Annotated in this window: 45 protein-coding genes, 4 tRNA genes and 1 pseudogene (2 of these 50 cut by a window edge); 20 read left to right on the top strand and 30 right to left on the bottom strand. The window is 61.8% G+C overall.

Annotated features, from left to right (window positions below; genetic code table 11):
* The 3 genes from ACQ4WR_RS24025 to ACQ4WR_RS24015 all read left to right on the top strand — a co-directional run.
* Positions 1 to 350 carry the final stretch of a sensor histidine kinase gene (locus ACQ4WR_RS24025; RefSeq protein ID WP_436490356.1) on the top strand. It extends 1,558 nt beyond the left edge of the window, so only the last 350 of its 1,908 coding nucleotides appear in the window; its start codon lies beyond the left edge, outside the window; it ends in the stop codon at positions 348 to 350.
* Positions 343 to 1,686: a sigma-54-dependent transcriptional regulator gene (locus ACQ4WR_RS24020; RefSeq protein ID WP_102293799.1), complete on the top strand. Its 1,344-nt coding sequence runs from the start codon at positions 343 to 345 to the stop codon at positions 1,684 to 1,686. Before ACQ4WR_RS24025 ends, ACQ4WR_RS24020 begins: the two co-directional genes overlap by 8 nt.
* Positions 1,687 to 1,775: 89 nt before the next feature.
* Entirely contained in the window at positions 1,776 to 2,420 is a 645-nt protein-coding gene (locus ACQ4WR_RS24015) for a hypothetical protein (protein WP_146012321.1), read from the top strand.
* Here ACQ4WR_RS24015 and ACQ4WR_RS24010 read toward each other — a convergent pair.
* Together ACQ4WR_RS24010 and ACQ4WR_RS24005 are read right to left on the bottom strand one after the other, a co-directional pair.
* The gene (locus tag ACQ4WR_RS24010; protein WP_102293801.1) at positions 2,417 to 3,169 is read right to left on the bottom strand and encodes a metallophosphoesterase family protein; all 753 of its coding nucleotides are present in this window, start codon (positions 3,167 to 3,169) and stop codon (positions 2,417 to 2,419) included. The two genes, ACQ4WR_RS24015 and ACQ4WR_RS24010, sit on opposite strands and share 4 nt — an antisense overlap.
* Entirely contained in the window at positions 3,166 to 3,732 is a 567-nt protein-coding gene (locus ACQ4WR_RS24005; protein WP_436490353.1) for a GNAT family N-acetyltransferase, read from the bottom strand. Before ACQ4WR_RS24005 ends, ACQ4WR_RS24010 begins: the two co-directional genes overlap by 4 nt.
* A gap of 175 nt (positions 3,733 to 3,907) precedes the next feature.
* On the opposite strand from ACQ4WR_RS24005, the gene ACQ4WR_RS24000 reads away from it, so the two are divergent.
* Positions 3,908 to 4,756: a hypothetical protein gene (locus tag ACQ4WR_RS24000; RefSeq protein WP_102293803.1), complete on the top strand. Its 849-nt coding sequence runs from the start codon at positions 3,908 to 3,910 to the stop codon at positions 4,754 to 4,756.
* Between the two features lie 6 nt (positions 4,757 to 4,762).
* On the opposite strand, the gene ACQ4WR_RS23995 is transcribed toward ACQ4WR_RS24000, so the two are convergent.
* Entirely contained in the window at positions 4,763 to 5,269 is a 507-nt protein-coding gene (locus ACQ4WR_RS23995; RefSeq protein WP_102293804.1) for a hypothetical protein, read from the bottom strand.
* Between the two features lie 256 nt (positions 5,270 to 5,525).
* Here ACQ4WR_RS23995 and ACQ4WR_RS23990 point away from each other — a divergent pair, with 256 nt between their 5' ends.
* Together ACQ4WR_RS23990 and ACQ4WR_RS23985 are read left to right on the top strand one after the other, a co-directional pair.
* A complete protein-coding gene (locus ACQ4WR_RS23990; protein ID WP_102293805.1) occupies positions 5,526 to 6,443 on the top strand; it encodes an ABC transporter ATP-binding protein in 918 nt (305 codons plus the stop codon).
* A 10-nt stretch (positions 6,444 to 6,453) separates the two neighbouring features.
* Positions 6,454 to 10,035: a M1 family aminopeptidase gene (locus tag ACQ4WR_RS23985; RefSeq protein ID WP_436490349.1), complete on the top strand. Its 3,582-nt coding sequence runs from the start codon at positions 6,454 to 6,456 to the stop codon at positions 10,033 to 10,035.
* A gap of 70 nt (positions 10,036 to 10,105) precedes the next feature.
* Here the strand turns inward: ACQ4WR_RS23985 and ACQ4WR_RS23980 are convergent, their stop codons facing one another.
* Complete coding sequence (locus tag ACQ4WR_RS23980; RefSeq protein WP_436490347.1) at positions 10,106 to 10,885, bottom strand: acetoin reductase; 780 nt, start codon at positions 10,883 to 10,885, stop codon at positions 10,106 to 10,108.
* A gap of 286 nt (positions 10,886 to 11,171) precedes the next feature.
* On the opposite strand from ACQ4WR_RS23980, the gene ACQ4WR_RS23975 reads away from it, so the two are divergent.
* Positions 11,172 to 11,588 (top strand): hypothetical protein, encoded by a 417-nt coding sequence (locus ACQ4WR_RS23975; protein ID WP_436490345.1) that lies wholly within the window; start codon positions 11,172 to 11,174, stop codon positions 11,586 to 11,588.
* A gap of 526 nt (positions 11,589 to 12,114) precedes the next feature.
* Entirely contained in the window at positions 12,115 to 12,825 is a 711-nt protein-coding gene (locus tag ACQ4WR_RS23970; RefSeq protein ID WP_436490343.1) for a hypothetical protein, read from the top strand.
* A 91-nt stretch (positions 12,826 to 12,916) separates the two neighbouring features.
* Here ACQ4WR_RS23970 and ssb read toward each other — a convergent pair whose 3' ends face one another.
* Complete coding sequence (gene ssb, locus ACQ4WR_RS23965) at positions 12,917 to 13,426, bottom strand: single-stranded DNA-binding protein (RefSeq protein WP_034781209.1); 510 nt, start codon at positions 13,424 to 13,426, stop codon at positions 12,917 to 12,919.
* Positions 13,427 to 13,806: 380 nt separating this feature from the next.
* Between ssb and uvrA the strand changes: the two genes are divergently transcribed.
* Positions 13,807 to 16,656 carry an excinuclease ABC subunit UvrA gene (gene uvrA, locus ACQ4WR_RS23960; RefSeq protein ID WP_102293809.1) on the top strand — a complete coding sequence of 950 codons (2,850 nt, stop codon included), beginning with the start codon at positions 13,807 to 13,809 and terminating at the stop codon, positions 16,654 to 16,656.
* Positions 16,657 to 16,936: 280 nt separating this feature from the next.
* Here the strand turns inward: uvrA and ACQ4WR_RS23955 are convergent, their stop codons facing one another.
* The gene (locus ACQ4WR_RS23955) at positions 16,937 to 18,808 is read right to left on the bottom strand and encodes a phosphoenolpyruvate carboxykinase (GTP) (protein ID WP_102293810.1); all 1,872 of its coding nucleotides are present in this window, start codon (positions 18,806 to 18,808) and stop codon (positions 16,937 to 16,939) included.
* Positions 18,809 to 19,172: 364 nt separating this feature from the next.
* Here ACQ4WR_RS23955 and ACQ4WR_RS23950 point away from each other — a divergent pair, with 364 nt between their 5' ends.
* Positions 19,173 to 20,186: a D-2-hydroxyacid dehydrogenase family protein gene (locus tag ACQ4WR_RS23950; RefSeq protein ID WP_436490340.1), complete on the top strand. Its 1,014-nt coding sequence runs from the start codon at positions 19,173 to 19,175 to the stop codon at positions 20,184 to 20,186.
* Here ACQ4WR_RS23950 and ACQ4WR_RS23945 read toward each other — a convergent pair.
* Positions 20,174 to 20,947 carry an L-asparaginase gene (locus ACQ4WR_RS23945; protein WP_102293812.1) on the bottom strand — a complete coding sequence of 258 codons (774 nt, stop codon included), beginning with the start codon at positions 20,945 to 20,947 and terminating at the stop codon, positions 20,174 to 20,176. The two genes, ACQ4WR_RS23950 and ACQ4WR_RS23945, sit on opposite strands and share 13 nt — an antisense overlap.
* A gap of 168 nt (positions 20,948 to 21,115) precedes the next feature.
* Here ACQ4WR_RS23945 and ACQ4WR_RS23940 point away from each other — a divergent pair, with 168 nt between their 5' ends.
* Together ACQ4WR_RS23940 and ACQ4WR_RS23935 are read left to right on the top strand one after the other, a co-directional pair.
* Positions 21,116 to 21,601 (top strand): asparaginase domain-containing protein, encoded by a 486-nt coding sequence (locus ACQ4WR_RS23940; protein WP_436490338.1) that lies wholly within the window; start codon positions 21,116 to 21,118, stop codon positions 21,599 to 21,601.
* A 594-nt stretch (positions 21,602 to 22,195) separates the two neighbouring features.
* On the top strand, positions 22,196 to 24,931 hold the full coding sequence (locus ACQ4WR_RS23935; RefSeq protein ID WP_102293813.1) for a TonB-dependent receptor: 2,736 nt from the start codon (positions 22,196 to 22,198) through the stop codon (positions 24,929 to 24,931).
* Positions 24,932 to 25,066: 135 nt separating this feature from the next.
* Here the strand turns inward: ACQ4WR_RS23935 and ACQ4WR_RS23930 are convergent, their stop codons facing one another.
* Both ACQ4WR_RS23930 and dinB read right to left on the bottom strand, forming a co-directional pair.
* Positions 25,067 to 25,963 carry a recombination-associated protein RdgC gene (locus ACQ4WR_RS23930; protein ID WP_034754435.1) on the bottom strand — a complete coding sequence of 299 codons (897 nt, stop codon included), beginning with the start codon at positions 25,961 to 25,963 and terminating at the stop codon, positions 25,067 to 25,069.
* A gap of 117 nt (positions 25,964 to 26,080) precedes the next feature.
* Positions 26,081 to 27,280 (bottom strand): DNA polymerase IV, encoded by a 1,200-nt coding sequence (dinB, locus tag ACQ4WR_RS23925; protein WP_436490335.1) that lies wholly within the window; start codon positions 27,278 to 27,280, stop codon positions 26,081 to 26,083.
* Positions 27,281 to 27,479: 199 nt separating this feature from the next.
* Here dinB and ACQ4WR_RS23920 point away from each other — a divergent pair, with 199 nt between their 5' ends.
* From ACQ4WR_RS23920 to ACQ4WR_RS23885, 8 genes are all read left to right on the top strand, one after another.
* Entirely contained in the window at positions 27,480 to 29,624 is a 2,145-nt protein-coding gene (locus tag ACQ4WR_RS23920) for a S9 family peptidase (protein ID WP_436490333.1), read from the top strand.
* Positions 29,625 to 29,723: 99 nt separating this feature from the next.
* Positions 29,724 to 29,799 (top strand) — tRNA-Val (locus tag ACQ4WR_RS23915).
* A 54-nt stretch (positions 29,800 to 29,853) separates the two neighbouring features.
* A tRNA-Asp gene (locus tag ACQ4WR_RS23910) sits at positions 29,854 to 29,930 on the top strand.
* Positions 29,931 to 30,147: 217 nt separating this feature from the next.
* Positions 30,148 to 30,223 (top strand) — tRNA-Val (locus tag ACQ4WR_RS23905).
* Between the two features lie 54 nt (positions 30,224 to 30,277).
* Positions 30,278 to 30,354, top strand: a tRNA-Asp gene (locus ACQ4WR_RS23900).
* Between the two features lie 161 nt (positions 30,355 to 30,515).
* A complete protein-coding gene (locus ACQ4WR_RS23895) occupies positions 30,516 to 31,613 on the top strand; it encodes a hypothetical protein (RefSeq protein ID WP_436490331.1) in 1,098 nt (365 codons plus the stop codon).
* A complete protein-coding gene (locus ACQ4WR_RS23890; protein ID WP_436490329.1) occupies positions 31,604 to 32,230 on the top strand; it encodes an ABC transporter ATP-binding protein in 627 nt (208 codons plus the stop codon). Before ACQ4WR_RS23895 ends, ACQ4WR_RS23890 begins: the two co-directional genes overlap by 10 nt.
* A gap of 141 nt (positions 32,231 to 32,371) precedes the next feature.
* Positions 32,372 to 32,710, top strand: a complete 339-nt coding sequence (locus ACQ4WR_RS23885) for a CzcE family metal-binding protein (RefSeq protein ID WP_436490327.1) — start codon at positions 32,372 to 32,374, stop codon at positions 32,708 to 32,710.
* Positions 32,711 to 32,782: 72 nt separating this feature from the next.
* On the opposite strand, the gene ahpF is transcribed toward ACQ4WR_RS23885, so the two are convergent.
* From ahpF to ACQ4WR_RS23780, 21 genes and pseudogenes are all read right to left on the bottom strand, one after another.
* Entirely contained in the window at positions 32,783 to 34,378 is a 1,596-nt protein-coding gene (gene ahpF / locus ACQ4WR_RS23880; protein WP_436490325.1) for an alkyl hydroperoxide reductase subunit F, read from the bottom strand.
* A 106-nt stretch (positions 34,379 to 34,484) separates the two neighbouring features.
* Positions 34,485 to 35,048, bottom strand: a complete 564-nt coding sequence (gene ahpC, locus ACQ4WR_RS23875; RefSeq protein WP_092717461.1) for an alkyl hydroperoxide reductase subunit C — start codon at positions 35,046 to 35,048, stop codon at positions 34,485 to 34,487.
* Positions 35,049 to 35,236: 188 nt separating this feature from the next.
* Positions 35,237 to 35,635 carry a DUF3597 domain-containing protein gene (locus ACQ4WR_RS23870; protein WP_436490323.1) on the bottom strand — a complete coding sequence of 133 codons (399 nt, stop codon included), beginning with the start codon at positions 35,633 to 35,635 and terminating at the stop codon, positions 35,237 to 35,239.
* A 170-nt stretch (positions 35,636 to 35,805) separates the two neighbouring features.
* Positions 35,806 to 38,529, bottom strand: a complete 2,724-nt coding sequence (locus ACQ4WR_RS23865) for an EAL domain-containing protein (protein WP_436490321.1) — start codon at positions 38,527 to 38,529, stop codon at positions 35,806 to 35,808.
* A gap of 261 nt (positions 38,530 to 38,790) precedes the next feature.
* A complete protein-coding gene (gene rbsD, locus ACQ4WR_RS23860) occupies positions 38,791 to 39,183 on the bottom strand; it encodes a D-ribose pyranase (protein ID WP_102298806.1) in 393 nt (130 codons plus the stop codon).
* Between the two features lie 4 nt (positions 39,184 to 39,187).
* Positions 39,188 to 40,099: a ribokinase gene (gene rbsK, locus ACQ4WR_RS23855; RefSeq protein WP_436490319.1), complete on the bottom strand. Its 912-nt coding sequence runs from the start codon at positions 40,097 to 40,099 to the stop codon at positions 39,188 to 39,190.
* Positions 40,096 to 41,151: a LacI family DNA-binding transcriptional regulator gene (locus ACQ4WR_RS23850; protein WP_436490317.1), complete on the bottom strand. Its 1,056-nt coding sequence runs from the start codon at positions 41,149 to 41,151 to the stop codon at positions 40,096 to 40,098. Before ACQ4WR_RS23850 ends, rbsK begins: the two co-directional genes overlap by 4 nt.
* Positions 41,152 to 41,160: 9 nt before the next feature.
* Positions 41,161 to 42,132 (bottom strand): ABC transporter permease, encoded by a 972-nt coding sequence (locus ACQ4WR_RS23845; RefSeq protein ID WP_436490315.1) that lies wholly within the window; start codon positions 42,130 to 42,132, stop codon positions 41,161 to 41,163.
* Between the two features lie 18 nt (positions 42,133 to 42,150).
* Positions 42,151 to 43,704: a sugar ABC transporter ATP-binding protein gene (locus ACQ4WR_RS23840; RefSeq protein ID WP_436490313.1), complete on the bottom strand. Its 1,554-nt coding sequence runs from the start codon at positions 43,702 to 43,704 to the stop codon at positions 42,151 to 42,153.
* An 87-nt stretch (positions 43,705 to 43,791) separates the two neighbouring features.
* On the bottom strand, positions 43,792 to 44,751 hold the full coding sequence (locus ACQ4WR_RS23835) for a sugar ABC transporter substrate-binding protein (protein ID WP_102298816.1): 960 nt from the start codon (positions 44,749 to 44,751) through the stop codon (positions 43,792 to 43,794).
* Positions 44,752 to 44,959: 208 nt separating this feature from the next.
* Positions 44,960 to 45,841, bottom strand: coding sequence for an EamA family transporter (locus ACQ4WR_RS23830; RefSeq protein WP_436490311.1), 882 nt, complete (start codon positions 45,839 to 45,841; stop codon positions 44,960 to 44,962).
* A 160-nt stretch (positions 45,842 to 46,001) separates the two neighbouring features.
* Positions 46,002 to 47,129, bottom strand: a complete 1,128-nt coding sequence (locus tag ACQ4WR_RS23825; protein ID WP_436490309.1) for a zinc-ribbon domain-containing protein — start codon at positions 47,127 to 47,129, stop codon at positions 46,002 to 46,004.
* 8 nt (positions 47,130 to 47,137) lie between these two features.
* Positions 47,138 to 48,292 (bottom strand): hypothetical protein, encoded by a 1,155-nt coding sequence (locus ACQ4WR_RS23820; RefSeq protein WP_436490307.1) that lies wholly within the window; start codon positions 48,290 to 48,292, stop codon positions 47,138 to 47,140.
* A gap of 66 nt (positions 48,293 to 48,358) precedes the next feature.
* Positions 48,359 to 49,090: a hypothetical protein gene (locus ACQ4WR_RS23815; protein ID WP_436490305.1), complete on the bottom strand. Its 732-nt coding sequence runs from the start codon at positions 49,088 to 49,090 to the stop codon at positions 48,359 to 48,361.
* A 49-nt stretch (positions 49,091 to 49,139) separates the two neighbouring features.
* On the bottom strand, positions 49,140 to 49,904 hold the full coding sequence (locus ACQ4WR_RS23810) for a hypothetical protein (RefSeq protein ID WP_436490422.1): 765 nt from the start codon (positions 49,902 to 49,904) through the stop codon (positions 49,140 to 49,142).
* 285 nt (positions 49,905 to 50,189) lie between these two features.
* A pseudogene (locus ACQ4WR_RS23805) lies at positions 50,190 to 50,345 on the bottom strand (double zinc ribbon domain-containing protein); the annotation flags it as partial.
* A 291-nt stretch (positions 50,346 to 50,636) separates the two neighbouring features.
* Entirely contained in the window at positions 50,637 to 52,898 is a 2,262-nt protein-coding gene (locus ACQ4WR_RS23800; RefSeq protein ID WP_436490417.1) for a YgiQ family radical SAM protein, read from the bottom strand.
* A 239-nt stretch (positions 52,899 to 53,137) separates the two neighbouring features.
* Positions 53,138 to 53,419, bottom strand: a complete 282-nt coding sequence (locus ACQ4WR_RS23795) for a DUF4404 family protein (RefSeq protein ID WP_102296150.1) — start codon at positions 53,417 to 53,419, stop codon at positions 53,138 to 53,140.
* A gap of 11 nt (positions 53,420 to 53,430) precedes the next feature.
* Positions 53,431 to 53,643 carry a VF530 family protein gene (locus ACQ4WR_RS23790; protein ID WP_436490303.1) on the bottom strand — a complete coding sequence of 71 codons (213 nt, stop codon included), beginning with the start codon at positions 53,641 to 53,643 and terminating at the stop codon, positions 53,431 to 53,433.
* A gap of 109 nt (positions 53,644 to 53,752) precedes the next feature.
* Entirely contained in the window at positions 53,753 to 55,897 is a 2,145-nt protein-coding gene (locus ACQ4WR_RS23785) for a M3 family metallopeptidase (RefSeq protein WP_102296146.1), read from the bottom strand.
* Positions 55,898 to 56,136: 239 nt separating this feature from the next.
* On the bottom strand, positions 56,137 to 57,671 hold the 3' portion of the coding sequence (locus ACQ4WR_RS23780; RefSeq protein WP_436490301.1) for a M3 family metallopeptidase. The gene runs 646 nt beyond the window's last position; only the last 1,535 of its 2,181 coding nucleotides appear in the window; its start codon lies beyond the right edge, outside the window; the stop codon is at positions 56,137 to 56,139.

Genomic DNA, 57,671 nt, shown 5'->3' with positions numbered 1-57,671 from the left:
AAAGCAACCGCCTGGAGCAGGTGCTGGTCAACCTGTATGCGAATGCGCTGGACGCCATGAATGGCAGCGACGTGCGCAGCCTGCGCGTGTCCGTCGAATGCACGCGGGAACACGTGCTGATCCACGTGGCCGACACGGGGCCCGGCCTGTCGACGGAAGTCTACGAACACCTGTTCGAACCCTTCTTCACGACCAAGCCGCAAGGCCTGGGACTGGGCCTGGGCCTGGCCATTTCCGAACAGATCACGCGCCAGTTCGGCGGCGTGCTGCGCGCCGACAACGCCCCCGGCGGCGGCGCCGTCTTCACCATCGAACTACAGATTGCAACGCAGGAGGAAAAACATGTTTGAGGGCTTGAAGGTCTTGCTGGTCGAGGACGACCCCACCGTACGCGAAGGCAGCGAGCAGGCACTGCAGCTGGCAGGCCTGGACGTACTGGCCTTCCACTCGGCCGAGCTGGCCTACAAGCTGCTGACACCGGACTTTCCCGGCATCGTCGTCAGCGACGTGCGCCTGCCCGGCATGAGCGGCCTGGAGCTGCTGCAAGCGGTGAAAACGCTGGACCCGCACTTGCCCGTCATCCTCGTCACGGGCCACGGCGACATCACCATGGCCGTGCACGCCATGCGCACGGGCGCCTACGATTTCATTGAAAAGCCGTATTCGTCCGACCAGCTGGTCGACGTCATCCTGCGCGCGCTGGAAACGCGCAGATTGATGCTGGAAGTGCACAGCCTGCGGCGCCAGCTGGAAGACGGCGGCGGCATCGAATCGCGTTTGCTGGGCAATTCCGTGGCGATGCGCGACATACGGCGTTTGATCCTCGACGTAGCCGATGAACCGGCCGACGTGCTGATCTATGGCGACACGGGCACGGGCAAGGAAATGGTGGCCCGCTGCCTGCATGACTTCAGCCATCGCCGCAAGCACAACTTCGTTGCCGTCAACTGCGGCGCGATACCCGAAAGCATCTTTGAAAGTGAAGTCTTCGGCCACGAACCGGGGGCTTTCACGGGCGCGGCCAAGCGGCAGGTGGGCAAGATCGAGCACGCGGACCACGGCACCTTCTTCCTCGATGAAATCGAATCGCTGCCCCTGTCGCTGCAAGTAAAATTGCTGCGCGTGCTGCAGGAACGCTATATCGAGCGCCTGGGTTCGAACGTGCCCACGCCCGTCGACGTGCGCGTCATCGCGGCGGCCAAGCTGGACCTGGAAGACTTGTCGCAGCAGCAGAAGTTCCGCAGCGACCTGTACTACCGCCTGAACCTGATCGTGCTGCACTTGCCACCCCTGCGCGAACGGCGCGAAGACATTCCGATTTTGTTCGAGCATTTCGTGCTGGCCGCCGCCGCCCGCTACAACCGTGCCGCCCCCGTGGTGTCGACGGCGCAGATGCGCAATCTGATGGCGCATGCCTGGCCCGGCAACGTGCGCGAACTGCGCAATATCGCCGACCGCTTCGTGCTGGGCATCGCCGGCGGCGCATCGAGCCTGCTGGCCGCCGGCCTGGCCAGCCCCCTGTCGCTGGCGGAACAGGTAAATGGCTTTGAACGCGCGCTGATCGAGCAGGAACTGCGCGCATATTCCGGCAACGTCAGCGAAGTCAGTGCCGTGCTGGGCTTGCCGAAACAGACCTTGTATCACAAGATGCAGAAATATAACCTGGTGGCGGAAGAGTTCCGTTAAGGGAAACACGCTGGCCGGCTTGTCAAAAAGAACAACACAATATTGCCATATGGTATAGTTTGTTTCTTTTTGATAATTTTTAATTCACAATGAAAAACCCTGCCGTCTTGTTGTCCCTGTTGCTGTGCAGCTCCAGTTTTGCCCAGGAAGCCGCCCCCACCGAGGCGCCCGCGCCTGCCGCCGCCGTTGAAACATCGGCCAGCACGCCGGCCGCGCCGGCCACCTCCACCATCAGCCGCCTGCGCCTGTTTGGCCAGAATGGCGCCACCGCCTTTTTGTACCGCGACAGCAGTTGCATCCGCGGCATGTTCAGCGACGGTGTGGAAAAGGCCAGCGGCAGCATGGGTTCCGCCTTCGGCTCCCTGATTGGCAGCGTCAGCAATACCAGCCTGGGCATCCCGGAGACGGAAACGTCCAAAAACCTGGCGCGCAAGGACGGCTTTTTTTCGAAAGCCTATTTTCGCGAGTATGAAGTGCCCGCCGACAAGCCCAGCAGCCTGCGCATAGGCTTCCAGGACGTGTCCTCGTTTTACGTGGCCAACGGGATGCGCTATGAAAACGTCTCGCCCAGTTGCAGTGGCGACGTCACCTTTACGCCGCGCGCCGGCGAGGATTACGAAGCGGCGTTTTCGTGGGAAGGCAAGCGCTGCAGCATCAGCATCAACCAGGTGATCGCCAAGGAAGGCAAGACGGAGCTCGTGCCCGTTCCCGTCACCCGCGCCCCCAGCTGCTAGACACTATCGGGCGGCCCCACGCGGCCCGCGCGCAACGGCCTGATCCAGTCGGGCCGGCCATTCGCCAGCGCCAGCTTGGCCGCCTGTTCCCAGTCGTAATCCACCGCATGAAACTGCGCCGTCCACGCGCCATCGGCCCCCTGTTCGACGATGGCGTAGCGCGCGTGCGGCGTGCCGTTTTCCATCACATGCGGATAGCCGTGCTCGTCGTCATACGCCTGCAAGCCCACGCTGCCCGGGTTGACGATCAGCCGCCCATCGGCCAGGCGCACCTGGCGCGGCATGTGCGTGTGGCCGCACAGGATCAGGGCCGCGTCGGCGTCGCCCGCGCGTTCGGCCACTTCCATCGGCGTGGCGGCGCGGCTGCCCTGCGGCGTGACACTGTCGAGAAAATACACCAGGTCGCTGGCGGGCGTGCCATGCACGAGCAGCACGTCGTGCCGCAGGCGCAAGGTGGCGGGCAGTGCCGCGATCCAGTCCAGTTGCTCCGGCAACAGCTGCGCGCGCGCATACGCATCCGACACGCCCATGCGGGCCGGGTCGCCCAGCAGCTGCCGCTCGTGGTTGCCGCGGATGGTGGGCAGGCCGAGTCCCATCAGCCGCGCCGCCGTGGCGCGCGGCTGCAGATGGCCGGAAACGATGTCGCCCAGGTTGACGGTCACGTCCACGCCGCGCCGGGCGATGTCGGCCAGCACGGCATCGAGCGCATCGAGGTTGCCGTGGATATCGGATATGGCGGCGATTCTCATGTTCCCTCCTGTGCACACCATTCTGCGCGCGTCAGGCGATACAGGCAATGCGTGCGCAATGCGTGTCCTGGCGCCAGAGCCGGATGCTCGAAAGTGTCCACATCGCGACGCATGCCCAGGCGCGCCATCAGCGTGCTCGAGCGCAAGTTGGGCAGGGCCGTGAACGCGACGATTTCCGCCAGCTGCACGCGCGCAAAGCCTGCCTGCAAGGCGGCATGCGCCGCTTCCTGCGCGTAACCTTGTCCCCAGTAGTCGAACGCCAGGCGCCAGCCGATTTCCACGCAAGGCGAACATGGCAGTTGCACAGCGGGAATATGCAGGCCCGTCATGCCGATGAAGGCATCGTTTTCTCGCAAGGCCACGGCCCACAAGCCCCAGCCCCGCTCGGCGATCAGGCCGCTGCAGCGCTTGGCCATGGCGTCGCTGGCGTCGCGCGACAGGGCCGCGGGGAAACAGGCCATCACGCGGGGATCGCCATTCAGCGCCGCGAACGGCGCGAAGTCGCTGTCGCGCCATTGCCGCAGTACCAGACGCGGCGTCACCAGTTCCATGATTTCCTGCATATTGACTTCCCTTCATTACCAGTTTTTACAGTTGCTTGACCGGCGGTAGGACAAGTCCGACGGACAGTTGCGCCGTGCGGCTACGTGATCTAAATGTAACAGTTGCTACCATTTCCTCATTGCACTGTTGCAAAAACGTCGCGACAGTTTTCACTTTATTTTGAGGAGTTGCCCCATGTCTGCCATGTCCGTGTTCACCCGCCTGTCCCCACCACGCCCGCACCACCTTGCCTTGCGCGGCGCCATGATGCTGGGCGTGCTGGGCATTGCCACGGCGGCCGCCGCGGCGCGGGCCGAACCGTCCCCTACCCTGGACCGCGTCAGCATTTCCGTGGGCGCTTTCGCCGCCGATCCGCGCATCAATGTCGGCGCCGACACGCAGTTTGGCCGCATCGATGCGCCCGAATCGAATCCCAGCCGCACGACCATTCCGCGCATCAAGGCCGAATTGCTGATCGGCGACCGCCATGGCCTGGCCTTCGACTACTACCGCTATGACAAATCCTACACGCCCACGCTGACCGGCCAGACCACCATCAATGGCCAGCCCGTGACGGGCACGGCCACGGCGGACGCCGACCTGAAACTCGACCTGGCCAAGATGTCCTACCGCTGGTGGCTGGGCAGCGGCAACGACACCTTCGGCATCGGCCTGGGCGCCGCCTACTACAATGCCAACCTGAACGGCACCGCCACCGGCATCGTCAATGGCGAGACGGCCTCGGCGCGCGATTCCATCGGCGAACATGCGTTCGCACCGCTGCTGGAGGTGGGCTGGCGCCACGCGTTCACGCCGGACTTGCGCATGTACGCGGAAGCGTCGGGCATCAAGAAAAATGGCGGACGCATCAACGGCCATATCTATGGCGGCAATATCGGCGTCGAATGGTTCCCGTTCAAAAATATCGGCTTCGTCGCCGACTATGGCATCTCGAAAATCAAGCTGCACCGCGACAGCGAGCGCGATGCCGACCTGAATGTCCGCCTGACGGGACCATCGGCCTACGTCAAGGTGCGCTTCTAAAACCCTTCACGCGGCTGGTTTCAGCAAATACAGCTGGAACTGCGGCAGGCCGGCGTCCTGCCATGGCTCGACCCTGGCAAACGGCAGGCGCGCAAAGGCCTGCCGCCAGAAGGCGTTGGCGGCGGCGTCCGCGTGGAACATGGCCACCAGCCACGTCGTGTCGCTGTCCAGCAGCACGCGCCGCACCACCTCCAGCGCCAGTCCCTGGCGCCGGTATTTGCGCAAGATAAAAAAGTCGCTGAACTCCTGCACCGCAAGCGTGCCGGCCATGCCAGGCTCCGTGATGAAAAATCCCGCCAGCGCCCCATCTGCCTCGATCCACACGGCCGTATGCCCGGGCGCATGCACATACTCGGCCAAGCCGGCGTTGCACACATCGTAGCGGCCGTCGGCCAGCACGTCTTCGCCGCTCCAGGCCGCATTGTCGTGGCAGTACAGCTGGAACAACTGCGCCAGCGCGCCCTCTTCCCCCGCTGCGACGGGGCGCAAGGTGATGTTCTTCAATGCCGGCATAACTGCTTTCCCATTCGATAATGTTGTCATGCGACCAATGGTAGCACCACGTCGCTCATGCCGCCTCTCCTGCACTTCATCCCCGCATTTTCGCCCCTTGTCGCAAAAATAAAAATTTTCATCTTAATAACGATATGATTGTTTTTAAGTAACATCCGCCACGGCGGTTGACCAGAAACAAGGGTGATCCCCTTCCACAGACCGGCAGGCAAGTATCTGCCGGCTTTTTATAGTCAAGCTCAGGAGAGTGCCGCACATGCTATCGATCAAACAGCTGAACAAAACTTATGCGAATGGCGTCAAGGCCATCAACAATGTCAGTCTGGACATTCCGAATGGAATGTTCGGCTTGCTGGGGCCGAATGGCGCGGGCAAGTCCTCGTTGATGCGCACCATTGCCACCTTGCAGGATCCCGATAGCGGCAGCATCCATTTCGATGGTGTCGATGTGCTCAAGGACAAGGAAGGCTTGCGCCGCCAGCTGGGCTACCTGCCGCAGGATTTCGGCGTGTACCCGAAAGTGAGCGCGGAAACCCTGCTCAACCACTTTGCCGTGCTGAAAGGCCTGACGGAAAAAGGCCCGCGCAAGGAGGCCGTGGAAGCCTTGCTGCAGCAAACCAATCTGTGGGAAGCGCGCAAGCGCAACCTGGGCACGTATTCGGGCGGCATGCGCCAGCGCTTCGGCATCGCCCAGGCGCTGCTGGGCGCGCCACGCCTGGTGATCGTCGACGAACCGACGGCGGGCCTGGACCCGGACGAGCGCAACCGTTTCCTCAACCTGCTGGCGAAGATCGGCGAGCAGGTGGTGGTCATCCTCTCGACGCACATCGTCGACGACGTGACGGACCTGTGCCCGCGCATGGCCATGATCGTCAAGGGCGAAGTGCTGGTGCAGGGCGAGCCGCAGGCCGCCATCGATACCCTGCTGGGCAAGGTGTGGCGCCGCAGCGTCACCACGGACGAGCTGGCGCAATACCAGCAAACCCTGAACGTGCTGTCGACGCGCCTGGTGGGCGGCAAGCCGCAAATCAATGTGTTTGCCGACAGCCAGCCCGACAGCGGCTTCAATCTGGTCGCGCCCGACCTGGAAGACGTGTACTTCCTGCAGGTGCGCAATGCTGCCCGCCAGGGTACCGCCGCGCCAGCCGCAGCCCCAGCCGCTGTGCTGGCCTGAGGAGCGCACCATGTGGAAGGAATTTTTCAAGTTTGACCTCGGCTATCAGCTGAAACAGCCGCTGCTGTGGGTATTTGCCGCCGTCATGGCCTTGATGGCCTTTGGCGCCACCACCAGCGACTCCGTGCAGATCGGCGGCGCCATCGGCAACATCAACCGCAACGCGCCCACCGTGGTGGCGCAGATGCTGGGGATCTTCAGCCTGCTGTCGATGTTCCTCGTCACCGTCTTCATCGCCGGCGCCGTGCTGCGCGACAGCGAAGTGGGCATGGCCGACATGCTGTTCGCCACGCCCATGCGCAAGTGGGACTACCTGTTCGGCCGCTTTGCCGCCGGCTTTGTCGCCTGCCTGGTGATCTTTGCCGCCATCGCCCTGGCCACCATGCTGGGCCCCGTCATGCCCTGGGTCGATGCGCAGCGCGTGGGCGCGTTTTCGCTGCACACGTATGCGTGGAGCTTTGCCGTCATCGTCATCCCGAACCTGCTCTTCATCGGCGCCCTGCTGATGCTGCTGGCGGCCACCACGCGCTCGATGATGCTGGTGTACGTGGGCGTGCTGGGATTTTTCGTGCTGTGGGCCATGGCCGGTGTCTTTACGCGCGACATCAACAATGAGTGGGTTGCCGTGCTGCTCGACCCGTTCGGCCTGCGCGCCTTTGGCCGCATGACGCGCTATTTCACGTCAGCCGAGTCGAATACCAGCCTGCCGCCTCTGTCCGGCTTCCTGCTGACCAACCGCCTGCTGTGGCTGGGCATCACGGCCGTGCTGTTCCTCGCCACCGTGGCGCTGTTCAAACCGCAGCGTACAGGCACGGGCAAGCGCCTGTTCGGCAAGCCCAAAATGCAGGCGGCCGGTCCTGCCGTCTCCGCGCCGCTGCACCTGCCGCGCACCTTGCCCAACTTCACCACGGCGACCGCCTGGCGCCAGTGGTGGCACATCCTGCGCTTCGACGCGGCCGGCGTCTTCAAGAGCGTGCCCTTCCTCGTCATGTTGCTGTTCGGCGTGATCAACCTGCTCGCCGGCGCGAATGTCGGCAAGAATATGTACGGCACCGCCGTGTATCCGATGACGCACCTGATGCTGCAAAATATCAGCAACAGCTTCAGCTTCATGCTGATCATCATCGTGACGTTTTACGCGGGCGAACTGATCTTCAAGGAACGGCAAGTCAAGATCGCCGACGTCAGCGATGCCATGCCCGTGCCCAACTGGGTGCCCCTGCTGGCCAAATGCACGGCCCTGATCGGCGTCATCGCCGGCTACCTGCTGGTGGGCGTCGTCACCGCCATCGGCTTCCAGCTGTACAAGGGCGGCGCGCCCGTGGAACTGGGCCTGTATCTGAAAGGCACCTTGCTGGGCGCCCTCTTCTTCGTGCTGATGGGCTTGTGCGCCCTCACCTTGCAAGTGCTGTCCAACAACAAATTCATCGGCTACCTGCTGGTGATCCTGCTGATGGTGGCGCAATCCGTGCTGGGCATGCTGCACTTCGAACACAACCTGTACAACTTCGCCGCCACGCCCGCCATCAAGTATTCGGACATGAATGGCTATGGCCACTTCCTGACCGGCTGGGCCTGGTTTGCGCTGTACTGGAGCCTGTTTACCGTGGCGCTGGTCATGCTGGCGCGGGCCTTCTGGGTGCGCGGCCTGTCCGCCGACTGGCGCGCGCGCGTGCGCCTGGCGGGCCAGCGCCTGCACGGCCGTGCCGGCGCCGCGTTGGCCGTGGTGCTGCTGTGCTGGGCCGGCACGGGGAGCTGGATCTTCTACAACACGAATGTGCTGAACCAGTACGAAACGTCCGACGTCAGCATGGACAAGCAGGCGCGCTACGAAAAACAGTACCGCCAGTACATGGGCTTGCCGCAGCCGAAGATCACGGACATCCAGGCCAACGTGGATATTTATCCGGAGCAGCGCAAGGTCTTGATCAAGGGTCACTATGTGCTGCAAAACAAGACGGCGCAGCCGCTCGACACTTTGCGCATCCAGCTCAATCCGGAACTCGAAACCAGTTGGCGGAACTTGCCAGCGCACAAGGTTGCACTGCACGACAAGGAACTGGGCTTCAGGATCCTCACGCTGGCGCAGCCGCTGGCGCCGGGCGCCACCCTGCCGCTGGACTTCACGGTGGCTGTCACGCACCAGGGCTTTACCAACAGCGGCACGCCGGACCAGGTCAACCTGAACGGCAGCTTCTTCAACAACCAGGCGTATTTCCCGCACTTCGGTTATGCGAAGGAAATGGAGTTGACAGACCGCAACGAGCGCCGCAAGCGGGGCCTGGGCGAGCCGCAACGCATGGCCAAGCTGGAAGACAAGTCCGCGTATGGCAACACGGTGTTTGGCAGCGAAGCGGACTGGGTCCATTTCGACACGACGGTGTCCACCAGCGGCGAGCAGATCGCCCTGGCGCCCGGCTACCTGCAAGGCAGCTGGGAAAAGGATGGCCGCCGCTACTACCGCTACAAGATGGACCAGCCGATGATGCCGTTCTTCGCCTACCTGTCGGCGCGCTGGGACGTCAAGAAGGGCGACTGGCACGGCGTGCCGATCGAAATTTATTTCGACAAGAAGCATGGCTACAACACGGACCGCATGATCACCTCCGTGCAAAAGTCGCTCGACTATTTCAGCACCCGGTTCACGCCTTACCAGCACAAGCAGGTGCGCATCCTGGAGTTCCCCGGCTACCAGAGTTTTGCGCAATCGTTCGCCAATACGATTCCGTACTCGGAAGGCGTCGGCTTCATCGCCGACCTGCGCGACAAGGAGGACATCGACTATGTGTTTTACGTCACCGCGCATGAAATGGCGCACCAGTGGTGGGGCCACCAGGTGATCGGCGCCAACGTACAGGGCGCCACCATGCTGATGGAGTCGCTGGCGCAGTACTCGGCCCTGATGGTGATGGAAAAGGAATACGGCCGCGAAAAAATGCGCCGTTTCCTGCGCTATGAACTGGACCGTTACCTGAGCGGCCGTGGCGGCGAAGCCATCGAGGAACTGCCGCTGGCGCGCGTGGAAGGACAGCAATACATCCACTACAACAAGGGCAGCCTGGTGTTTTACCGCCTGCGCGACGAGATCGGCGAGGAAGCGCTGAACCGTGCCCTGAAACGCTATCTGCAGGACAAGGGCTACCAGCAGGCGCCGTTCACCACGACGCTGGAACTGCTGGACTATATCCGCGCCGAAACGCCGCAGGGCAAGCAGGCGCTGATCACCGACCTGTTCGAGAAAATCGTCTTCTACGACAACCGCGTGACGGAAGCAAAAGCCGTGCAGCGCAAGGATGGCCAGTGGGATGTCACCATGAAGCTGCACCTGGCCAAACTGGAATCGGACGGCAAGGGCAAGGAAAGCCCGCGCGCCTATGACGAGCCGGTGGAAATCGCCATTTTCGCGCGCCCCGCCGGTGCCAAGGAAGACAAGGAAACCGTCTTGTTTACCGACAAGCGCGTGCTGTCGGGCAGCGACCCGGTGCTGACGATCACGGTGAAGGACAAGCCGTTTGAAGTCGGCGTCGATCCCTACAACAAGATGATCGACCGGGTGGCGCGTGACAACCGCAAGGAAATCAGTGTTAACTAACGCTTGATGCGACGCAAACAGGCCACGCTGTCACCGACAGCGTGGCCTGTTTTTTTTAGGCTGTCAGCGGCTAGCGGTACACGAGGCCGCCATCGATCAGCGGCGCCTGGCCCGTCATGTAATCGGCATCCGGTCCCGCCAGGAACGACACCAGGCCGGCCACGTCTTCCGGCGTCTCGGCGCGTCCCAGCGCGATGCCATCCACATATTTTTTATACGTCGCGCCCAGCTCGACGCCCGTCACTTCGGCCATGCGCTTGTCGATCTCGGTCCACATGTCGGTGCCGACGACGCCAGGGCAATACGCGTTGACCGTGATGCCGTCGGCCGCCAGTTCCTTCGCCGCCGCCTGCGTCAGCGCGCGCACGGCAAACTTGGTGGCCGAATACACGCCCAGCAAGGCGAAGCCGTCGTGCCCGGCGATGGAACAGGCATTGATGATCTTGCCCTTCTGTCCGCGCTTCTTGAAAGTCTTGGCGGCCGCCTGGATGCCCCACAGGGTACCCTGCACATTGATGCGCATGATGCGGTCGACTTCGTCGGGCGTCACGTCGAGCAGCGCCTGCACCTGGGCGATGCCGGCATTGTTGACGATGATGTCGAAGCCACCGAGTTCCCTCTCGGCAAACGCCACCGCTTCCGTCACCTGCTGCAATTGCGACACGTCGGCAATGCAGGTGACGGCGCGGCGGCCCAGCGCACGCACTTCGGCGGCGGCCGTGTCCAGTTTTTCCTGGTTCAGGTCCACCAGCGCGATATCTGCGCCATCCCTGGCCAGGCGCAAGGCGATGGCCTTGCCTATACCTTGCGCGGCACCCGTGACCAGCGCGACTTTTCCGGAAATACCCATGCTGCGTTCCTTTCAGTGTAGGGAAAAAAAGCGGCACAACCGGTCCGGCGCAGCCGCGCCTGCGGCCGGTTCCGCATCGAAGAGACGCTTCAGCCTACCTGAAATGGGCAATTCGCCGCGTCTTGAAACGTGCGCGCCCGGAAAAAGCGCGCACGTCAAGAAAAGCTAAAAAAGCACGGCGCAATACGCCATGCGCACGCTGCCGTACCGGCACATGGCGTCAGCTGGCGTAACATGGGCAGCATCGCTGGCAAGCGCGCTGGCACCACCATCAAGGGAGATCCATATGCTGCATCGTTCACTGCCCATCCGCGCCAGCCTGCTGCTGCTGGCACTTTGTTTGAGCACGCCCGCCTGGAGCGCGGACCCCATCCACAAGGAAACTGTGGCGCTGACGGCCGGCAAGGCCGCGCACAGCGTCAAAGGCCAGATCAAGGGCTACGCCACAGCCGAATACACGCTGACAGGCAAGGCCGGCCAGACCCTCAGCGTCAAGCTGAAAACCAATCAGCCGTCGAACTACTTCAACATCCGCCAGGCCGGCCAGGACGAGGCCCTGTTCATCGGCTCGACCAGCGGCAACACCTACCAGGCAACGCTGCCGGCCGATGGCGAGTACACGGTGCAGGTGTATCTGATGCGCAACGCGGCGCGCAGGAATGCGGTGGCGAATTACCGCCTGGAGATGGGGCTGCGCGATTAAAAAAAGAATCCCTGCATACCCTTGATGTACAGGGATTCTTGAGACAGCCAGAACGACTTGCGAGAATAAAAACGATTATCTATACAGAAATTTTTAATCTCAGGTATAGTTGAAAATAAATCGTCAACATAGTCGACCACTGCTAAATAACGCCCCAAAAAAGTCTATTTTGAAAAAATTCTTTTGTACCACACAAAAAATTTCAACAAATGGCCGAGAAGGCTGCTTTACTATACCTCGGCATAATAAGAATATCAGTATGACGGCTTATTTGAGTAATATGTTTTTCGCCATCATCAGCCCTACCGTACTGGCTCGAAAAATCAGTTTTTATATTTCTGATTCGTTAATTTAATTTTTTGACAAAATTAAAAAATAGAAATATCATAAAAAATAGGGCTGCTCAGTTTTAGATTTAGAATTCACGATCACCCTACCATAACACTTCCCAAGAAGATATTTTTCTGATCGTTCAATCTCAATTTCCTCCATTCTAAAATAGCAATGAATTCATAAGGACTATGAAATGTTGAAAAAATGTAATTTTTGTGGAAACTCCGGTTTCGGAGTCAAAGCTCACGTTATACCTGAGGCTTTTTTTCGAGATATTGTGGATGATGGCCTGATGTTAAAACAACGAGAATTGGGGAAATTTCCCAAAAAAAGCCCAGTTGGTCCTTATGATTCTTCGATATGGTGTCAGCAGTGTGAAAAAGACTATGGAAATTGGGATGATGTTGCCATTCGCCTTTTACGAACTCCAATGGCTGAGTTTATTAATCAAGAAGGCCGATATGAATTAGAAGTCGAAAAAGAAGATCTATTATCATTAAGACTATTCTTTATATCGATGTTATGGAGAGCATCCAATTCAAATCAACATTTATATAGAAGAATATCGATTGGCCCCCATGAAGAAATAGCGAAAAGTATATTAACTTCTCGCTCCATCGAAAATACAAATCAATTTTCCACAACCTTAACGTATTCTGGCTTTGACAGTAAAATCATTCTCGAACCGGTTCCAGTTAAGCATGATGGTATAAATTATATTAGATTTTTCCTTGGAAAATTTATTGCAGAAATAAAAGTTGACCAACGTCCAGTTTCAAATAAAATTGAACTAACAGTAATCGGAAAAAACAAAAATTTATGCATTCTTAAAATGAAAAGAAACATGAAGGTTGCTCAGTCCATATCAAAAATTGCTAAAGCACAGTTAAGTAAAGGTACTTAAAATAAAAGATACCAAAAAATCAAAAAGGAAATAAAAACGGAGCTAACTTAGTAGCTCCGCTTCAGTAATTGGTTCTCTTTGTATAAATTGCTTAGAACGGAATATCGTCATCCATGTCCGAGAAGTTCGGTGCTGGCTTTGGTGCCGGGCGTGGTGCAGGGGCCGGCGCTGGACGCGGGGCTGGTGCCTGGCGCGGGGCCGGGGCTTCGTAGCCGCCGCCACCGCCGTAGCTGTCATCGCCACCGCCGGCGTCGCCGCCCATGCCGGAACGGCCGCCCAGCATTTGCATCTGTTCCGCGATGATGTCGGTTGCATACTTCTCGACGCCGTCCTTGTCCGTGTACTTACGGGTTTGCAGACGGCCTTCGACGTAGACGGACGACCCTTTTTTCAGGTACTGGCCGACGATTTCCGCCAGGCGGCCGAAGAACGAGATGCGGTGCCATTCTGTCAATTCTTTTTGTTCGCCCGTGTTGCGGTCCTTCGATTTGTACGAAGTGGCCACGGCGATGTTGGCGATCGCGTCGCCGCTAGGCATGTAGCGGATTTCCGGGTCACGGCCCAGATTGCCGACGATGATGACTTTGTTGACTGATGCCATGAATAACTCCTGATGAACTGCGGCGGGAGCCAAAACTCGCGCGCGTTAGATTTTTTGCTAAACGAGGATTATAAGCGACCAGGCGGCGCAAAGCATGCGCTTTCTGGCTTCGCCGCCTACCGTGCGGCAGCACGTTTTTTTCACGGCAGGTGAAAACAAGAAACTTGAATACTGGTATTATATACAGTGTTTAAACGTCTGCACGCATCTGTATCAAACTTTCCCGGGGCACGCCCGCAGGGCGCCGCAATCCGCCCGTGGATGCCTCAGGCATGCAGATCAAAACCCGGCTATAGTAACAGGTTGACCCGTTGTGGCTCTTCATCCGCACCCTGGCCCGATGCGCTGGCCGCACCACTCACTGAAAGCAAGGCAATCACATGGAACAGATCCGCATTCGCGGCGCTCGCACGCATAACCTCAAGAATATCAATCTCGATTTGCCGCGCAATAAGCTGATCGTGATTACCGGCTTGTCCGGTTCCGGCAAATCCTCGCTGGCCTTCGACACCCTGTACGCGGAAGGCCAGCGCCGCTACGTCGAGTCGCTCTCGGCCTACGCGCGCCAATTCCTGCAACTGATGGAAAAGCCGGACGTCGACCTGATCGAGGGCCTGTCGCCCGCCATCTCCATCGAACAGAAGGCAACCTCGCACAACCCCCGCTCCACCGTCGGCACCGTGACGGAAATCCACGACTACCTGCGCCTGCTGTATGCGCGCGTCGGCACGCCGTACTGCCCCGACCATCCGGAAAACGCGCTGGCAGCGCAATCCGTGTCGCAAATGGTCGATGCCGTGCTGGCCATGCCGGAAGACACCAAGCTGATGATCCTGGCGCCCGTCGTTGCCAACCGCAAGGGCGAACACGTGGATCTGTTCGAGCAGATGCAGGCGCAGGGCTTCGTGCGCTTTCGCGTGCAGAGCGGCACGCACGCGGCGAAAATCTATGAAGTCGATGACCTCCCGAAATTAAAGAAGACGGAAAAACATACGATCGATGTCGTCATCGACCGGGTCAAGGTGAACCAGGACATCAAGCAGCGCCTGGCGGAAAGTTTCGAGACGGCCCTGCGCCTGGCCGACGGCCGCGCCATCGCCTACGAAATGGATAGCGCCAAGGAACACGTGTACTCCAACAAGTTCGCCTGCAATGTGTGTGGCTATTCCCTGCAGGAACTGGAACCGCGTCTGTTCTCCTTCAACAACCCGATGGGCGCCTGCCCGGAATGCGACGGCCTCGGGCACATTGAATTCTTTGACCCGAAACGCATCGTCGCGTTCCCGAATCTGTCGCTGGCTTCGGGTGCCGTCAAGGGCTGGGACCGCCGCAACCAGTTTTACTTCCAGATGCTGACGAACCTGGCCGCCTTTTACGAGTTCGACCTGGACACGCCGTTCGAGCAGCTGGACCTGAATTCCCAGCAAGCCGTGCTGTACGGCTCGGGCAAGCAAGTGATTCCGTTCAGCTATGTCAATGAGCGGGGCCGCACCGTCATCAAGGAACACACGTTTGAAGGCGTGGTCAACAATCTGCAGCGCCGCTACCGCGAGACGGACTCGATGGCCGTCAAGGAAGAGCTGGCCAAGTTCATCAATGAAAAATGCTGCCCCTCATGCGATGGCGCGCGCCTGCGCGTGGAAGCGCGCTTCGTCAAGGTCGGCACCGGCAAGCAGCAGCGCGCGATTTATGAAGTCGCGGAAAAACCGCTGCGCGAAACGCTGGAATTTTTTGAAAAACTCAAACTGACGGGGGCGAAAAAAGAGATCGCCGACCGTGTGGTCAAAGAGATCATTTCGCGCCTGAAATTCCTCAACAATGTGGGCCTCGACTATCTGTCGCTGGACCGCAGCGCCGACACGCTCTCCGGCGGCGAAGCACAGCGTATCCGCCTGGCATCGCAGATCGGCTCCGGTTTGACGGGCGTCATGTATGTGCTCGATGAACCGTCGATCGGCCTGCACCAGCGCGATAATGACCGCCTGATCGAAACCTTGAAGCACTTGCGCGACATCGGCAACAGCGTGCTGGTGGTCGAGCATGACGAAGACGCCATCCGTACGGCCGACTACATCGTCGACATGGGCATCGGCGCGGGCGTGCATGGCGGTGAAATCATTGCCGAAGGCACCTTGCCCGAGATCCTGAAAAACAAGAAATCGCTGACGGCGCAGTACCTGAATGGCAAGCTGAAGATCGCCGTGCCTGCCAAGCGCCACGCCAGCAATCCGGAAAAGCAGCTGGTCATTACTGGCGCGACGGGCAACAACCTGAAAAAAGTGTCGCTGAGCTTGCCTGTGGGCCTGATGACGTGCGTGACGGGCGTGTCCGGTTCGGGCAAGTCGTCGCTGGTCAACGATACCTTGTATCCGGCCCTGTCGCGCCATTTGTATGGTTCGCAGACGGAACCGGCGCCGCACGACTCGATCAGCGGCCTGGAGCATTTCGACAAGGTCATTTCCGTCGACCAGGCGCCGATCGGCCGCACGCCGCGCTCGAATCCCGCCACCTACACGGGCTTGTTTACGCCGATCCGCGACCTGTTCTCCACCGTGCCGACGGCCAAGGAACGCGGCTACAGCGCGGGCCGCTTCTCGTTCAACGTCAAGGGCGGACGCTGCGAAGCGTGCCAGGGCGATGGCGTGATCAAGGTCGAGATGCACTTCCTGCCCGACGTCTACGTGCCGTGCGACGTGTGCCACGGCAAGCGCTACAACCGCGAAACCCTGGAAGTGCAATACAAGGGCAAGAACATCACGGAAGTGCTGGGCATGACGGTGGAAGAAGCGCATGAATTCTTCAAACCCGTGCCCCTGATCGCGCGCAAGCTGCAAACCCTGCTCGACGTGGGCCTCGGCTACATCAAGCTGGGCCAGAGCGCCACCACCCTGTCGGGCGGCGAGGCACAGCGCGTGAAACTGTCGCTGGAACTGTCCAAGCGCGACACGGGCCGCACCCTGTACATCCTCGACGAACCGACGACGGGCTTGCACTTCCACGACATCGATTTGTTATTAAAAGTCATCCACCGCCTGCGCGACCAGGGCAATACCCTCGTCATCATCGAGCACAACCTCGACGTCATCAAGACGGCTGACTGGATCGTCGATCTCGGTCCCGAGGGCGGTGCCGGCGGCGGGCAGATCATCGCCACCGGTACGCCGGAAGACGTGGCGCTGAACCCTGCCAGCGTGACAGGCAAGTACCTGGGGCCGCTGCTCAGGCAATAAGAACGGCAGCGCAATAAAAAACGGCGCGGATTGCTCATGCGATCCGCGCCGTTCCTCTTTTTGCTAGCACCCCAGTCATTGCCGGCGTGTCATTTATCGCACGCCAGTCTTTGCCGGCGTGTTTCTCCCCCACTACAACTCTCAACACCTGACAAGCTGCTGCGCGGCGCGGCGTGCTGTGTGCACCTGCGATGCTCACCGTGCTTGAGCACGGTTGCACCTCTTGTCCACAATCACTGCCGCTCGCTACGTCTGCCAGGCGCCGCTTACGCTACCTTGTTTATGCACTCAGCCGCTTTTCCAGCGCAGCCTTGTTGTCTGCCAATTCCTGCGGCAGATGATACGCGAGTTTTTCAAACAACTCGGTATGTAATTTCAATTCCTCCACCCACGCGGCCTTGTCGATCGAGGTGATGGTGTCGAACTGTTCCTGCGTGAATGGCAAGCCATCCCAGTTCAGGTCGCCATACTGCGGCGTCGTGCCGAACAGGTTTTCCACGCCGCCGGCCTTGCCTTCGATGCGGTCCAGCATCCACTTCAGCACGCGCATATTGTCGCCGAAGCCAGGCCAGACGAACTTGCCCGCTTCGTCCGTACGGAACCAGTTGACGCAGTAGATCTTCGGCAGGGCAGCCGGGTTGACCTTGCCCACTTTGACGCCCATGTCCAGCCAGTGCTGGAAATAATCACTCATGTTATAGCCGATAAACGGCAACATGGCAAATGGATCGCGGCGCACGATGCCCATCTGGCCCACGGCGGCGGCCGTTGTTTCGGAACCCATGGTGGCGGCCATGTAGACGCCTTCGACCCAGTTGCGCGCCTCGGTGACCAGCGGCACGGTGGTCGAGCGGCGGCCACCGAAGATGAAGGCCGAGATCGGCACACCGGCAGGGTCGTCCCAGGCGGCGTCGATGACGGGGTTTTGCGTCGCAGCCACCGTGAAGCGCGCGTTCGGGTGGGCGGCCTTGGTGCCGGACGCTGGCGTCCAGTCCTTGCCCTGCCAGTCGATCAGGTGGCTTGGTGCTTCCTTGGTCAAGCCTTCCCACCAGACGTCGCCATCGTCGGTCAGCGCCACGTTGGTAAAGATGGTGTTGTCGCGCATGGAGGCCATGCAGTTGAAATTGGTTTTTTCATTCGTGCCCGGCGCCACGCCGAAATAGCCGGCTTCCGGATTGATGGCGTACAGGCGGCCATCGGCGCCCGGCTTGATCCAGGCGATATCGTCGCCGATGGTCGTCACTTTCCAGCCCTTAAAGCTTGCCGGCGGGATCAGCATGGCGAAGTTGGTCTTGCCGCAAGCCGACGGGAATGCTGCCGCTACATAATGCTTCTTGCCTTCCGGCGATTCCACGCCGAGGATCAGCATGTGTTCCGCCAGCCAGCCCGGGTTGTTGTCGGACGCTTGCGCTTCCTGGTAGCCCATGTTCGAGGCGATGCGCAGGGCGAAGCACTTCTTGCCCAGCAGAGCGTTGCCGCCGTAGCCCGAACCGTAGGACCAGATCTCGCGCGTTTCCGGGAAATGCACGATGTACTTGGTGCTGTTGCATGGCCATTTCACGTCGGCCTGGCCAGCGGCCAGCGGTGCACCCACGCTGTGCACGCAGGGCACGAACTCGCCATCGGTGCCCAGCACGTCGTACACGGCACGGCCCATGCGGGTCATGATCTTCATGTTGACGGCGACATACGGCGAATCGGACAGTTCCACGCCGATGTGCGCGATCGGCGAGCCCAGCGGACCCATCGAGAAGGGCACGACGTACATGGTACGGCCGCGCATGCAGCCATCGAACAGGCCGTTCAAGGTGTGGCGCATGTCGCCAGGCTCGGTCCAGTTGTTGGTCGGGCCGGCCGCTTCTTTCGTTGCCGAGCAGATATACGTGCGGTCTTCGACGCGGGCCACGTCGCTCGGATCGGAGCAGGCCAGGTAGGAATTCGGACGTTTTTCCGCGTTGAGTTTTTTCATGGTGCCACTGGCAACCATCTCAGCGCACAGGCGCTCGTACTCTTCCTGCGAGCCATCGCACCAGTAGATGCGGTCAGGCTTGGTGAGCGCGGCAATGTCGGCCACCCAGTTGATCAGTTTCTGTTGTTTAATATAAGCTGGGACGTTGAGTGCGGCGACGCCACCCATGACGGGCTGATTCATATTACCTCCAATACCAATAAAAGAAATTCTGGTCGTTCCGGCAAGACAGGCAGCATCATTGAGAGGTGGCTGCGGCTCACTGCGGGCGGCGTGCTCACGCGGGCAGGGCTCTGGGGTCGTGTCGGCCGCGGCGTTCACGCCGGCGGCATTACCTGGATCATGCTTCAAGACGGCTGTAACATTTTGCGCTGCATGTGCCATTCGCTCATCAGGAAGCATCAAAAGTGCCGGCGATTGTACACCCGCAAAACAGCTATTCTCGCAAAAATGTAGGAGAATAGCTTGACTAATGTAGTAGGCTATTCAGCATTTCCCGTATCCTGTTATTTCCCTACCAAATCCTCACTAAAATCGGCCATCCACCATGAAAATTGCCATACTTGATGATTACCAGGATGCCGTGCGCGGCCTCGATTGTTTCCAGTTGCTCGACGGACATGAGGTCAAAGTGTTCAGCAATACGGCGCGGGGACTGGGCCAGCTGGCCATCCGCCTGGCGCCGTTCGACGCGCTGGTGCTGATCCGCGAACGCAGCAGTTTTAACCGGCCCTTGCTGTCGAAGCTGCCGAACCTGAAACTGATTTCGCAAACGGGCAAGGTCAGCGGCCACATCGACGTGGCGGCCGCCACGGAACTAGGCATCGCCATCGCCGAAGGCATCGGCTCGCCCACGGCGCCGGCCGAACTGACGTGGGCCCTGATCATGGCGGCGCAGCGCAAGATCGTGCCCTACGCGCAGCATTTGCAGGAAGGCCTGTGGCAGACGTCATCGCTGGAGCCGGCGCGCAACACCTTGGGCACGGTCTTGAAGGGGCGTACCCTGGCCATCTGGGGCTATGGCAAGATCGGGCAATTGATCGCCGGCTATGGCCGCGCATTTGGCATGAATATCCTCGTCTGGGGCAGCGAAGCGAGCCGCGCGGCCGCCGTGGCGGCGGGCGACACGGCGGCGCCATCGCGCGAGGCCTTCTTTGAACAAGCCGATGTGCTGAGCTTGCATTTGCGCCTGTCCGACAAGACGCGCGGCCTGGTCACGGCAGAGGACCTGGCGCGCATGAAGCCGGCGTCCCTGTTCGTCAATACCAGCCGCGCCGAACTGGTCGCCGACGGGGCGCTGGAAGCGGCCTTGCCGCAGGGCCGCCCGGGCGCGGCCGCGCTGGACGTGTTTACGGATGAACCCTTGCCGCCCGGCTCGCCGCTCCTGCTGCTGCCGAACGTGCTGGCCACGCCGCACCTGGGCTATGTCGAGCGGGACAGCTATGAGCTGTATTTCCGCTACGCCTTGCAAAACATCGTCGATTTTACGCAGCAGCAATGCACGCGCCTGCTCAACCCTGAGGTGCTGGCGCATGCGCGCCAAGCTCCTCAGGAGCGCTGAAAGCCCTTCAGCAAATCCGGCTCGCCCGTCACGCGGATGGCGGGCGCCGGCAGCACGTGCCGGCCGCGCCACAGGCCGGCCCAGCCGGGCGGCCAGGACAGGTCCGGCCCCGCATACGGCGCCACGCCGGCGCGCACGGCGACCACCGGCACGGGCGGCATGTCCTGCAAGGGCTCGCCTTCCGTGCGCTGCATGTCCAGGCTGTACATGTAATCGGGCAGCAAGGCGTCACAGACGCGGGCGAACCATTCCGTGTGGTCAACGTCGCGCCCCAGCGCCTGCGCCAGGCCCTGTGGGTCGAAACGCGCCAGCGCATCGATCAGCTCGCCCGTGGAGGCGCCCGGCGTATCGCCCCAGCCCATCACGGGATTGACGTTATAGTCGGCGCCCGAGCCATACCAGCCTTCGCGCCAGGGCCGCTGCATCCAGTCGCGCGGCCCCGTAAACAAATGCCAGCGCCAGTGCAGGCCCGATGGTTTCGGCCAGGAATACAAATATAATTTTTGATAGCCGGCCTGGTGCAGTTCGCGCACCATGGCCATCAGGCGCGCGTGCGGCATGCGGTCGGGCGGCGCGCGGCGAAACAGGATCGCCTCGCCATCGGCGAACTGCACGTCGTCGGTCGACAGGTTCAGGTCCAGGGTGCGCGCCTCGCTGCCGAAACGCGCCGCGATCCAGCCCGTCAGCAAATTGACGGACGTGATCACGCCATAACCGCGGTGGCGGTGAAAAATGACGGTGCCGGGAGCGAGCGCTTTCATACGGGGTATCTGGCCGGTGGGCAAGCAAAGAAACAAGTGTATGCGCAGATGGCCGAATTTTCCAGATGCGCGACAAGCCCGGGGCGGCCGGGCGGGATCGACATTCACGCAATGGCGCCATTCCACGATATCATGCCCGTCATTCTCCACTGACATCGTGACCACATCATGACTTTGCGCATACTCGCCACCGGCGGCACTTTCGACAAACACTACAATGAATTGAACGGTACCCTGGGCTTTTCCGACAGTCATTTGCCGGCCGCCATCGCCCGTGCGCGCATGACGGCACCGGTGGCGCTGGAGCAATTGCCCCTGCTCGACTCGCTCGACATGCAGGATACGGACCGCCAGCGCGTGCTGGCCTCGTGCCGCGCGGCACAGGAAAAAGCCATCGTCATCATCCACGGCACCGATACCATGCGCGAAACGGCGCAAGTGCTGGGCGCGGCGAACCTGCAGCAGACGGTGATTCTCACGGGCGCCATGATTCCCTACGAAATCGACAATTCCGACGCCCTGTTCAACCTGGGCTTTGCCTGCGGCGTGGCGCAAACCTTGCCAGCCGGCGTGTACGTGGCCATGAATGGCCAGATCTTCGCCTGGGACAACGTGCAAAAGAATCGCGCCGCTGGCGTCTTCCAGCCGCTGTAGAACTCATTGTGATGCGGCAACGTCGCAGCGCAACAACAATCTGCCATGCTGCAGGCCCCTCGGCCTGCCTGACGTCCTGGCACGCTGCAGAAGGGCAGGCAGGCAAGCAAGCCGCCTGATTGTTAATCTTCAGCAAATCAACAAGCCCGCTTTTTGCGGGCTTTTTTTTACATTTTTTTACCTTTCACAAATTCTGATAGGCAACACTTTTCATCGAATTATTGCTGGTAATTCATCGAATTGCCAATACAATAATTTTATGTTGTAAAAAAACGCCATTAATCATTTTTTAAAACAATGATTTTTTCAAATAAACTATCGCCATTTAACAAATTTTTGAAATATTCTTCAGCATCCATAATTTATTGCCAAATCCGACACGGTTGATGTCCATTTTTTCTTGCTGAGACGACATAATGTTTGCCTCGACAAGTAAAAAGTGCATTTATAACAATATTGCACGAAGTAGTCTTCCTTGCCCGTCCGGGCATGTGTCCGCCTACCGTACTCGCCATCGCAGACCGACTATCCGCCGGTCATGCCGGTTCGGGTGCCGCTTGTCGTTATTAAAACTACTACGGAGTAATTGTTATAATGGCATTGAAAGAAAAAATCGGCGCGCGCAGCGTGCGCCTGGCCCTGACCGTTCTGGCAGGCAGCGTCTTGTTCTCTGGCCAATCCATGGCAGACGAAGCAATTCAAAAAGTTGAAATTACCGGCTCGAGTATCAAACGTATCGCCGTCGAAGGCGCACTGCCAGTGCAGCGCCTGACGCAAGAAGCGATCGCGCGTACCGGCGCCACCACCGTGGCTGACCTGGTACAAAGCCTGCCCGCCATGCAAGGCTTCACCATCGGCGCCGTTGCCGCTGGTTCCAACTCGGGTGGCCGCACCAGCGCCTCGATCCATGACATCGGCGAAAGCTACACCCTGGTGCTGTTGAACGGCCGCCGCATCGCCCCACAAGGCTCGGGCACCTCCGTCAACCTGAACGCCATTCCAATGAGCGCTGTTGAGCGCGTCGAGATCCTGACCGACGGCGCTTCGGCCCTGTACGGCTCGGACGCCATTGCCGGCGTGATCAACTTCATCCTGAAGAAAAACGTCCAGGGCGGCACCCTGGAAGCCACCTACGGCGGTCCGGAAGACAAAGGCGGCAACGCCTGGAACACCAACGTTACCTACGGCTTCGGCGACCTGGACGAAAACCGCTTCAACGTGCTGGTATCGTACCGCCACGATGAGCAATCGAAACTGAAGGCAACGGACCGCTCGTTCGCCCGCTCGTCGTACATTCCTGTCAGCTACGGCGGCAAGAACTACATCTACGACCGTACCAGCACCTCGACCGCACCAGCCAACGCCACGGTCGCCTTCAACAACAAGGCCAGCTCGTCGGTCATGTTCAACCCGTACCTGGCAGCCAACGGCAACTGCGGCCCGACCAACTACGTCACGGCAACCAACGACAAGGCTTGCGGCTTTGACGGCGGCTCGACGGTTGAAATCGTTCCAGAATCGAAACGCGACAGCCTGTTCGCCCGCGGTACCTACAAACTGTCGGACAACCTGAATGCGTTTGCCGAAGTAGCCCTGTCGCGCTTCGACCTGACCGCGCGTATCGCTGCCAACCCGGTGCCTATCAGCATCGCCAAGGACAGCGCGCTGTACAACCAGTACGTACGCCCGGGCCTGACGCAAGCACAGCATGACGATGTGAAATCCGTTACCGCCAACTACCGCATGGCTGACTGGGGCACCCGCGCCAGCAACACCATCACCGACACCAAGCACTTCGTGGTCGGCGTGGAAGGCGAAGTCGGCGAGTGGAACGTGGAATCGGGCCTGACCTGGTCGCAAAACGCCATCGACGAGCGCTATGTGGGCGGGTATGCCAAGAACGCAGATTTCAAGGCCATGCAAACCAACCCATTGTTCAATCCGTTCATTCCTGCCGGCAACACATCGCCAGCACTGCAGAACCTGATCGACAAGTCGCAATTCAACGGTTCGATCCGTACGGCATCGACCACCATGCGCGGTATCGATGCGCACGGTTCGCGTGAACTGTTCACCCTGCCAGGCGGCAAGGCCAATATCGGTATCGGCGGCGACTACCGCGAATACAAGTATGAGCAATCGCCATCGAGCGGCGCGAGCAGCGACACGATCTACAACTTCAACACCTCGGCACGCTACGACCTGAGCCGTGAAACCTACGGCGTGTTCGCCGAGTTGCTGGCACCTGTCACCAAAACGGTGGAAGTGAGCCTGGCTGGCCGTTACGACACCATCACCAAGATCGACAACGGTGTCATCAACAAGTCCATCGGTAAAGACCAAAGCGCCAGCACCTACAAAGTGACGGCACGTTGGCAGCCAGTGCAGCAAGTGTTGCTGCGCGGTTCGTACGGCACGGGCTTCAAGGCACCGAGCATGCTGGACATCGGCCAGCCGCTGGTCAACAACGGCTTCACCGCAAAACCATGGAACTGCCCGTTCCCAGGCGATGCCCTGTGCCGTCCAGCAGCCACGCAGTACAACCAATTGTCTGGTGGTAACGAAAACCTGAAGCCGGAAAAATCGAAGCAATACACCGTCGGTTTCCGCATCGAACCTAGCTCGGCATTCTCGTTCGGCGCCGACCTGTGGGACGTGAAAATCACCGACGCGGTATCGGCAGTCAGCGAAACCCAGGCTTTCGGCAATCCAGCGCTGTACAAAGACCTGTTCGGCACCTACACCGAGCCATCGACCGGCAATACCTACTATGCGTTCAAATCGCTGTCGATGAACATCGGCCAGACGCATAACCGCGGTATCGACTGGGACATGACCGGTCGCCACAAGTTTGATTTCGGTAACTTCACGGCCAACCTGAGCGGCACCCACATGCTCAAGGCTGACTACACCGTGCCAGGCACCAAGAATCAGTGGACGACCAACATGAACTACTTCGGTATCACCGATGCAGTCACGTTCCGTAACCTGGTCAAGCTGAACATGAGCCTGGAAACCGGCAAACTGACCAGCACCATGGTTGTCAGCTATCGTAACGGCTACACCGATGCAGCCGCTTCGGTTCTGAACGTCGATACCAAGGCCCTGGAAACGATCCGCCTGCAAGTACCGTCGTACACCACCGTCGACCTGCAAGGCCGCTATGCCTTCAACTCGGCTGTGACGCTGCGCGCTGGTATCAAGAACCTGTTTGACCGTGAACCGCCGCTGTCGCTGCGCGCTTCGTCGGGCCACCAGGTTGGTTTCGATCCACGCTACGCTGATCCAATGATGCGTTCGTTCTACTTCACCGGTAGCTACAAGTTCTAATGTGATGTCTTAAATTAGCTTGTCCAGAAAGCGCCTTGCACTTCACCGTGCAAGGCGCTTTTTTTATGTGCCGCCAGATTGCCCAGGCGAAAAAAAAGGAGCCGCAGCTCCTTTTTTGTTCCTGCATGACGACGCTTACGCCGTCGCTTCGCCGCCCAATGCCTCGACCACGTCGGCCATCAGCTTGGAGAGCTCGCCCGTCATCAGCATCACGTCGCCGTCGAAACGCTCTTCGTCGTTCTTTGTGCTCGATTCCGTTTCCTTGATCACGTCAAGCGGCTTGACGCTCTTGATGGCCAGCGATTCCGTCAGCACGAAGGAGATCTTGTCGTTCCACGTCATGGCCAGGCGCGTGCACTGCTTGCCGGCCGCGATATGACGGCGCACGTCGTCCGCTTCCAGGGTGTGGCGCACGTAGCGCACGGTGGCCTTGCTCTCGCCGGTGGCGCGCAATTCCGTATCCATGTCGACCGTGAAGCCGGCAGGCGCATCGTCGGCCTGCAGCCATTCCGTCATCACCGCCACGGGCGAGCGCTGCACGCGCAGGCTTTCCAGCGGCAATTTATCCACGGCTTTGAGCAGCAGCTTGATGACTTCATCGGCTTTCGCCGGGCTGGCGGCATCGACCACCAGCCAGCCGTTGACGGGGTCGATCCACGTCCAGACGTTGCTGCGGATGCTGAAGGCGCGCGGCAACAGTTCGTCGGCGACGCGCTCCTTCAATTCCTTCATGGCTTTCTTGCCGGGCGCAAAACCTTGCGCTTCTTCCATCTCGGCGGCGCGGGCCTTGGCCACCTGGTTGATGACGGTGGCTGGCAGCAATTTCTTTTCCGTGCCCAGCAGGATCAGCATCTGCTTGTTGACCACGTGGACCAGGCCGCCGTTCGGGCGTGGCGTATCCCAGCCCTGGCGCATCAGATCCATGCTGGTCGCCGGCGTAAATTTGTTCGAGGACAGCGCCTCTTCCAGTTGTTCTGGCGTGTAAGCCCATGGTGCGGGCAGGCGGTAAATCTGAAGATTCTTGAACCACATAGTTTTTGTCTTCCGTTTGTTTCAGTAGTGCCAGGGGAACGCCATTCTACACTTTCGACGCGGTCATGCCGTCAAAAGCGCAGCCTGGCGCGGTGCTTGTGATCAGGGGAAACGCCGCTACAGGGCGGGAAACAGCTCGGCCTGGGCGGGTGCCTGCCGCGTGACGACGGCCGGGTCGCACAGGGCCGAAATGCGCACGCCCAGCAGGCGGATTTTCTTTTCAAACGGCACGCGCCGCAAGCAGTCGCGGCTGGCGCGCAGGATAGCGGCGGCGTCCGCCGTGGCGCTGGGCAGGGTGATGTCGCGCATGACGGTGCTGAAATCCTCGAAGCGCAGCTTGATGCCCACCGTGCGCCCCGCCAGCGACTGCTTGTCCAGGTCGCCCGCCACGCGCGTGCACAGGCTTTCCAGCTTTTCCGACAGGGTGGCGCGGTCGCGCACCACCTGCAAGTCGCGCTCGAACGTCGTTTCGCGGCTGACGGACTTGGTTTCCCGGCTCGTCTGCACGGGGCGGTCATCGATGCCCAGCGCCGCCTGGCGCAGCCAGCCCGTGTACAGGTCGCCGAACTGCGTGCGCAGCATGGCCATGTCGGCTTGCGCCAGTTCGCCGATGCTGACGATGCCCAAGGCTTCCAGCTTGGCCGTCGCCTTCGGGCCGATGCCATTGATCTTTTTCGCCGCCAGGGGCCACACGCGCGTGGCGATATCCTCGGGCGCCAGGATGGTCAGCCCGTCCGGCTTTTCCAGGTCGGAACAGATTTTGGCCAGCAATTTGTTCGGCGCCAGCCCGATCGAGCACGACAGCCCCGTCGCCTCGAACACGGCCGCCTTCAGGCGCGCCGCCATGGCCGGCGCCTGCTCGCCATGTTCCGTCAGGTCGACATAGATTTCGTCGATGCCGACGTTCTGGATGATCGGGCACAGATTGGCCACGGCTTGCTTGAAGCGCGCCGAATAGTCGCGGTAGGCTTCGAAATCGGCCGGCAGCAGGATGCTGTCCGGCGCCAGCTTGGCCGCCTTCATGATGCCCATGGCGGAAAACACGCCAAACGCGCGCGCCGCATAGGTCGACGTGGTGACCACGCCGCGTCCCACGTAGTCGCGCATGCGGGCAAACTGCCGCGTGCCGTCTTCCTGCAGCACGGGCTGCTGCAAGCGCCCGCCACCGATCACCACCGGCTCGCCGCGCAATTCCGGATATTTTAATAATTCCACGGAGGCAAAGAAAGCGTCCATGTCCAGGTGCGCGATCCAGCGGCGGGCAGCCACCTGGTGCGGCGCGGATGACTGAGGCAGGGTGGGGGCAGATGGGCTCAAGGACACCTCGCGGCGGGTCGGCCTGCCAGAGGGAAAGGACATTCCACAGGCAGAATACGGTTAAACACTGTTGTTTTATACAGTATCGCCGGAAACGAGCGCAGATGCAAGCAGGAACCGTATTGATTGAAATCAGCATTGGCTTTTCTATTTGGCAAGAATAGAATCTCCGCACAATAACGAAACCTAGGGAGTTGCCTTGTCTATCGCCCATCACGCCTTGCGCCGCCTTGCCGTCTGCACATCCATGCTGCCGGCTCTGCTGCTGTCCACGCTATCGCCATCCGCGCTGGCTGCCGACGCCCCTGTCGCCGCCAAAACCGCCTGGCAGGAAACCCGCCACGGCACCGTCGTTACGGACGACTACCGCTGGCTGCAAAAGAAGACCGATCCCGCCGTGATCGACTACCTGAATGCGGAAAACGCCTACACGGCCGCCGTCACGGCCCCGATCCAGCCGCTGGCCGACAAGATCTACGCCGAGATCAAGGGCCGCATGCAGGAAGTGGACTTGTCTGTGCCTGTGCGCATGGGCAATTTCTACTATTACACGCGCATGGAAGCGGGCAAGCAATACCCGCTGCACTGCCGGCGCGCCGTGGGTGCGAAGGGTGCCTATGATGCGGGCGTCGCCGAAGAAATTTTGCTGGACCAGAACCAGCTGGCAGACGGCCACACCTTCTTTGCCGTGCGCGCGTTTGCCGTCAGCCCGAATGAACAATTGCTGGCCTACACCACGGATACGACAGGTTTCCGCCAATACGACCTGCATGTCAAGGATTTGAAAACCGGCAAGCTGCTTACCGACACCATGCCGCGCGTCACGTCGCTGGCCTGGGCGGCGGACAATGCCACCCTGATGCTGGCCCAGGAAGACGCCACCACCAAGCGCTCGGACCGCTTGTTCCGCCTGGCCCTGGGCGGCACGCCACAGCAGGTGTATCACGAGCCTGTGGAACAGTTCGCCATTGGCGTGGGCCGCACGCGCGACCAGCGTTTCTTTGTGCTCAGCTCGCGCAGCACGGATACCAGCGACGTGCAGCTGTTGCCAACCAATACGCCGCAGGGCAGTTTCCAGCCGGTATTGCCGCGCGAAAAGGGCCACCGCTACAGCGTCGAGCACCGCGACGGCCAGCTGTACATCCTCACCAACAAGGATGCGAAAAACTTCCGCATCGTCAGCGCGCCCCTGTCGCAGCCGCAGCCCAAGCACTGGAAGCCGCTGGTGCCGCACAACAAGGATGCCGTCATCCAGTCCATCGATGCGTTCCAGAACTACCTGGTGGTAATGGAAAAGTCGCGCGCCCTGAACCGTGCGCGCATCTATGATTTCGCGCAGAAAAACTGGAAGACGGTGCAGTTCGACGACCCCGTCTACCTGGCCACGGCGGCCGGCACGCCCGACTATGCCGCCACGCAATTTCGCATGTCCTACCAGTCGCCTGTGACGCCGCCTACCGTCATCGACGTCAGCATGAAGGATGGCAAGCGCACGGTGCTGAAACAGCAGGAAATCGTCGGCGGCTATGATGCGGCGCGCTACACCACGCAGCGCCTGTGGGTCAAAGCCCGCGATGGCGTGCAAGTGCCGCTGTGGATCGTCTACAAGAAGGGCGTCAAGCTCGACGGCTCCGCCCCGCTGCTGCTGTATTCGTATGGTTCCTACGGCATTTCCACGGAAGCCAGTTTCGCCATCAGCCGCATCAGCCTGCTGGAACGGGGCGTCATCTATGCGCAGGCGCATATCCGCGGCGGCACGGACATGGGCGAAGCGTGGCATGAGGATGGCATGCTGATGAAGAAGAAAAACACCTTCAATGACTTCATCGACAGCGCCGACTACCTGGTGCGCGAAAAATGGACGAGTGCGAACCGCCTCATCATCCAGGGCGGCAGCGCCGGCGGCTTGCTGATGGGCGCCGTCGTCAACCAGCGCCCCGAACTGTTCCACGCCGTGCACGCGGCCGTGCCCTTTGTCGACGTGATGAACACCATGATGGACGCCAGCCTGCCGCTGACCACGGGCGAATATCTGGAATGGGGCGACCCGAACCAGAAGGCCGCGTATGACTACATGCTCAGCTACTCGCCCTACGACAACATCGCCCGCAAGGATTATCCCGCCATGCTGGTGACGACGGGCCTGAACGACAGCCAGGTGATGTACTGGGAACCGGCAAAATATGTGGCCAAGCTGCGCGCGCATAAAACGGACAGCAATCCCCTGCTGCTGAAAACAAATATGGGCGCCGGCCACGGTGGCGCATCGGGCCGCTACAACGCCATCCAGGAAAGCGCGTTCAACATGGCCTGGATGCTGTCGCAGTGGAATATCACGGAATAATGTGAAAAAAGCGCTTGCACAAGGATTTTAGCCGTCCTATAATAGCGCCTCTTCCAGACGTGGTGACAAACGTCGGGATGGTTTTCTGAGACAAGCAACGGGTGCTTAGCTCAGTTGGTAGAGCGGCGCCCTTACAAGGCGTAGGTCGGGAGTTCGAGCCTCTCAGCACCCACCAAATCAGAAAACTGTCCAGTGCTTCATGGATCAGCAATACAGATCATACGAGCTTGGAGTGGTAGTTCAGTTGGTTAGAATACCGGCCTGTCACGTCGGGGGTCGCGGGTTCGAGTCCCGTCCGCTCCGCCAATAAAAGAAAAGCCCTTTGGTTCTCTGAACCGAAGGGCTTTTCCCATTTCCGGGCCAGAAAATGCGCCCACCGCCCCTCCTCCGAACATTTTTGCGTTTTTCAGCAAAATATCTGCTTTTATCCCATAAGAATAGTTGCACAAGCGGCATAGCGCCCCCTATAATAGTGCCTCTTCCAGACGTGGTGACAAACGTCGGGATAGTTTTCTGGGTATGCGGGTGCTTAGCTCAGTTGGTAGAGCGGCGCCCTTACAAGGCGTAGGTCGGGAGTTCGAGCCTCTCAGCACCCACCAAAACAGAAAATTATCCAGTGCTTCATGGATCAGCAACACAGATCATACGAGCTTGGAGTGGTAGTTCAGTTGGTTAGAATACCGGCCTGTCACGTCGGGGGTCGCGGGTTCGAGTCCCGTCCGCTCCGCCAATAAAAGAAAAGCCCTTTGGTTCTCTGAACCGAAGGGCTTTTCCCATTCTGCGATCAGATTTCGCAAACCTTGGCTTGAAGCTGCAAGGTAGCGCTGCGGCGGACCTGACCCCGGCTGTTAAAATCAGCGCTCACCTGACTTCGCTTCCGACCGCATGCGCTTGTCCCGCCGCACTCATCCCTACATCGCCCTGCGGCTGCGCCTGGCCCATCATGCTTTGCTGCAATTTGCCGCCAGCCTGACGAGTTCCATGGAAATTGTCTTTTTCCTTGCCGGCCCTGTCCTGCTGGGCCTGCTCAGCGTAATCGCCCTGCCCGGCTTTCTTGCCATGCGTTTGCCCTGGCCCGCCGCGCTGGGTCTGCTGGGCGCGCAAGCGCTGCTTACCTGCCTGCCCGCCTGGCTGCTGCGCAAGCGGCTGTTGCCCGCCACTACAGCCGCCTGGCTGCGCCAGCTGCCCCTGCCGCCGCGCCTGCGCTGGCAGGCGGATGTGGCCGTGGCCGGCCTGCTGATGCTGCCATTGGGCATCGCCTATGCTGTGTCGGCCAGCATCTGGCTGCTGCAGTCGCCGCCCTGGCTGCGCCCGGTTGCCGTAGGCGGCATGGCGGCCACCGCTGGCGTCTGGTTGCTGGCCTGGATCTTAACAAGTTGCATCATCGCCCTGCGCCTGCGCGCACCGCGCCCAGCGCAACGGGCACGCGCGCCCACCATGCACACCTACGTGCCGCGCCTGCCCCGCTGGCACACCCTGTTCCTGTGGCGCCAGCTGTTCTGGTTGCCGTTCTGGCGCAATGAAAACGTCATCGGCATCCAGCAAAGCGTGCTGCTGGCCAGCGCCGGCGCCGGCATGCTGGCCTGGCTGCTGCGTGTGCCGCTCGTGCCCGCCCCATTGCTGGGCTTGCTGGCCAGCGCCAGCCTGATCCTGTTGACGGACCGGGGCGACAAGGCCGTGCGCGAACAGATCGCCGTGCTGCGCCCGTCGCTGAACGCCTGGCCCCTCTCCAGCCGCGGCCTGATCCGACTGGCCTGCGCCTTCAGCCTGCTGCCCGCCGGCGCCGTGCTGCTGGGGGCCGGCGTCCTGCTGTATTGCCTGGACCCAGCCGTCCTGCTGCAGCGCGTGAGCAGCGTCTACGCCATCACGGCCAGCGCAGCCCTGCTGGCCATCGTCGGCCTGCCCCGCCTGACGGCGCGCGGGCGCGTCGCCCTCGTCGTTTTCTCCATCCTTGCCTTGAGCGCCATCGGAAGCGAATTATGGAATTGAATGCCCCCTCTCCCGTGCTGCGGATAGAACAGCTCGATTTTCATTTCGCCACGCACAGCGTGTTCCAGCGCTTCGCGCAGCAATTCGGCCCCGGCATCACCTGGCTGCGCGGCGCCAACGGCGCCGGCAAGACCACCATGCTGAAACTGGCGGGCGGCGCCCTGCTGCCCGCACGGGGAAGCATCCGCCTCGATGACATCGACAGCGCCCGCCTGCCGCTGGCCTACCGCGCGCAAGCCTTCTATTGCGGCGGCGATGCCCCCGCCCTGCCCTGGCTGCAAGTACACGAATTTCTCGACCTGCACCTGGCCCTGTATCCGGGCACAGACCAGGCCCTGCTGAACGGGGAACTGGGCGCCTTTGCCATGACGTCGTCTTTGCAGCAAAGCATCACCGCCCTGTCGCTGGGCCAGCATAAAAAACTGCAACTGGCGCTGGCCCTGGCCTTGCCCGTGCGCCTGCTGCTGATCGACGAGCCCTTCAATGGACTCGATGCGGCCGCCATGGCGCACCTGCGCGCGCGCCTGGCCGAGCCAGCCCGTCTGGCGCGCCAGTGCATCGTGCTGACCAGCCACCTGGCGCCGGAGGTGCCGCTGGCGGCCACGGTGGAAATATAGACAGGAAATACAGCTTTGCAGATCCGGCAGCTTGCGCTTACGATGCCGGCTTGTCCGCGCCGGCGATCCCGGCGCAGCCTGTATAACAAATGGCGACACACGGCGGCTTACCGGCACGCCACGCCTATCCTGGAGATCCGCATGTTGAACACCCACCGCAGCGCCCTGGCCATCCTGTGCGCCATGTTTGCCACGTCCACCCTCGCCGCCGGCCCGACCGGCACGGCCGCCGACTATGGCAGCGCGGCCCACCACGGCGCGGCCCAGCGCACCATCGAGCTGCAGGCGGACACGCGCCACATCAATGTCACGCGCGGCGAAACCGTCACCATCGCGCGCGCCGGCCAGCGTTTTACGTGGCACGTGCAAACCTTCAGCAACAAAACCGTCTTCGCCCTGGCCGCGATCGCACCGCAGGACATGCCTGTCGATGGCATCAAGGTGTATGTCGCCGCCAATCCCCAGTACGCGGGTAGCTGAGTTTGCTGCGCGCATAAATAAAACCGGAGCAGCCTTGCGGCCACTCCGGTTTTTCTTGATACCGCTGAATCATTACGCCGTCAGTGCTTCCTTGGCTGCGGACTCGTCGACCACTTCCTCGTCGTCCGAGCGGATCAGGTGGTCAAAGGCGGACAGCGCTGCCTTGGCACCTTCGCCGGTGGCGATGATGATCTGCTTGTACGGCACCGTGGTGACGTCGCCGGCAGCGAACACGCCGGGGATCGAGGTCTGGCCGCGGGCATCGACTTCAATTTCGCCATGGCGCGAGAGTGCCACCGTGCCCTTCAGCCACTCCGTGTTCGGCACCAGGCCGATTTGCACGAAGACGCCTTCCAGCTCGACCTTCTTCGACTCGCCGCTGACGCGGTCCGTGTAGCTCAGGCCATTGACGATCTTGCCGTCGCCGTGGATCTCGGTGGTTTGCGCCGAGGTGATCACGGTCACGTTCGGCAGGCTGTGCAGCTTGCGTTGCAGCACTGCATCGGCGCGCAATTCCGCGCCGAACTCGATCAGGGTCACGTGTTTCACCAGGCCGGCCAGGTCGATCGCCGCTTCCACGCCCGAGTTGCCGCCGCCGATCACGGCCACGCGCTTGCCCTTGAACAAAGGACCATCGCAGTGCGGGCAGTAGGCGACACCGTGGTTGCGGTATTCCTTCTCGCCCGGCACGTTGATTTCGCGCCAGCGCGCACCGGTGGCCAGAATGACGGTCTTGGCTTTCAGCACGGCGCCATTCGCCGTTTCAATCTGCACCAGCTTGCCCGGCGTCAATTTCGCGGCGCGCTGGGTATTCATGATGTCGACCTCGTATTCCTTGACGTGCTGTTCCAGCGCCATGGCGAACTTCGGACCATCGGTTTCCTTGACGGAAATAAAGTTTTCGATCGCCAGGGTATCGAGTACCTGGCCGCCGAAACGCTCGGCCAGCACGCCCGTCTTGATGCCTTTGCGGGCCGCGTAGATGGCCGCTGCCGCGCCGGCAGGGCCGCCGCCGACGATCAGCACGTCAAACACGTCTTTCTTGTTCAACGCTTCGGCCTGGCGGGCACCGGCATTGGTGTCGAGCTTGGCGAGGATTTCCTCGACATTCGTGCGGCCCTGGCCAAAGTGTTCGCCATTCAGGAACATCATCGGCACGGCCATGATGCGGCGCTCTTCCACTTCTTGCGGGAACACGCCGCCATCAATGGTGGTGACCTTGATGCGCGGGTTGATCACCGACATCGCATTCAATGCCTGCACCACTTCCGGGCAGTTATGGCAGGAGAGCGAAATAAACGTTTCAAATTCGTAGTCGCCGTCGAGGTTGCGGATTTGCTCGATCACGGCCTCGTCGAACTTGATGGTGTGGCCGCCCACTTGCAGCAGCGCCAGCACCAGCGAGGTAAATTCGTGGCCCATCGGCACACCGGCGAAACGCACGCCGATGTCGGAGCCTGCACGGTTGATGCTGAACGACGGGGTGCGTACGCCAGCTTCCAGGCGCTCGACCAGCGTGATCTTGTCGCTCAACAGGACTATCTCCTGGAGCAATTCTTTCATCTCGCGGGCTTTTGCGCTGTCATCGAGAGAGGCGACCAGCTCAAGCGGATACACCACTTTTTCCAGGTAGGATTTCAGTTGGGTTTTGAGGGTGGCGTCTAACATGATTTTTTCCTTTTCTACAAATATTTAGGCGAATGCCGGGCCGGACACCCGGTCCGGCATCGCGGTAACTACTTGTTTGCTGCTGTGTACTTCAAGGCGTCAAGACTTAGATCTTGCCAACCAGGTCCAGCGATGGGGTCAGCGTTGCTGCGCCTTCCGTCCACTTGGCTGGGCATACTTCGCCTGGGTGAGCGGCAACGTACTGAGCTGCCTTAACTTTGCGCAACAGTTCCGATGCGTCACGGCCGATGCCGTTGTCATGCACTTCCAGCACTTTGATGAAGCCGTCCGGATTGATGACGAAGGTACCGCGCAGTGCCATGCCTTCTTCTTCGATCATGACTTCGAAGTTGCGCGACAGGGCGCCGGTTGGGTCGCCGATCAGTGCGTATTGCACTTTCTTGATGGCGTCCGAGGTGTCGTGCCATGCTTTGTGCGCGAAGTGCGAATCGGTCGAGATGCCGTAGACATCGACGCCCAGCTTCTGGAATTCAGCGTGGTGGTCGGCCAGATCTTCCAGTTCGGTTGGGCAGACGAAGGTGAAGTCGGCTGGGTAGAAGACGAATACCGACCACTTGCCTTTCAGCGACGCTTCCGTCAGGTCGACGAATTTGCCATTGTGGTATGCGGTTGCCTTGAATGGTTTAACTTGGGTATTGATCAGCGACATAGTCATTTCCTCTCGTGTGGTGAATCAGTAAGACTCTAGTGTAAGGGGTTTTAACCCATATGCAAAATTGATTGTCACAATAGTTTCAATTGGTTTTAGCTATCATGACACTATGGGAACTCCATGATAGGCAGTTCCCACGCGATTGGATAGCGGTGACAGTGGATACCCCTGCCGCCGCCAGGTGTTTAGTTCTTGAGTTCTTCCGGTACCTTGCCGCCGTTTTCCGCCAGCTTGATCATCACCTGGCGGTGCAGCCAGATATTCATGCTGGCCGAATCGTTGGTGTCGCCCGTGAAATGCAGCTCTTGCGCCAGTTCCTTGCGCGCGGCCAGGCTGCTGTCGAGTTGCAACAGTTTCATCAGGTCGACGATGGACGTGCGCCAATTGAGTTTTTCCGCGCTCTTGTTGGCCAGGTCGACCAGCACCACTTCCACGTCCACCACGGGCGCAGCGGCGGCCGGGGCGGCGGCAGGAGCGGCCGGGGCCGCAGCTGGGGCGGCCGCTGGCGCCGTGGCGGCGGCCGGCGTGGCAGCGTCGGATGAATGGTGGAAGATTTTGTTGTAGATATTGCTGAAAATGCCCATGAGTACACCTCGCGTTGGAGTGAATGGAAGAAGGATTGCCTGCGCGCCCGGTCGGTGACCGGTGACAGCTGGAGCCGGGCGCAGGCGCCAGCTGATCGAGTATAAGCCCGTTCAGGCCGGGAGCCCCGTCCCGCAGGCCCAAGGCCAATCTGGCGGCATCGCCGCCTGTTTCAAGGGTGCAAGGGGCGCTGCGCCCGCAGCAGCGCGTCGAACGCCTCGATGGCCAGCGGCGGCGCAAACAGATAGCCTTGCGCATGGTCGCAACCCAGTTCCAGCAGCAGCGCGCGCTGCATTTCTGTCTCCACCCCTTCGGCAATTACCTGCAGGCCCAGCTTGTGCGCCACGCTGATGATGGCTTCGCACAGGGCCAGTTCGCTGGTGCCGGGCGCCAGCTTGCGCACCATGGCGCCGTCGATCTTCAGGTAATCGATGCCGCATTGCTGCAATTGCGTCAGCGAGGCATGGCCGCTGCCAAAGTCGTCGAGGGCAATCTGCACGCCCGCCGCGCGCAAATGCTGCAGCCGCTGGGCCATGCTCTCGCCAGTTCCCAGCAGCGCGTCTTCGCGCATGTCGAGCACGATGGCCGAGGCGGGCACGCCCAGCGCCTGCAACTGGCGCAGCCAGGCGCCTGGCGCCTCGGCCTCGCGCTGCCACTCCAGCGGCGACAGGTTGATGCACAGCTGCAAGTCGGCTGCGCCGGCATCGCCGCCCGCGCGCCAGCGCTGCAGCTGCGCCGCCGCCGCGCGCAGCACCCAGTCGCCGATTTCCACGATCAGGCCGCTGCTTTCGGCCAGCGCGAGAAAATCGGGCGGGCACACCACGCCCCGCTGCGGATGGTTCCAGCGCAGCAGCGCCTCCGCCTTGACGATGCGCCCGTCCCGCAGCGCCACGATGGGCTGGTAGACCAGCTGCATCTGCTGCTCGCGCAAGGCGGTGCGCAAGTCCGCGCCCAGGCGCATGCGGTTGACGGCCGCCACCTGCAGCGCCGGCGTGAAATAACTGTAGCGGTTGCGTCCCGCGCCTTTCGACACATACATGGCCTGGTCCGCATGCTTGAGCAAGTCTTCGATCGTGCCCGCGTCATCGGGATACAAGGTGATGCCGATCGAGGCGGAGACGAAAGCCTGCTCCTGCCCCAGCAGGAATGGCGCCAGCAAGCCGTCGAGAATTTGCCGGGCGATGCGGTCCACTTGCTGCAAGTCGTCGAGGTCGGACAGGATCACCGTGAATTCATCGCCGCCCAGGCGCGCCACCGTGTCCGTCTCGCGCACGCCCACGCGGATGCGCCGCGCCGCCTCGATCAGCAGGATGTCGCCCTGGTGGTGGCCGAGCGTGTCGTTGACTTCCTTGAAGTGGTCGAGGTCGATGAACAGGATGGCCACGCGGCTGGCATCGCGGCGCCCTTGCGCCAGCGCCTGGCGCAGCCGCTCGTGGAACATGCGGCGGTTCGGCAATTGCGTCAGGGTATCAAAATTGGCTTGCTGCCAGATCAGCGCTTCCGACTGGCGCTTGTCCGTCACGTCTTCCAGCATGCACAGGTGGTGCGGGCCGCCATGGCGCGCCGTGGCGATGGCCGTCACGGAAGCGTCGACCCACACGATGGCGCCATCGGGACGCACGATGCGCTTCGAGTGGCGAAAGCCGAGCACGCTGCGCGCCAGCAATTGCGCCACCTGCTCCTGTTCACCGGGCACGTCGTCGGGATGGCTGATCTCCATCCAGCTGCTTTGCTTCATGTGTTCCAGGCTGCGCCCGGCGATGGCCAGATAGCGCGGATTGATATCCAGAAACTGTCCGCTCACGGTATCGATCAGGGCGATGCCCATCGGCGCTTCCTCGAACATGGTGCGAAAGCGCAATTCGCCCTGGCGGATGGTGTCTTCCGTGCGGCGCCGTTCGCGCGCCAGGTTGCTGAAGTGAAAAGCGGCCGCCACGGCCAGCAGGCTGCCCGCCACGCCCAGCGACAAATACAGCCAGCCCAGGTCGGCGCCCGGCACGGGACGGTAAAGAAAACCCTTGTAGGCGCTGCTGGCCGTGGCATCCGCCGGCAGCAGGCCCATGGCCGCATAGGTATCGGCGATATGCTGCCAGCGCTGGGGATTCATGTAGCCCGGCTCCACCAGCACGGGCTGCAGCAGCAGTTCCATCTGCTGCGCCTCGTACAGCAGGTGCGCGCGGTCGTGGCGCTGGCTGTAGCTGGCGTGGATCAGTTGCGCCATCTGTTCGCGGTGCGCCATCGCATATTGCCAGCCGCGCATGCTGGCCGCGCGGAAAGCCTTGGCCCGTTCAGGATGGCGGCGCAGTTCCTGCTCGCTGGTAAACAGGTTGTCGCCGTAAAAATCGATGCCGGCCGAGCGCGGCGTGAATTGATAGTAGGAAAATCCCGCCCGGTCCAGGTAGTCCGGTTCATTGGTCGAATACGCAGCGATGGCCTCGACCTTGCCATTGATCATGTCCTCGACCCGATAGCTGGGCGGCAAATGCTGCATCTGCCCGGGCGCGACGCCCATTTTCTGCAGGAACAGCGAGACTTCATCGGCGCCGGCGGGCTGGCCGCCGGGCATGCCGATCATCACGGCTGCGCCCGCCAGCTTGCGCACGTCGGGCGCGCCGCCCTGCTGGCGCATCAGCAGCACGCTGGGCGAATGCTGGAACACCACGCCCAGCACCACCACGGGCTTGCCGGCCAGGCGGCTGAGCAGCAAGGTGCTGTTGCCGACGCCGTATTCGGCCCGCCCATCCAGCACGGCGGCCTCGGCGCTGCGCCCGGCGCCGCCTTCGAGCAGCGTGACATCCAGCCCCGCCTCGCGGTAATAGCCCTGCTCGATGGCCGCGTAATAGCCGGCGAACTGGAACTGGTGGGTGAAATTGAGTTGCAGCGCGACCCGCTCCAAGGCTTGCGCCCGGGCCGGAATGGCAAGGAGCAGCAACAGGAAAAGACAGCCCAGCCAGCCATGCGCGCGCCTGCCACCGGACGGCGGCAATCGAGGTCGGCAAGCACGCAATGCTTCCATTGGCATGGCAGGGCACCACAGGAGGACTGCCGAACTGGCAGGGATGAGGCTATTGTAGCCGTCCCTTTTGCCAATGGATAATTATTTCACTCAGGGCAATATCGTTGATGTTTTTGGCAAACAGTCTGGCGCTTGTTTGCGTTAAAACACCACGCCGGCCACCAGAATGACATTCGCATACGGGCTGCACTCGCCCGTGCGCACGATGGCGCGCGCGCCCTTGCTCAATTGCTTGAACTCTTCATGCGTGACCTGGCGCGCATCGGGCAAGGCCAGGGCCGCCACTTGCGCCGCCATGGCCGGGTTGTGTTGCGGCAATTCACTGGCCAGCAGGTGGTACTCAACCTGCATTTCGCTCATTACCGTTTGCACGGTCTCGATGAAGCCGGGCACGCCGCGCGTCAGCGCCAGGTCGATCAGGGGCACGCCCGGCTGCGATGGCAGGCCGGCATCGCCGATGACGAGCATGTCGCCATGGCCCAGCGAGGCGATCATGTGCGACAGTGCAATATTGAGCAGCGGAGTTTTTTTCATGGTCTTAAAACAGCTCGTGCAGGAAAGGAATCGACGTTTGCGCGCCGGGCTTGGTCACGCTCCAGGCGGCCGCGCGCTGGCCCTGGGCTATCGCTTCGGCCTCGTCCATGCCGGACGCCAGGCCGGCGACAAAGCCGCCGATGAAGGTGTCGCCGGCGGCCGTCGTGTCGACGGCTTTCACCGCTTCGGCCGGGAAAGTGGTGTCGCCGCCATACAGGGCCGCGTGCACGCCCTTGGAACCCAAGGTGATGATGACGTTGTCGCTGCCCTGCTTTTGCAGCGCGGCGGCCAGGGCCGCGATATCCGTGCTGTCGGGCGCCACGCCGGCCAGCATGGCCGCTTCGATTTCATTCGGGATCAGGTAGTCGACCAGTTCCAGCACGCCGTCGGGCAAGCTGGCGGCCGGGGCCGGGTTCAGCACCACAGTCTTGCCCAGCGAGCGGGCCAGTTTGATGGCGTGCACGACGGTGTCCATCGGCGTTTCCAGCTGCAGCACGACGATGTCGGCCTGCTCAATTAAGCCTTGCGCCGCGTCGATGTGGGCGGGGCTCAATAAATCGTTGGCGCCGCCGGCGATGACGATGCTGTTCTGCCCGTTGTCGTCGACCAGGATCGAGGCGATGCCGGAAGCCACGCCCGGCAAGGTCGTGATGTGGCTGTCGATGATGCCGTCGCCCACCAGCGCGGAGCGCAACGTCGCGCCAAACGCGTCGTCGCCCACGCAAGCGACCATGGCCACTCGCTGGCCGCCGGCCTCGGCCTTGCCGCTCATGCGCGCGCAAGCGACGGCCTGATTGGCGCCCTTGCCACCAGGAATAGTTCTAAACGCGCCGCCCGTCAGGGTTTCGCCGGGCAGGGGCATGCGCGGCACGCGCAGGACCAGGTCCATATTGATGCTGCCGATAACCACGATCATGATGTCATTCCCATCAGTTCAGTTGCAGGAGAAGAAGTAGGTACAGCAGAAGGTACGGCTGCGGCACTGGAGCCGCGCACGTGCAATTCGGGGGCGATGCTGCGCTGCTGGCGCGGCAAGGCGGGGTCGGCGATGCGGGCCAGCAGGCAGGCCGCCGTGATGTGGCCCAGCTCGCGCGTATTTTGCGCCACGCTGGTCAAGGCCGGGTGCACGAAGCTGGCCAGGTCGATGTCATCGAAGCCGACGACAGCCAGCTCGCCCGGCACGGCAATGCCGCGCTCGGCGGCGGCGCGCAGGGCGCCAAAGGCCATCAGGTCATTGCAGCAGAACAGGGCGTCCGGACGCTGGGCTGTTGGCAGCGCCAGCAGGTCGAGCGCGGCCGCATAGCCGCCCGCGCTGGTAAAGTCGGCATGGCGGCACAGGGCGTCGGCCAGGGTCACGCCCGCGTCCGCCATGGCATCGCGCGCGCCGGCTATGCGCTCGTTGGAAATACGCACTTCACGGGGACCGGCGATGCAGGCCAGGCGCCGGCGTCCCAGGCCCAGCAGATGGCGCGCGGCCAGGGCGCCGCCGGCACGGTTGTCGACGGCCACCGCGTCGATGGCCAGGTCGCAGGGTGCGCGGTCGAGCAGCACGGCCGGCACTTTCATTTTACGCAGCAATTCGCCATCGCTGTCGGCCAGTGCGGACAGAATCAAGCCGTCGCAGCGCTTGGTCAGCAGCACATTCAAATACTCGCGCTGCTTGACGGGGTCGTCATCGGAATTGCACAAAATGACGCTGTAGCCGGCCGCGTAGCAGCTGTCTTCGATACCGCGCGCCACTTCCGAAAAATACGGATTCGTATTGTTGGGGATGATCAGGCCAATGGTGCGCGTGCTGCGGCTGCGCAAGGAACGCGCCAGCGCGCTGGGTACGTAATGCAATTGTTCCACGGCCGCCAGCACGGCGCGGCGCGCCTCGTCGCTGACGGGGCGCGTGTTGTTGAGGACGTGCGAGACGGTGGTAAACGACACCCCCGCCGCCTGCGCCACTTGCTTGATGGTTGCCATGGGCCGGTATTATGAACGCTCGCCGCAGCGGCGATAGGTGTCGAGCACCACGGCGGCGACGATCACCAGGCCCGTGACGATGCGTTTCACGGGTTCCGACACACCCACCTGCGCCAGGCCCGCTTCCAGCACGGAAATGATCAACACGCCGATAAAGGTGCTGATGACGGAACCACGGCCGCCCATCAGGCTCGTGCCGCCGATCACCACGGCGGCGATCACCTGCAATTCCATGCCCACGCCGCCGTTCGGGTCGGCCGCTTCCAGGCGCGACACCTGGAACAGCGCACCGACGCCGGCCAGAAAGCCCATCAGCGCAAAGACCAGCACCTTCGACGGTTTTGTGTTGATGCCGGACAAGCGCACGGCTTCTTCATTCGTGCCGATGCCGATCCAGTGGCGGCCCAGCACCGTGCGCGTGAGCACCAGGTGGCCGATGACAACGATGGCGATCGAGGCGATGAAGGCAGGCGACAGGCCGAAGGCGATGGGCGAGCTGATGCCCTCGACGGCGCTGCCGATATATTCCGTGCGCGAGTTCGTCACTTGATAGGCCATGCCGCGCGCCATTTCCAGCACGCCCAGCGAGACGATGAACGAGGGTATGCGCCAGCCGACGGAAATCAAACCCGTCGTCGCGCCGCAGGCGGCCGCCACCGCCATGCCCAGCATGGCCGCGCTCCACACGGGCCAGCCCCAGTGCACGACAGCGAGCGACAGCACGGAAGCGGCCAGCGCCATCACGGAGCCGACCGACAGATCGATGCCGCCGATGATCAAGACAAACGTCATGCCGACGGCCATCACGACCAGGGTCGGGATGTTGTTCGACAGGGTACTCAAGGTCGCCAGGGTAAAGAAGTTTTCGCTGGCAAACGAGAACAGCACGCACATGGCCAGCAGGGCGCCAATCAGGCCCGCATAGTTTTTCAGGTCGGCCAGGCTGCGCTGCAGATACGAAGGAGAGGAATGGGTGGTCATGGGAATCTTTCCGGCGGATCAGGCCGCAGCTGGAGTGGAAGTGGGAGTCAAATAGCCGGAGAAGGCGGCCGACAGCAGCGCGTCCTGGCTCCAGGCGCCGCGCTCGAAGGTCTCGACGATGCTGCCGGCGCTCATGACGGCGATGCGGTCGCAGATCAGCATCAGTTCGCGCAAGTCGCTCGATACAATGACCAGACCCTTGCCCTGCCGCGCCTGTTCGGCCAGCACCTGATAAATATCAAACTTGGCACCGATATCGATGCCGCGCGTGGGCTCGTCGAACAGCATCACGGGGCAGTCGCGGTACAGCCAGCGGGCGATCACCACCTTTTGCTGGTTGCCGCCGGACAGCTCGGCCACCGTTTGCGCGCTGTTGCGCGAGCGGATGCCCAGGCGTTGAATATAGTCATCGGCCACCGTCGCTTCGGCCGCGTCGTTCAGCCAGCCGGCGCCACTGACGGTGTCGAGCGAGGCCAGCGTCGTGTTGACGGCGATGGACTGGCGCAACAGCAAGCCTTGGCCCTTGCGGTCTTCCGTGATCATGGCGATGCCGGCTTTGACGGCCGCCTGCGGCGAGTGCAAGGCGGCAGGCGTGGCGCTGTCACCGAGGAACACCTCGCCCGCATCGGCGCGGTCGGCGCCGAAGATCAGGCGCAGCAGTTCCGTGCGGCCCGAGCCGATCAGGCCGGCGATGCCGAGGATTTCGCCGGCACGCAAGTCGAACGAGGTGGGGTTGACCACCGTGCCGCGCGCCAGGCCGCGCACGCGCAGCAGCGGCGCGCCCAGCGTGCGCCCGCTCAGGTCCACGGCGTCGTCGGCCGAGCGGCCCACCATCAGGCTGACCAGGTCGGCGGCCGAGTGGCCGGCGATGGCGTCGTCGCACACCAGCTGGCCGTCGCGCAGCACGGCGATGCGGTCGGCCACGCGCTTGAGTTCTTCCAGGCGGTGGGAAATATAGATGATGCACACGCCTTCGGCTTTCAGGCGCTCGATTTGCAGGAACAGCAGTTCCACTTCGCGGTGCGTCAGCATGGCCGTCGGTTCGTCAAGCACCAGCAGGCGGCAGGCACCGATCAGGTTGCGCGCGATCTCGATCATTTGCTGGTGGCCAATGCCCAGTTCGCCCACCAGGGTCCACGGGTCGAGGCCGCCCAGGCCGACTTTTTCCATCTGCTCGCGCGCGTCGCGTTCGAGGCGCGTACGGTCGATGAAACCGAAACGCTGCGGCAGATTTTTCAGGTACAGGTTTTCCGCGATCGACAGGGTGGGAATCAGATTGAGTTCCTGCATCACCATGCGGATGCCCAGCGCCTCGGCGGCACCGCGCGAAGCGGGCTGGTACGGCTTGCCGTCGAGCAGCATGCTGCCCGTCGTGGCTTGCTCCAGGCCGCAGATGATCTTCGACAAGGTGCTCTTGCCCGCACCGTTTTCGCCCGTCAGCGCCAGCACCTGGCCAGCAGCGAAGCGCAAGCCCACGCCGCCCAGCACGGGGCCGACATAGGACTTGCCGATGTTATCCAGGGTCAATAGAGGGGGGGCGGCTGATGGCGCCGGGGGGATGTCGGTAGGCATGATAAAACTCCGCAGAAAAAGACGGCGGGGCCGGCGCCAGCAATGCTGCTATGGCGCTGGCCCCGGCGGGATCAGACGATCAGGCGATCAGGACTGGGCGCCCTTGGTGACCAGTTCGACCTTGGTTTCGATGACGCCACCCAGATCGGCTTGTTTCTTTTTCTGCGCCAGGGCTTTGAGCACGGTGTCGATGCCGAACACGGCTTGCTGCGAACCGAACTGGTCGGCGGTAGCCAGCACGCGGCCATCGGCCAGCATCGGCTTGATGGCGTTGATGTTGTCGTAGCCGACGACCAGCACTTTGCCCGTCTTGCCGGCCGCCTTGATGGCGGAAATGGCACCGATGGCCATGTTGTCGTTACCGCACAGCAAAGCCTTGATGTTCGGGTTGGCGTTCAGCATGGCGGCAGCCACCGTGTTGGCCGGGGCGATTTCCCACTGGCCCGACTGCACGCTGACGACTTTCGCACCAGCTGCGCCCATGGCGTCCTGGAAACCCAGGGTGCGCTGCTGCGCGTTATAGGTGGTCGAGACTCCTTCGATGATGCCGACGGGGTCGCCCTTCTTGATCTGCTTGGCCAGGTAGTCGCCCACCACCTTGGCGCCCTTGCGGTTGTCCGGACCGACGAACGGCACGCTGATGCCCTTCTCTTTCAGGGCGCCTTCGTCGAGCTTGTTATCGATATTGACGACGATGATGCCCGCGTCGATGGCTTTCTTCAGCACCGGCACCAGCGCTTTCGAGTCGGCCGGCGCGATCACCAGCGCGTTGACGCGCGAGACGATCATTTGCTCGACCAGCTTGATCTGGCTCGACGTATCCGTTTCATCCTTGATGCCGTTCGACAGCAGGTCGTACTTGGCGGCATTTGCCTTCTGATGCGCCTTGGCGCCATTTTCCATGGTCAGGAAGAATTCATTGGCGAGCGACTTCATCACCAGTGCGACCTTCGGCTTTGCTGGCGTTTGCGCCATCGCCGGCACGGCGGGCAAGGCGCACACCAGGACAGCGGCGGCAATCATTTTCAGGCGAATACGGGATGTCATGACAGTCTCCAGAGTTGTTGGGCAAGCACGTGTACGCCATGCTTTTTAGGAAATACGTTGCGCGCAAACGTTTGCGCGAAGCGAATAGTGCCTCAATGCCCTATAACAGTGCAAGCAAAACTGTAGCTGCGGTGCAGCAAAAACACGGCGCCCAGAGGGAAATGGGCAAGCTGATGCGATCAGCCTGCCGGGGAGAATTGGCCGCAAATCAAGCGTTTGTTGCAGGACGGCCACTGCTCCATTGCACGGCCAGCACGCTGGCCAGCACCAGCAGCAGGCCCAGCATCGACCAGCCCGTCATGGCCTGGCCCAGCAAGGCCCAGCCCAGCACCACGGCCATCAGGGGACTGAGCAGTCCCAGCGAGGAGACGGCCACGGGCGACAGGCGGGCAATGCCGCGAAACCACAAGGCGTACGCCAGCAGGGCGCCGGCCAGGCACAGATAGGCATAGGCCAGCACTTGCTGCACGGATAAGACCGGCAGCGGCGCATCGGCCAGCCAGGCCACGGGCGCCAGCATCAGGCCGCCCAGCAGCAATTGCCAGCCCGTCAGCGCCAGCACGGGCAAGTCCGGCTTCCAGCGCCGCGTCAAGTAGGTGCCGGCTGCCATGCAGGCCGTGCCGCCCAGCGCGGCGGCGATGCCGACCGGTTCCCACACCGTGCGCGGCGACAACAGCAACACGCCCATGCCGGCCACGCCCAGCACGCTCGCCGCCAGTGCCAGGCGCGCCGGACGGCGCCCTTCCACGCCCCAGGCCAGCCCCATCACCAGCAGCGGCTGGATGGCGCCCACCACGGCCGCCAGGCCGCCCGGCAAGCGGTAGGCGGCCACGAACAGCAGCGCCTGGAATACGCCGATATTTAACGCCGACAAGATCAGCACGCGGCACCAGTCGCGCCGCGCGGGCAGGCGCCGCATGAGGAGCAGCAACAGCAGTCCGGCCGGCAGCACGCGGATCAGGGCCGCCGTGAACGGCCGGTCCGGCGGCAGCAGTTCGGACGTGACGATATACGTGGAACCCCAGATCAAGGGGGCCAGCGCCGTGAGCAGGATATCGCCCCAGGCGGGGCGAACAGAGAAAGCAGGCATAAACTATCTCGACATCAAGATAAAAATCCAGTGTGGCCGCAAACTATCTTGATGTCAAGATAAATTGACTGGCGCGCCGTGGCGGGCGGACGTAAAAAAGCCCGGCATGGCCGGGCTCGGGACTGCGCACGGCGGCAAGCTGCCGCACCGGGAGAGCTGTTTAGTCCCGCACGCGCTGCAGCACCGCGATCGGCATGCCGCCGAGCAAGAGCGTGGCAGTATTGTTGCTATTGCTCAGGCTAATCTGCATGGCCACGCCGCCACGCTCTTCCGAGACGACCGTCACCACATTGCCCTCGGAGGCAAAGGTGGCCTGACTTGCGTTGCCATGCTCGTCAATCATGGTGTCCTTGGTAAATTCCAGCACTTCGCCCGTCGCGCTCTTCCATTTGCCCACCAGCGGGTGGCCGCCAAAGCTGAACAGGCCTTTCAGCTTGTCCAGCATGCCCGGTCCCTGCGCGCCGGACGCATTGCCCATGGCGCCCGCCATGGCCATGGCCGCCTGGTTCAGCTGCGCACGGTCGGTGACTTGCCATTGCTTGTCGACCAGCGCCAGCGGCAACCGCACTTCCAGGTCGCTTTGCGGCAAGCGTTGCAGGATCACTGCGCGGTCCGCCGATTTGGCCAGCCACGCCGCCTCGTCCGTCAACACCAGCGTGGCTGTCGCCATCGCCACCGGCTGACCGCCGATTTCGCGTACCTGCTCGTAGCCGCTGACCTTGGACACTTTCACGCCCTTGGCCAGGCACAGCTTGTCGCCGCGCAAGGCCGCCTTGCCGGGGGCGGCCAGCGCGTAGACAAATTGCGACTGCGCAATCCAGCCACCGCTGCTCTGCTCGACGGGGCCTGTGTACAGGCCGCTACGCACCAGCGCATCGAGCCACTGCCGGGTCGATGTATCGTACGAAGCCACGCGGATTTCTTCCTTCTGGTAGGGCAAGTTGGTGAGGCAGATCAACTTGTCGCGCGCCGCCTCGTCCGCCGCCAGGTGGGCGTCGATGGCGCGGCCAAAACTGCTGGCCGACGCCGCTTCCGGCGCCAGCAGCCACGCCAGGGCGCCGCCAGCCACGATGACCACCGCCAGCACGCCGCCGGCGAGGATAACGTGGTGCCGCTTCACGCCGGACAGCGCCGGCGCTTGCATCGGTACCTGCGCCGGTGCCGGTGCCGGTGCCGGCGCAGGCGCTGGTGCTGGCGCCGCTGCGGCGTTCACGGCGTTGCCGCACTCATCGCAAAAGCGCGCGTCGGGCGTGTGGGCGGTGCCGCACTTTTTACAGAATTGCGCCATGATTCGCCTTACTTGAGCTTATGCGCGCATTCGCCGCAGAACGCGTCGTCGGACGCGACCGGGGCCTTGCAGCTTGGGCAGTGCAGGCTGTCCGCAGGCGCGGCGGCTGGTGCGGACGGTGCGGCTGGTGCGGCTGGTGCCGCTGCCGGCGCAGTGGCCGATGCCGCAGCCTGTTCGGCCAGGGCGCGCGCGCGTTCACGCGCTTCCTCGGCTTTTTTCTTGACCGTGGCCAGGCCGTCGTTCAGGCTCGCTTCGGAAGCGCTGAAATCGACGTTGCGCGTGGCGTCCAGGTAAATGATGCACACGCCCTTGGTGAAAATCAGGCCAGGCACGACGGCCGCGGCCGCCATCAGCAGGCCGCCGCCCAGGCCGGCAGCGATGATGTAGCCGGAACCGGAACCGCCACGGCCCAGGCCCGAGGCCAGCGCATACATATTCATTTCACCCATGCTGAGGATGCCAGCCGACATGCCGCTGGTCAGCGACACGCCCGTGCCCAGTACGCCAAAGATCAGCAGCGCCACGAACGTGGTGATCAGGAACAGCAGCACTTCCAGCAGGATCACGGACACCAGCTTGGTGCGCACGATCTGGTTCAGGCGGGCAATGATCTGGAACACGCTGGCACCGGACCAGGCGGCAGGGCCGGCCAGCGGCAGCATCACGTAGAACAGCGCAAACACCAGCACGCCCAGCACGATGGCCGACAGCGGGAAGACCAGCGTGTACAGCACGGGGCCGAGCACGGGGATCTTGCAGACGAACAAGATAATGGCGATGGCGATCATGGCCGCCAGCACGATGAGGAATTCCAGGAAGACGACCGCGATCAGGCGGTGGCTCGTGTACAGCGAAACGAGCACGGCATCGGCCAGGCTCATGCCAGGCTGGCCTTGCACATCACGCATCAGCAGGATGCCCACGGCGTTGGAGCCGTAGAACATCACGAGGAAGGCCATCAGGCCGCCCAGGAAGGCCAGCAGCACGCTGCTCATGCTGCCGGCGAGCATCGTCAGCACGCCTCCGACGAGTACGGCGCCTATGAAGGTCAGGGCCAGCAGCGCGATGGCGCGGAAGTTCTTGATGGCGTCGGTCGCTTCGATCAGCGATCCTACGGCGGAGGAAAAGGGAAGAGGTTTTTGTGCTTCAGTGGAAATGGTCATGTCTAGCCTGGATGGGGTAAATCGGGGAACGGGACGACCGGCATGGCCGCCCCGTGGCAATCAATGTCAGTAGGCGCGGGCCAGCTGCAGCTCGGCCGCAGGCGCTGCGCGCTGGACGATTTGCAGCTTGACGTCCTGGCCGCCGACGCGCTTGTTGTTCAGGTACAGGGCCGTGCGCACGGGATAAATACCCTGCGGTACGCCTTCCGGCATGGGAATCGAGAAGCCGCCCTTGTAGGCACCGCTGCCGTTGTTGCTGCTGACCACCTTGCGCACGGTCTTGATCAGGTCGCCATTGGGCTTGAACAGGCTCAGTTCCTCTTCCACCAGCGGGTTCGGATCGCGCGTGCCGGCTGCCACTTCGATATACGAATTGGTCTGCGCCTTCTGGCCCGGACGCACGGACGCCGGCGTGAAGCCCGTCTCGTATTTCACCAGGGTCGACTGCTCGGGCAGCTTGCCCTTGTTGGCCACTTTGTAGTCGGTTTGCACCTGCTGCGCCGTCTTGACTTGCTGGCTCTGGTAATTCAGGGCCACGCAGGCAAGCGCGCCCAGGCTGGCGCCCAGGGCCGCGCCGCGCACGGTGTTGTTGCCGCCGCCCAGCAAGCCGCCGACAACGGCGCCGATGCCGGCCAGCATGGCCGTATTGCATTCACCGCTGGCCGCGTCCGCGCCTGCCGTGGTGTTGCCGTTGGTGCCGGTGGCGCCAGGGGTGCCTTGCGTGGCGCAGCCGGCCAGCATCGATGACACGACCAGCATCGCCACCATGGGAGTAGCCAATTTTTTCAAGTTTTTCACGTTATTCTCCGGAAGGAACACAATAGGAATGGGAAGCAAGCAGCGCCGCTTACTCGATCTGGATTTGCGACAGCGCCTTGTCCTGCGCTTCTTTCGCCTTGCGCTTGATGTCGAGCGCATGACGGTTGCCCGTGTCCATGCGCAGCACGGCATTCGCGTTGGCAATGGCGCAGTCGTATTTGCGCTGGCTCATGCAATGGCTCGCTTCCGACAGGCTGTCCGTGATCACGCTTTCCAGCCCGGCAGACTTGTTGACGGGCGCGGCAGGCGGCACGGCCTTGACGGGCTTGGCGGGTTTTTCCACCACCGGTGGCGCGACTGGCGCTGGCGCAGGTTCAGGGGCGGGCGCGGCGGCCGGCACGGGCGCCGGTGCCGGCTCGGCTGGCGTGACGGCAGGCTCGGCCGCCTTGGCGCCATCGAGCAGCGGATCGCTGATGGCCAGCGGCGCGTCGGCTGCCGGTGCCGCTTCGACCGGCGTTGCCGGTGCGGTGACGACGGCTTCCTGCGGCGGCACGGGCGCGGCTGGCGTGCCGGACATGTAATAGAAGCCGCCGGCCGCAGCCAGCACCACCACGGCAGCGACGGCGGCGATGATCACCTTGTTCTTGCCGGCTGGCTGGCTGCCGGACGGTACATCGGCCACCTTGGCTGGGGCGGACTCTGCTGCTGGCGCGGCAGGGGCGGGCGCAGGTGCGGGCCGTGGATCGGCAACACGCTTTTCCAGGACGGGCGGCGGCGGTGTCGGCTTGCTCAGGCTGGGGGGCGCGGCTGCCGGGACAGGTGCCGCTGCAGGAGCAGCTTCAATCGCCGGCACGGGTATTGGCTCAGGCGTTAGCTCAAGACTTAACTCAGGCGTTGGCTCAGATGCTGGCTCAGGCAATGGCTCAGCTGCTGGCTCAGGCAATGGCTCAGCTGCTGGCTCGGGCACAGGCTCTGCCGCTGCCACGCTCACCGGCGCAAGCGCGGGATCCGGCAGCACCTCGGCAAGCGGTGCCGCCACTGGCGCCACCACCGGCTCTGGCAGCGGCGGCGCTACTGGCGCAGCGGCGAGCGCCGGGAGCGTTGGCGCGGCGGCAAAACTGAAGGCGCACTTGGGGCAGAACTTGGCATCCGGCTTGCAATCGTGGCCGCACTGGCCACAGGATTTGCCGGGTGCCGATGGCGGAGCGGCAGGGGCGGCAGCAAACGTCGTACCGCAGGAGGAACAGAATTTGGCGCCCGGCTTATTCTCGGCCTGGCAGGATAGGCATTTCAATTGGCATCTCTCTCATCTAAACGCTGGGAGCCGGGTACGCTGGCGATTGCCAGAATGGCAGCATTGTTGCCGTACGGCTAAATATCCAAGAAGTATATTTTCAAACACCAAGTTGCCACAAGGGAAAATTGCCTTTTGCTCTATTCAATTTTTAAATATTGGTAAAAATCCCGTCGCCCTCCGCGATTTGCGCCCTATATTGGTGCAAAGAAATAAAAAAACCCGGCAACGCAGTTGGCGTTGCCGGGTTTTTGATGGGGATGCCCTGGGGCCGGGAACGGCGCAGAACGCTTACTTGCGTCCGCCCCGCGCCGGCGCGCCATGGCCGCCCTTGGCCGGCGGCTTGCCGCCACGGCCCAGCGGCGCGGCGGCGGGCTTGGCTTTCGTCTTGATGGTCGACAGGATCGACGGACGCACTTTCGACTCGACCGCCGTGGCTTTCGGCGCGGCGGCCGTACCACCCAGGGCGATACGGTTCTTGCCGGGCGTGACCTTGAACTTGTCCGGCGTGCCGGCGCCATGCGTCTGGCGGCTGCGTTCGCCAGCTGCCAGGCCGCCCGATTCGGACGAGGTCCAGGCAGGAATCAAGTGCTTGTCGCCATTGCCGATCAAGTCGCCACGGCCCATGTTCACCAGCGCTTCGCGCAGGATCGGCCAGTTGGCCGGGTCCTGGTAGCGCAGGAAAGCTTTGTGCGTGCGGCGGATCTTGCCGCTGCGCGCCGTTTCCACCACTTCCGAATCCGCGGTCACCTTGCGCAAAGGATTCCTGCGCGTGTGGTACATGGTCGTCGCCATGGCCATCGGCGTGGGCATGAAGGTTTGCACCTGGTCCAATTTGAAATTGTTTTTCTTCAGCCACAGGGCCAGGTTCAGCATGTCCAGGTCCGTCGTACCCGGATGGGCGGCGATGAAGTAGGGAATCAGATACTGCTTCTTGCCTGCTTCCAGCGAGAAACGGTCGAACATTTCCTTGAACTCGTCGTAAGCACCGATGCCGGGCTTCATCATCTTCGACAAGGTGCCCTCTTCCGTGTGCTCGGGCGCGATTTTCAGCAAGCCGCCCACGTGGTGCGTCACCAGTTCCTTCACATACTCGGGCGAACGCACGGCCAGGTCGTAGCGCAAGCCCGAGCTGATCAGGACCTTCTTGATGCCGGGAATGGCGCGCGCCTTGCGGTACAGGGAAATGAGCTTGCTGTGGTCGGTGCCCAGGTTGACGCAGATGGACGGGTACACGCAGGACAGGCGGCGGCACGAGACTTCGATCTCTTTTTCCTTGCAGGCCAGGCGATACATATTCGCCGTCGGGCCACCCATATCTGAAATGGTACCCGTAAAGCCTTTGGTTTTATCGCGGATATGCTCGATTTCGCGCAGGATCGACGGTTCCGAACGGCTCTGGATAATGCGGCCCTCATGCTCGGTAATCGAGCAGAAGGTGCAGCCGCCAAAGCAGCCGCGCATGATGTTGACGGAAAAGCGGATCATTTCCCAGGCGGGGATATGCGCCTTGCCATAGCTCGGATGCGGGGCGCGCGCGTAATTCATGTCGTACACGCCATCCATCTCGTCCATGGCCAGCGGCAGCGGCGGCGGATTGAGCCACACGTCGCGTTCGCCGTGCGCCTGCACCATGGCGCGCGCATTGCCGGGATTCGATTCCAGATGGAACACGCGCGAGGCGTGCGCATACATGACGGGGTCATCCTTGACGACGTCGTAGGCGGGCAGGCGCACCACCGTCTTGTCGTGCTTTTCCTTGGCCATGGCCAGGCGCTCTTCGCGGCTCATGATGCGGATCGGCTTGATGACTTCGGCCGATTTCGACGCATTTTCCGTGGCGCAGGCGGTCTTGTCTTCCTGCACCATCTCGTACGGGCTGTAGTGCGGATCGATCTTGCCGGGCACGTCGACGCGGGTGGAATTGTGCACGCCCCAGTCGTCGCCCGGCAGCCAGCCGGACGGCACCATGAAGGCCGTGCCGCGCAAGTCGCGGATATCCTTGATCGATTCGCCGGCGGCCAGGCGGTGCGTCAGGTCGACCAGCGCCCGCTCGGCATTGCCGAAAATCAACAAATCAGCCTTGGAATCGGGCAGGACGGAACGGCGGACCTTGTCCGACCAGTAATCGTAATGGGCGATGCGGCGCAAGGACGCTTCGATGCTGCCGATGACGATGGGCACGTCGGGATACGCTTCGCGCGCGCGCTGGGCGTACACGGTGACGGCGCGGTCCGGGCGTTTGTTCGGTTCCGCGTTGGCCGTGTAGGCATCGTCGGAGCGGATCTTGCGGTCCGCCGTGTACTGGTTGACCATGGAATCCATGTTGCCGGCAGTAATGCCGTAGTACAGCCGCGGCTTGCCGAGGATGCGGAAGGCCTCGGCCGACAGCCAGTCCGGCTGGCTGATGATGCCGACGCGGTAGCCCTGCGCTTCAAGCAGGCGGCCCACCAGGGCCATGCCGAAACTCGGATGGTCGATGTAGGCGTCGCCCGTGACGAGGATGACGTCGCACTGGTCCCAGCCCAGGACGTCCATCTCGGCACGCGACATCGGCAGGAAAGGCGCAACGGCAGCGCGGGCAGACCGCTTGGGAACGGTCGCAAATAAATTGGTAGGGGAGCTCATAGGGTACGGATTGTACCGGAATTGGCCATTTCCAACCTGACGGCCTGCTTTTTACTGTTGGATTTCAGTACAAAAAACGTTTATTTTTCAATTACTTGGGGTCAGACCCGCCGGGGCAATGCACCCCAGTGGGGCGCATTGCGATCGCGCAGCGACTGACCCGATCAGATACCCATGTTGGCCAAAATCTCACCCAACTCCCGCAGCGCCGGCTCCAGCTTCGGATGCTTGACGGCAAACTTGGCCGACAATTCCTGGCTGCGCTCGGCCAGGCCGTAGGTGGTCGATTCCGCTTCTTCCTGCTCTTGCGCGGCGCGCTTTTCCAGCAGCAGCTGGATGTCGCCATCGAGTTTTTGCAGCAAACCATGCAGCTCCTCATCCACAGGGTCGCCGGACGCGATGGTCGATTGCAGCTGTTGTAACGATTCCTTGAGTTTGCTATCCATGTTTCTTCCTGTCAGTCAGTAAATTGCGTGTCCAGGAACAATTGCTCCACCTTGCTCCTGGCCCACGGGGTCTTGCGCAAAAACTTCAGGCTCGACTTGACGCTGGGATCGCTGATGAAGCAATTGATGTCGATGTGCTTGGCCAGGCCTTCCCAGCCGTAGTGCGCTTGCAGACGCGTCACGATTGCTTCCAGGGTAATACCATTCAAATCTTGCTGACTCATATACTCTTTCGACTGCCTTCTTATTTACATCTTACTCAATTCTACGCCGCCGGCGCGTAAAGCTTGCGTGCGCCAGGTCAACGCAACGCAAGCTTCTGATGAGGACGCCTTACTTGGCGTTCAAGCCACGGCGTTCCAGCAGCGGTTCGACGGTGGCGTCGCGGCCGCGGAAGTCACGGAACAGCTGCAGCGCATCGACGCTGCCGCCGCGCGACAGCAGTTTAGTACGGAACCAGTCGCCGTTCTTGCGCGTCAGGCCGCCGTTTTCCTTGAACCAGTTGACCGATTCCGCGTCCAGCTTTTCCGACCACAGGTAGGCATAGTATGCCGCCGAGTAGCCGCCCGAGAAGCTGTGCGAGAAGTACGCCGTGCGGTAGCGCGGCGGCACGGGCGCGTAGTCGACGCCCGCATCCTTCAGGGACGCCGCTTCAAAGGCCAGCACGTCGGTCGGGATCTGGCTTGGCGCCAGCTGGTGCCAGCGCTGGTCCAGCAGGGCCGCCGACAGGTATTCCGTGGTCATGAAGCCCTGGTTGAATTTCTTCGCCGCCGTCACCTTGTCGAGCAGTTCCTGCGGCATGGCCGCGCCGCTCTGATAGTGCTTGGCGTAGTTTTGCAGCACTTCCGGCCAGATGGCCCACATTTCATTGACTTGCGACGGATACTCGACGAAGTCGCTTGGCACGCTGGTACCGGCAAAGCGCGGGTATTTCACGTTCGAGAACATGCCGTGCAGCGCATGGCCAAATTCGTGGAACATGGTCGTCACCTCATCGAAGGTCAGCAGGGTCGGCTGGCCTGCGGGCGGCTTCGGAATATTCAGCTGGTTGGCGATCACCGGATGCGTGCCCATCAGCGACGACTGCGACACGTATTCATTCATCCACGCGCCGCCGTGCTTGTTGCCGCGCGCATAGAAGTCGGCGATGAACAGGGCCAGCGGCTTGCCATTGGCGTCCGTCACGTCGTACACGCGCACGTCCGGGTTGTACACCGGCAGATCTTTACGCTCCTTGAAGCTGATGCCATACAGTTTGTTGGCGGCAAAGAAGACGCCGTTGTTCAGCACGCTATTCAATTCCAGGTACGGCTTCAGCTCGTTTTCATCGAAATTGAAACGCTGCTTGCGCAGCTTGTCCGTGTAGATGGCCCAGTCGGCGGCCGCCACCTGGAAGCCGCCCTTTTCCGCATCGACGATTTGCTGCAGGTCGGCCGCTTCGCGGCGCGCGTTGGCCACGGCCGGCTTCGCCAATTCCGACAGCAGGGTGTTGACGGCCGTGGTGGTCTTGGCCGTCTGGTCTTCCAGCGAATACGCGGCGTAGTTGGCGTAGCCGAGCAGGGTAGCCCGTTCGGCGCGCAGTTTCGCCAGCTTCAGCACGATGGCGCGGTTGTCGAACTCGCCGCCCTGGCTGCCGCGGTTCAAGGAGGCATCCATCAGGCGCTGGCGCGTCTTGCGGTCCGTCAGTACGGCCAGCGGCGGCTGGCCGCTGGTGTTGACCAGGGCGATGACGAACTTGCCGTTCAAGCCGCGTTCCTTGGCGGCCGCGGCGGCCGTATCGATATCGCTGTCCGTCATGCCGGCCAGTTCGGCGCGCGTGTCGACAACGATGCTCTTGGCATTGGTTTCCTTCAGCACGTTTTGCGCGAAGGCCGTTTCCAGGCCCGCCTGCTCGGCGTTGTAGGCCTTCAGCTTGTCTTTATCCGCGTCGGACAGTTTGGCGCCGGCGCGCACGAAATCCGTGTGATAGCGTTCCAGCAAGCGCAAGGATTCGGCATCGAGGCCCAGTTTGTCGCGCTTGGCGTACAGGGTGTCGATGCGGGTAAACAATTTCGGGTTCAGGGTGATGGCGTCGCCATGCGCGGCCAGTTTCGGCGACACGTCCACTTCCACCGCTTCCAGCACGCTGTTGGTGTTGGTCGAGGTCATGTTGCTGAAGATGCTTTGCACGCGGTGCAGCAACTGCCCCGTACGCTCGAGGGCCACGATGGTGTTTTCAAACGTGGGCGCCTGGCGGTTATTGGCGATCGCATTGACTTCGGCCAGCTGGCGCTTCATGCCCTCGGCAAAGGCCGGCGCATAGTGCTCATCCTTGATCAGGCCAAATTGCGGCATCTGGAACGGCAGCGGGCTGGCTTTCAGCAGGGGATTCTGGGCGCTGACGGCAGCGGCAGGTGCGGCGGCGGCAGCCAGGGCGGAAGGAGCGGCGTGGGCCAGCATGATGCTGGCGGCGATGACGAGCAGTTGTGGACGGATCATGACATCTTTCTGGAAGCACGGAGAAGAACCGCGATCGCATCGCGGGCCAGTTGCAGATCATAGCAGCCTGTCACACAAGCGTCATCCAGCATGGGCGATCCTGTGGCGCAGCACGCCAAATGCGCGGTTTACCACGGTTGACGTGGCGATTCGCCAAATAAAAATGGCCGCCAAATGCTTGGCGGCCATTTTCATCCACCCGGCATGGTCGCCGGGAAGAGCACGATTTACTTGCCGGCTTATTTGCCGTTCAGGCCACGACGTTCCAGCAGCGGCTCGATCTTCGCATCGCGGCCGCGGAAGCTGCGGTAGATGTCCAGCGCATCGGCGCTGCCGCCGCGCGACAGCAGTTTAGTGCGGAACCAGTCGCCGTTCTTGCGCGTCAGGCCGCCGTTTTCCTTGAACCACTCGACCGTGTCGGCGTCCAGCTTTTCCGACCACAGGTAGGCGTAGTAGCCGGCCGAGTAGCCGCCCGCGAATGCGTGCGAGAAATACGTGGTGCGGTAGCGCGGCGGCGCCGGCGCGAAATCGACGCCCGCATCGGCCAGCGCGGCCTTTTCAAAGGCCAGCACGTCGGTCGGGATCTGTGCCGGGGTCAGCTGGTGCCAGCGCTGGTCCAGCAGGGCCGACGCCAGGTATTCCGTGGTCTTGTAGCCCTGGTTGAAATTATCGGCCGCCGTCACTTTCGCCAGCAGTTCAGCAGGGATGGCCGCGCCCGTCTGGTAGTGCTTGGCGTAGTTTTGCAGCACTTCCGGCCACAGCGCCCACATTTCATTGACTTGCGACGGGTATTCGACGAAGTCGCGCGGCACGCTGGTGCCGGCGAAGCGCGGGTATTTCACGTTCGAGAACATGCCGTGCAGCGCATGGCCGAATTCGTGGAACATGGTGTTGACTTCGTCAAACGTCATCAGGGTCGGCTGGCCCGCTTCCGGCTTGGGAATGTTCAGGTTATTCGCGATGACCGGCTTGCGGTTCAGCAAGCCCGACTGGCCCACGTAGGCATTCGCCCAGGCGCCGCCGCGCTTGTTGCTGCGCGCGTAAGGGTCCAGGGTGAAGATGGCCAGCTGCGTGCCGTCTTCATTGAAGACGTCGTACACCAGCATGTCGGCTGTGTACACCGGCAAGTCGGTACGCTGCTTGAAGGTCAAGCCGTACAACTTGCCAGCGGCAAAGAACACGCCCTTGGTCAGCACGCTGTTCATTTCAAAGTACGGTTTCAATTGCGTTTCGTCAAAGTTGTAGCGTTCGGCGCGCACTTTGTCGCTATAGAAGGCCCAGTCGGCGGCGCCCACTTTGAAACCGCCTTTTTGCGCATCGATGACCTTCTGGATATCGTCCGCTTCACGGCGCGCATTGACGACGGCCGGCTTGGCCAATTCGCCCAGCAAGGCGTTCACGGCGGTGGTGTTTTGCGCCGTCTGATCTTCCAGCGAATACGCCGCGTAGTTCGGGTAGCCCATCAGTGCGGCACGTTCGGCGCGCAGTTTCGCCAGTTCCAGCACTTCCTGAGTATTGTCGAACTCGCCGCCACGGCTGCCGCGCGCTTGCGAGGCGGCCATGATGCGTTCGCGCAAGGCGCGGTTGGTCAACAGCGACAATGGCGCCTGGCCCGTCGTGTTGACGAGGGCGATCACGTATTTGCCGTCCAGGCCGCGCTTCTTGGCCAGGCCGGCAGCCACTTCGATGGCGGCCGGCGACAGGCCGTCCAGCTCTTCGCGCGTATCGACGACGACGGCCGAGGCGTTCAATTCCTTCAGCACGTTCTGTGCGA

This window comes from Janthinobacterium amylolyticum (genome assembly GCF_051380655.1).
Classification (GTDB): Bacteria; Pseudomonadota; Gammaproteobacteria; order Burkholderiales; family Burkholderiaceae_D; genus Janthinobacterium.
This window is presented reverse-complemented; position numbering and strand designations above follow the sequence as displayed.

Excerpts from the sequence above, each read along its gene's own strand:
- ACQ4WR_RS23885 (WP_436490327.1), top strand. The coding sequence starts at position 32,372 with ATGTTGAACACCCACCGCAGCGCCCTGGCCATCCTGTGCGCCATGTTT.
- ACQ4WR_RS23975 (WP_436490345.1), top strand. The coding sequence starts at position 11,172 with ATGCTGCATCGTTCACTGCCCATCCGCGCCAGCCTGCTGCTGCTGGCA.
- ACQ4WR_RS23835 (WP_102298816.1), bottom strand. The coding sequence starts at position 44,751 with ATGACATCCCGTATTCGCCTGAAAATGATTGCCGCCGCTGTCCTGGTG.
- ACQ4WR_RS23955 (WP_102293810.1), bottom strand. The coding sequence starts at position 18,808 with ATGAATCAGCCCGTCATGGGTGGCGTCGCCGCACTCAACGTCCCAGCT.
- ACQ4WR_RS23795 (WP_102296150.1), bottom strand. The coding sequence starts at position 53,419 with ATGGATAGCAAACTCAAGGAATCGTTACAACAGCTGCAATCGACCATC.
- ACQ4WR_RS23935 (WP_102293813.1), top strand. The coding sequence starts at position 22,196 with ATGGCATTGAAAGAAAAAATCGGCGCGCGCAGCGTGCGCCTGGCCCTG.
- ACQ4WR_RS23850 (WP_436490317.1), bottom strand. The coding sequence starts at position 41,151 with ATGGCAACCATCAAGCAAGTGGCGCAGGCGGCGGGGGTGTCGTTTACC.
- ACQ4WR_RS23825 (WP_436490309.1), bottom strand. The coding sequence starts at position 47,129 with ATGGCGCAATTCTGTAAAAAGTGCGGCACCGCCCACACGCCCGACGCG.
- ACQ4WR_RS24005 (WP_436490353.1), bottom strand. The coding sequence starts at position 3,732 with ATGCAGGAAATCATGGAACTGGTGACGCCGCGTCTGGTACTGCGGCAA.
- ACQ4WR_RS23985 (WP_436490349.1), top strand. The coding sequence starts at position 6,454 with ATGTGGAAGGAATTTTTCAAGTTTGACCTCGGCTATCAGCTGAAACAG.
- ACQ4WR_RS23995 (WP_102293804.1), bottom strand. The coding sequence starts at position 5,269 with ATGCCGGCATTGAAGAACATCACCTTGCGCCCCGTCGCAGCGGGGGAA.
- ACQ4WR_RS23950 (WP_436490340.1), top strand. The coding sequence starts at position 19,173 with ATGAAAATTGCCATACTTGATGATTACCAGGATGCCGTGCGCGGCCTC.
- ACQ4WR_RS23845 (WP_436490315.1), bottom strand. The coding sequence starts at position 42,132 with ATGACCACCCATTCCTCTCCTTCGTATCTGCAGCGCAGCCTGGCCGAC.
- ACQ4WR_RS23785 (WP_102296146.1), bottom strand. The coding sequence starts at position 55,897 with ATGATCCGTCCACAACTGCTCGTCATCGCCGCCAGCATCATGCTGGCC.
- ACQ4WR_RS23800 (WP_436490417.1), bottom strand. The coding sequence starts at position 52,898 with ATGTCGCGTGCCGAGATGGACGTCCTGGGCTGGGACCAGTGCGACGTC.
- ssb (WP_034781209.1), bottom strand. The coding sequence starts at position 13,426 with ATGGCATCAGTCAACAAAGTCATCATCGTCGGCAATCTGGGCCGTGAC.
- ACQ4WR_RS23870 (WP_436490323.1), bottom strand. The coding sequence starts at position 35,635 with ATGGGCATTTTCAGCAATATCTACAACAAAATCTTCCACCATTCATCC.
- ahpF (WP_436490325.1), bottom strand. The coding sequence starts at position 34,378 with ATGTTAGACGCCACCCTCAAAACCCAACTGAAATCCTACCTGGAAAAA.
- ACQ4WR_RS23840 (WP_436490313.1), bottom strand. The coding sequence starts at position 43,704 with ATGCCTACCGACATCCCCCCGGCGCCATCAGCCGCCCCCCCTCTATTG.
- ahpC (WP_092717461.1), bottom strand. The coding sequence starts at position 35,048 with ATGTCGCTGATCAATACCCAAGTTAAACCATTCAAGGCAACCGCATAC.
- ACQ4WR_RS23820 (WP_436490307.1), bottom strand. The coding sequence starts at position 48,292 with ATGACCATTTCCACTGAAGCACAAAAACCTCTTCCCTTTTCCTCCGCC.
- ACQ4WR_RS23930 (WP_034754435.1), bottom strand. The coding sequence starts at position 25,963 with ATGTGGTTCAAGAATCTTCAGATTTACCGCCTGCCCGCACCATGGGCT.
- ACQ4WR_RS23790 (WP_436490303.1), bottom strand. The coding sequence starts at position 53,643 with ATGAGTCAGCAAGATTTGAATGGTATTACCCTGGAAGCAATCGTGACG.
- ACQ4WR_RS24015 (WP_146012321.1), top strand. The coding sequence starts at position 1,776 with ATGAAAAACCCTGCCGTCTTGTTGTCCCTGTTGCTGTGCAGCTCCAGT.
- ACQ4WR_RS23945 (WP_102293812.1), bottom strand. The coding sequence starts at position 20,947 with ATGAAAGCGCTCGCTCCCGGCACCGTCATTTTTCACCGCCACCGCGGT.
- ACQ4WR_RS23830 (WP_436490311.1), bottom strand. The coding sequence starts at position 45,841 with ATGCCTGCTTTCTCTGTTCGCCCCGCCTGGGGCGATATCCTGCTCACG.
- ACQ4WR_RS23980 (WP_436490347.1), bottom strand. The coding sequence starts at position 10,885 with ATGGGTATTTCCGGAAAAGTCGCGCTGGTCACGGGTGCCGCGCAAGGT.
- rbsD (WP_102298806.1), bottom strand. The coding sequence starts at position 39,183 with ATGAAAAAAACTCCGCTGCTCAATATTGCACTGTCGCACATGATCGCC.
- rbsK (WP_436490319.1), bottom strand. The coding sequence starts at position 40,099 with ATGATCGTGGTTATCGGCAGCATCAATATGGACCTGGTCCTGCGCGTG.
- ACQ4WR_RS24020 (WP_102293799.1), top strand. The coding sequence starts at position 343 with ATGTTTGAGGGCTTGAAGGTCTTGCTGGTCGAGGACGACCCCACCGTA.
- ACQ4WR_RS23890 (WP_436490329.1), top strand. The coding sequence starts at position 31,604 with ATGGAATTGAATGCCCCCTCTCCCGTGCTGCGGATAGAACAGCTCGAT.
- uvrA (WP_102293809.1), top strand. The coding sequence starts at position 13,807 with ATGGAACAGATCCGCATTCGCGGCGCTCGCACGCATAACCTCAAGAAT.
- ACQ4WR_RS24000 (WP_102293803.1), top strand. The coding sequence starts at position 3,908 with ATGTCTGCCATGTCCGTGTTCACCCGCCTGTCCCCACCACGCCCGCAC.
- ACQ4WR_RS23990 (WP_102293805.1), top strand. The coding sequence starts at position 5,526 with ATGCTATCGATCAAACAGCTGAACAAAACTTATGCGAATGGCGTCAAG.
- ACQ4WR_RS23940 (WP_436490338.1), top strand. The coding sequence starts at position 21,116 with ATGACTTTGCGCATACTCGCCACCGGCGGCACTTTCGACAAACACTAC.
- ACQ4WR_RS23970 (WP_436490343.1), top strand. The coding sequence starts at position 12,115 with ATGTTGAAAAAATGTAATTTTTGTGGAAACTCCGGTTTCGGAGTCAAA.
- ACQ4WR_RS24010 (WP_102293801.1), bottom strand. The coding sequence starts at position 3,169 with ATGAGAATCGCCGCCATATCCGATATCCACGGCAACCTCGATGCGCTC.